We start from the raw sequence: 57,671 nt of genomic DNA, 5'->3' as shown, positions 1-57,671 counted from the left end.
TGAAAAATTCTTTGAAGAGCCAGGGAATCATGCGCTATTATTTACATTTCGAGCGCATGTAGTAAAAGGTGAACTTGTTGCAGCAGATGAAGGAGAAATTTCCGCAATGGAGTGGGTGGACAGAGCAATTGCAAATGAACGATTCCCATTCTACGATGGAGGATTCGATTCATTATTAGAAGTAGCCATTCCATATAAGTTTCAACCAGAAACAAAGTGATTGAATAGAAAAAACAGGAGCGCAAAGCTCCTGTTTTTCTATTCAATCGTCTTCAGTAATAACTTTTTCAATAGTGGTTTAATCTTCAGACGTAAATCTTCAGCGTGATTTGCAACTAAGAAGTGATGGTTATAAATGTTCTTCATTAATTGATAAGTTGCTTCTTTCGCTTCGCCTTCTTCGATGAAAATTCCGATTACTTCCATACCACTTTTACGAGCAAGTTTGACAGCTTCATGCGTATCTAAAATACCGTCTTGTTGGTAGTCTAGCGCAGAAGGTTCACCGTCTGTGAAGACAAGTAAGAATTTATGTTTTTCTGGTCTTTTTGCAAGCTTTTCAGAAACGATACGAATGATATATCCGTCGCGGTTATCTTCTTCTTCGCGAAGCTGCATAATTTCTGGACCAACGTTTGGTAACGTTGAGTTTTTATACGTTACAACTTCATGGATAACGTTCGGCTTATCTTCAGGTTTAGCACTAGAAGCATCTTCCCAAAATCCGCTAATAGCGTGCGGGATTTTTAAAGATTTTAACGCTTCATGGAATAGGACCACACTCTTTTTCGTTTCTTCCATCTTGTTATACATAGAACCAGAGCAGTCTACTAATAGTTGGAATGCAACGTCGAGCTCTTGTGATTCTTGTCCTTTTTTATAAAACATGCGCGGCTGCTTTTCAGTATAAATACGAAGGAATTTCTTACGAAGTCTTCCGTAATATTTATCACTATTTGCATTCGTTTTATTTTCAATCGTTTTTTCGATAATTTTCTTTAATTCTTTTACATCTTTATTAACGACTGATTTGATAGCTTGGTAATCCTTTTTCTCATCAGGATTTGGTTTACGTGCTTCTTTAAATGTATGAGAAGCGCCAGTGTTATATTTACCATATGCACCATCATTTTGACTAGAAGCGTGAGAAGCTCTTGCTTCTTTTGTGTCAGCACCATCAAAGTTAGATTGTGTACTTTTTTGAGAAGTACCTTGTACAGAGCCAAGTGCTTGGTCGCCATCTTCTGATTCGCGAGCAGTGTCACCCATCATATTTGTTTTTGTTCCGCTTTCTAATTCAAAGCGTAAAAAGTTCTCGTTTTCATTGTTTTTATTTTCACGGTGCCATGTTGAGAAGCTTTCATCTATTTTGTTTTTATTCTCATCGTCATCTATGAGCTGCGTATCATCGTTTGCTAAATCTTCGACGCGACAGTTTTTTTCATCTGCAATGACAGATAAATAAAGCGGTGCATGCCCGAAATAGTTGTTCAGCATATCACTTTCAAGAAGCTCCTCTAAGCGATAGCGAATTTTCTCAACGATATACATAATATCTTCCGTATTACGAGCTTGGAATGTTTCATGCAAAATAGCTTCAATTTGCTCGAAATATTCATTATTAAACATTTCATATTTATCGCTCGTTAATGAAAGATAGCATAGACAAAATAGACGATCACCGTGATAGTTACGAACACGATTGATTTCATTTTGTGAGCTAAAGTAATTGCGATACATTTCTTTTCTTCTTTTAAAAACATGCTTTGTGCCAGGGCGTAAGTTTTTTACGATTTCCTCAACACGTAAATCTTCTAATAGAACAAATAATTGTGTTAAAAACTTTTTTAAGGGTGATTCTTGCAATTCAATTGCATAAGAACGAATTAAAGTCATGTCCGAGTAATGTTTATTACCAAGTGCTTTTAAAAACACTTCGCTTTTTAATCCGATTACTGTATCCTCTTCTTTTCGATCATCCCAAAAGTGACTAATGACAACCTTTTTTTCAATTTCGTCGTAGTATGCTTTATAGCCATACTCAAGGTAGGCATCATCTTCTTTGAGAAGGGCATACATTAAGTTTTCCATTTGTAGAAACAGCGACGCATCAATTTTTTTGTCACTAAAAATTTGTCTCATAAATTATCCCTCAAAGAAATAACTTTCTGCTAATTCACGGACAGTCATTTGTTCTGTTTCATCGTTTAATTTTGCGATAATACTACGTTCAATTGCACGCATAACGGGAATATATACACCTAAATCACATGCATCGATAATGCCACGAATACTTGCTGCTTCTTCACTTACGCGGCCATCACGAGCTAAAGGCATAAGATCGCTTGCAAATGCAACAAACTTTTCAATTGTTGCAGTGTCTTTTAGTTTTGATTCTGCTAATAATAGTTCTTTTAATGTATCACCTTGGATGTAGGGAACTTCAATAATAACGAAACGGTTTTTTAACGCTTCGTTTAGTTCACTTGTTCCAACGTAGCCTTCATTAATTGCTGCGATTACACGATACTCATCATCACCGTATACAACTTCTTGTGTAAATGGATTTGTAATCATTTTACGGTAATCTAATGCACCGTGAAGAAGTGGTAACGTTTCAGGTTTTGCCATATTGATTTCATCAATATATAGGAAATGGCCGTTCTTCATTGCTTTCATAAGAGGACCGTTAACGAATGTAACTTCAGATGCGCCATCTTTCGTTTGTAGTGTGTTGTATCCTAAAATACCTTCTACATCTAAATCGACAGAACAGTTAATACTATGCATTGGTTTTTGGAATAAAGAAGAAAGTGTTTCAGCTAGTACGGTTTTACCACTACCAGTCGGCCCTTTTAATAGAATATTTTTGCCAAGAAGAAGTGCTGTAATGGCATCTTCGATAATGCTATTATCAGATGCTTTATATATTTTTGTACCGATTAAATGTGCATTTTCACCAGCTTCTTGTTTATTCTTTTCGTGAATTGTAGAAAGCTGCTGTTTTAAATCTGCATGTATATGAAATTGTTCTAACATGTATGTCCCACCTAACATTATTTTCATAAAGTAATACATCTTATGATAACTTGTTTTAATATGGTATGCAAAGAAAAGGAGAGGGGACAAATATAAAAGAAAAAGCAATCAATTGTACATTGATTACTTATAGTAAAGGAGAAATGAGCCTCATAAAAGATTCTAATATTCGTTTTTTGATACTTCTCTTTTGGAAAGCGTTCCATTTAATTTCAGTGGAATGCTTAAAGTCTTCTTCAAAATCACGTTTAATATCATGAACAGTTTCTGATTCATACAGTACGCTAATAATTTCATAATTCAATTCAAAGCTTCGTACGTCCATATTTGCTGTTCCGATTGTTGCAATTTTATCATCAACAAGTACAATTTTTGCATGCATAAAGCCATCTTTATAACTATAAATGGAGGCACCAGCTTTTAAAAGTGGAGTGAAGTAGGACTGAGATGCTTGGTCACTAATAATACTATCACTTTTACCAGGATATAAAATGCGTACATCTATGCCAGATATTGCACTTAAACGTAATAATGTTAAAGTTTCTTGATCTGGAATAAAGTATGGTGTAGCAATCCAAATAGATTTTTTTGCCGAGCCCATAACAGCTAATAATGTATTGCGAATGCTCTTATCATCTGAGCTTGGCCCGCTTGCTACAATTTGCACGGCACCTTCTGCACTTGAAATTTCTTTACCTGGGAAGTATTGTCTATTCATAAATTGATCCCAAGAATAGGTTTTCAAACCACTAGATGCATAGAGCCAGTCCTCTAGAAAAATTGCTTGTAATTTATATAACGCTTTTCCTTCGATTTTTAAATGACTATCACGCCAAACGGGAAACTTTTTTGAACGGCCAAGATATTCATCACCGACGTTAAGTCCTCCAGTAAAACCGATTTCTCCATCTACAATGACGATTTTACGGTGGTTACGATAATTGACGGTTTCAAGTAACCAAGCTGAAAAAATAGGATCAAATTCAACAATTTCAATCCCAGCTTCTTTCATAGGTTTTAAAAAGCGTCTTCTTAACGTATTACTTCCTAATCCATCATAAAGGAAGCGTACAATAACACCAGCTTTTGCTTTGTTTATTAAAGCATCCCGAACTTTTGTACCAATCTCATCAGATTTATAAATATAGTATTGAATATGTATATGATGTTTTGCTTGCTCGATCGCTTGCAAAATTGCTGAAAATGTTTGATCTCCGTTTGTTAAAAGTTTTGTAGTTGTTCTATCTGCGGCAGGCCCGCCTCCAAATTTTTGTACAACTTCTGTTAAATGGGTAGAGCGTTCACTTAATGGGACTTTGAGTGATAACTCTAGTCGTTTTCCTTCTAATATTTCACGGAATAATTTTCTTTGTTCTTCTGAACGATGGAGATGCTTTTTTCTTCTCCAACGGCTACGCCCGAAAATAGAGTATAAAAGTACACCTACAACGGGAAGAAGTGCTAATACTAAAAACCACGCTAAGGTACTTTGAGGAGACCTATTTTCGATAAAAATAACGAATGAAATTCCTACAATTGTAATGGACCAGAGAACGCCGACAAATGTATATAACGAAATATACGATGTATTTAATAGGAAAAGAACGATAGATACAATTGTAAATATTAATAGTAATTGGACAATAGGTTTCTTCATTTCTATATAATTCCTCTAATCTTTCTTCAATATAGACTTCCTAAATAGCGGATGTAATGTGACATTTTTATCCCACTTTAATGGGCAGTAAGCCCCCCACTGATTAAAGTTTCACTTTATTATAAAGTGTTTTCTGTTTTTTACAAAATGTAGGTATTTCCCCATACTTTCCGCATTTGTCCTACATACAGTGTATTGTTACGTTTTTAAAGAGAAAAGGAAGGTGAATAAAATGTATGGTCGTCCAATTGGAGGATTTGGTCACGGTGGTGGTTTCGGTCACGGAGGTTTTCATGGTGGTTTTGGACATTCACCATTTTTTGGTGGAGGTTTCTTTCCAGGGTTTGTAGCAGGAGCATTACTCAGCCCTGGATTTGGTTATGGCGGATATGGTTATCCGTATTACTCGGATTATTCTTATTATACAGGTTACCAACAAGATCCATATTATTCTTACAATACCTATTAAGATGAGAAAATGGAAAAGGAGAGGGGAAATATGAATTATATAGAAAATAACGCATTGTATTATCGTAATCATCATCATGGAGGGCACCATCATAACGGCGGACATCACCACCATGGTGGGCACAATCACCATGATCATCATCACCATCACGGAGGTGGATGGGGCTGGGGTGGCGGCTCATGGGGCGGTGGATTTTTCCCTGGAAGTTTTGCTGGAGGTGTGTTAGGTGGGCTTACAGCTGGCGCATTAACGGGTGCAGCAGGTGGAGGCTACTATCCAGCGCCGTACCCAGTAACTTATCCAGCGCCATATCCAGTGCCATATCCAGCACCGTACCCAGTAACTTATTCAGCGCCATATCCAACACCATATCCGTATTAAACAAAAAAAGAGGATATCCTCTTTTTTGTTTAATACAGTATTTATTTATAAAATTCTTCCAAAAACAAGGTGAAAATATGTTAATATTTTGTTATTATAATTCAAAAACTACTATTTATAATCGAAACGGTATTATATTGCTTTTTATTACAAATAATATTATGTTATTTTAATCGACATATTTCAAAACGTGATGTATGTAAAGAACGATTATTAGGAAATGAAATATCTCTATTTCTATGAAAAGAAACAAGTTGTGTTTTAGTCAGATAGGAAGCAAGGAGAGATGCGCATGCTAGAACAAAGAGGTCATGCATTATATGAATCTTCATTGCGAGATTTAAAGTTAGCATTAGATGAGTCTTCAATTGTTGCGATTACAGACCGAAAGGGTCTTATTACATATGTAAATGATAAGTTTTGTGAAATCTCCAAATATACACGAGAAGAGTTAATAGGGAAAGATCATCGTATTTTAAATTCAGGACATCATCCGAAAACATTTTTTCAAATGCTATGGAAGCGTATTTTGAGCGGAAAAGTATGGAGAGGGGAGATTCGAAATCAAGCAAAAGATGGTACATATTATTGGGTTAAAACAACAATTGTTCCATTTTTAAATGAAAAAGGAGAGCCATATCAATTTATTGCGATCCGAAATGATATTAGTAGTAGGAAAGAAGCAGAACAGAGGTTACGGTTAAGCGAAAGTCGTTATAGGGAGCTTGCGTATCATGATGCTTTAACGAGTTTACCGAACCGTTTACAATTAATAACGACTGTTAACGAATTAATTGCAGATAAAAGAGAGTTTGGTATGATTTATTTTGATTTGGATCGTTTTAAATTAGTAAACGATACGCTAGGTCATATGATAGGAGATTTACTTTTAAGCGAAGTTGCTTCACGGTTGCATTATGTGCTAGGAGAGAAAGATGTTCTGGCTAGGCTGGGTGGCGACGAATTTGTGTTGTTAACAAAAAATCATACACAAGATGAGATGAGGCAGCTAGCGACATCTGTGTTGTCATGCTTTCAGGCGCCATTTATACTTGAAGGTCACGAAGTATACATTTCAGCTAGTCTAGGACTGTGCTCATATCCGCAAGATGGACAAGATGTAGAAACTCTATTGAAGAATTCAGATTTAGCTATGTATAGTGCGAAAGAACAGGGAAGAAATGCAGCGTGTTTCTTTACAGATGAGTTACGTGCGAAAATAAATCGTAGAATGAAAATTGAATTTGCTTTGCAAAAGGCAATTCGTGATGAAGAGTTAGATGTGGCACTGCAGCCTATTATTGATTTGAAAACGAAGAAATATACTGGTATTGAAGCTTTAGCGCGTTGTTCGACAGAAGAAGGACCTATTTCACCAAGCGAATTTATCCCAGTAGCTGAAGAATCTGGACTTATTATAAAATTAGGAGACTGGGTATTAGAAAAGTCATGTCGCTTGTTTAAAACATTGCCAGAGTATGAAGAAGGACTAAAGTTATCTGTGAATTTATCCATACAACAATTAATGCAAAAGCGTTTTATTTTATCTGTACGTAGCATTTTAAGGAGAACTGGATTTCCTGCAAATCGTTTAATTTTAGAAATAACGGAAAGCATTGCTGTTCGTCATTTTGATTATATTATTGCTACATTACAAGAATTAAGAAATATGGGTATTTTAATTGCTTTAGATGATTTCGGAACGGGTTATTCTTCCTTATATTATTTAAAACAACTACCGCTGGATATAGTAAAAATTGATCGTAATTTTATTCGTGAATTTCATTATGATCATGCACAGCCAGAGCGAACGATTGTAAAATCTGTTATTGAAATTGCCCATAGCTTACATTTAGCAGTAGTTGCTGAAGGGGTAGAGACAGTAGAGCAAGAAAGCTTATTAAAATCGATGGGCTGTGATTATGTACAAGGATTTTATTATGCAAAACCTTTATCTGTAGCAGAGTTAAAGGAAAAGTTAATTATAGACTTCTAATAAAAAAGAGAAGCCAGAAGCTTCTCCTTTTTTAATTCATTTTTTGTGAGTCTTTCATTAGTACAGGATAAAGAATAAGACCTAATACGAACAATCCGATTCCTAAGAAGAACGTTTTTAAATCAGCAGTTCCCGTTTTGATAACCCAAATAGAATATATGAATGCTAATGTAGTAATGATGCCGTCCTTTATTCGAGAGCCAGGCATTATATCATACGTTTCTCCTGTAATAACTAATTTGAATTGGTACAGTGTAGAAACAAGGTATGGAATTAAATAAGCTAATGTTGCTACAACGATAGCGAAATTATAAGCTTCTGATACGGTACCAGAAATCGTTGAGAATAAGAAAATTTGCGTCATTACATTTGTAATTAATAATGATTTTGAAGGACTACCCTTTTTATTCGTTTTCGCGAAAAGCTTAGGGAAAAGGCCGTTCTTTGCAGCCTGGTAAGGTACTTCTGAACTAACAACAATCCAGCCCACTGTAGATCCAAATAAAGATACAAGTGCAAGTAAAGCCATGATATAGGCACCTTTATTGCCAATTGCTAAATTTAATGCGTCTACTAATGGTTTTTGAGACTCTTTTAAAGCATCTTGCGGGAGAGCGCCCATTGTAAGTAGAGTAATTGACATGTAAATAAGAAGAGCGATAATTAATCCGAAAATAGTCGCTTTTTTAACATCACGCTGAGATTTTGCACGATTAGAAAGCATGACAGCCGATTCAATACCGATAAACGCCCAAAGTGTTGCAATAGCAGCTGAATTGATTTGTCCACCTAAAGAAATGGATTGTCCTGCTTCATTCATAAATGTTTGCCCGTCTCCGAAATTAGAGGCATTGAAAATGAATAATGTGATTACAATAAACATTGTAAATCCGATAATTTTTGCAATAGTAGCAAGAAGATTCATATTTCCAGCACGATCAATATTTTGAGAAAGAATATATTGAATTCCCCATAACATAAGGCTACATACGAGGAACGTTAATCCTTTTCCAAGTTCTAGTGAAAATCCGTTCGTTGAAAAGAGAATTTGCTTACTTTGTAAAACTGGAAAGAATGTTGATAAATATCCAGCAAAGGAAATAATAACAGATGCTGTTGCAGCCCAGTTCGCAGCCCAATATCCCCATGCCATACTATAGCCTGCAACTTTACCCGCTTTTTTTGAAGGGAACATCGCTTGAGCATAGCTTTGTGGTCCCGCTTTTAATTCTGGTTTTCGGATTGCTAAATTTCCAAATACGAGTGCAATCATAAATACGCCAAGTCCTGTAATACTCCATGCAAGTGTAGAACCCATTGGACCTGATACTTGTGCTAAATTTGCTGGGAGCATAAATACGCCACCGCCAACCATATTCCCGATAACAAAAGCTGTTAAAACCCATAATCCCCATTTTTTCGTTTCCATTTTTGTTAACTCCTTTGTAGTAATATTTGCTTAAACATCATTTTTTACTAGCTTTTTGGCAATAAAAAAAGAGCCATGTAGATAAAAAATACCTACATGGCTCTTTGCCAAAGCGTAGGTACAACGGGAATAACCCTTGTACCTACGCGTAATTTTTCCGCTAGGTTTCAAGGGTTACGTATGATGATGATGTTTTTGTGCAAATGTAACTACAATTGTTGTATAAGTAAGCATAGTTCTTTGCTCCCTTTCTCCTCTGATTTTGAAGTTAGTATACTACATGTTTTTTTGAATGAAAAGAAAAATATAAAAATTTTTATAAAAATACGTTTTAGAGATTAAATATTTACCTTTATTTTTCCTATACTGGAAAATAAGTGAGAGATTGGCAGAAGAGTGTAGCATGGTATAATACATATAGAACTAGAAGGTGACAAGGGGCTATTGTAGATGATGAGTAAGTATGAACAAATTTATACAGAAATCAGTAATTCTATTGATAATAGGCAATTAAAAGAGGGATGCAAAATCCCATCAGAAACTGAATTAATGAAGCAATATGAAGCGAGCCGCGGTACTGTAAGAAAAGCTGTAGATTTATTACAAGAACGTGGATATGTTCAAAAAATACACGGAAAAGGTGTTTTTGTTTTAAAGCGAAAAAACATTGAATTCAACTTTGGTGGTATTGTAAGTTTCCAAGAAGAAAATGAACGTTTAGGACGCCATTGTATTACAGAAGTCGTGGAAATGGAGAAAGTAAAAGCGACAAAAGAGGTTGCAAAGCTATTAAATGTGAAAGAGAAAACAGACATAGATTATATTAAACGCGTACGAAATATTGATGGAGAAAAAGTAATTTTGGATATTAATCATTTTGTATCGGAATATATTCCTGGATTAACGAGTGAGATTGCAGCGGGGTCCATTTATAAATATATTGAGAAAGAACTAGGTCTTCATATTAGTTACTCACAGAGAGTAATTGAAGTGCAACCATGTACAGAGGACGATAGAAAGTATTTAGATTTAAATGGAACAGATTATGTTGTTGTCGTGAAAAACTTTACGCATTTGTATGATGGAAGTCAGTTCGAATATACAGAATCCCGCCACCGCTTAGATATTTTTCATTTTTCGGATGTGGCGCGGAGAAAATAAGGAGATGGAACGTAATGTTTCATCTCTTTTTTTATAAAAAAATGACAAACTCGTATATACGAGTGTTGACTAACTTATATATACGAGTTAATATGTAATTGTAAACGGTATCAAAAAAAGAAAAGAGGGACGGGAATATGGGGAAAGACTATCGTAAAACAGCAGAGGAAGTGTTGCAGTATATTGGCGGGAAAGACAATATTGAACAAGCTGCGCACTGTGTAACGAGACTCCGTATCGCTTTAAAGGATGAAAGTAAAATAGATAACGATAAATTGCAGTCTGTTTCATTAGTGAAGGGAGCGTTTCATAACGCTGGGGTATTTCAAATTGTAATCGGTCCAGGAGATGTTGATCGAGTATATGCTGAATTGATAACGCTTGCAGGTATGAAGGAAGCGACAGTAGCTGATGTAAAAGATTCTGGAAACCAAAAGTTAAATCCAGCTCAAAAGTTTGTAAAAGTATTTTCAGATGTATTTATGCCGATATTACCAGCAATCGTAACAGCTGGTTTACTAATGGGTATTAACAATCTATTAGGCGCAAAGGACTTATTTTTTGATGGGAAAAATTTATTAGATGTGTATCCAAACTTAGGCGGGCTTTGGGATTTAATTAATATGATGGCGAATACAGCATTTGTATTCTTACCGGCACTTGTCGGGTGGTCAGCAACAAAACGTTTTGGTGGTAGTCCAATACTAGGGATTGTTATGGGATTAATGCTTGTGCACCCAGCTTTATTAAATGCCTGGGACTATGGAAAAGCAGCGACTGGTTTAGATGGTCAAAAGATTGAGTACTTCAATATTTTAGGGCTGTTCCAAATTGAGAAGGTAGGATATCAAGGACAAATCTTGCCGGTTTTAGTAGCAGCATTTGTGTTAAGTAAAGTGGAAATTTTCTTGAAGAAACATGTACCAAATGCAATTCAATTATTAGTTGTACCAATTACAACGATTGTCGTAACAGGTGTGTTAGCATTAGGAATTATTGGTCCAGTTACACGTCATATTGGAGATTTATTAACAGCTGGATTAGTAGGTGTATATGAAACAGTACCAGTAGTTGGAGCAATATTGTTTGGAGCATTGTATGCACCACTTGTAATTACAGGTATGCATCATATGTTTATTGCTATCGATTTACAATTAATTGCACAACACGGTGGTACATTCATTTGGCCGATGATTGCTCTCTCTAACATTGCGCAAGGTAGTGCGGCACTTGCGATGTTCTGGATTTCTAAAAATCAAAATGATAAAAGTATGGCATCGACATCAGCAATCTCGGCATATTTCGGTATCACAGAGCCGGCTATGTTTGGTGTAAACTTACGAAATAAATTCCCGTTCTATGCAGCGATTATCGGATCGGCTGTGGCGGCGATATTCATTACATTAAATGGTGTATTAGCACCTGCTATCGGAATTGGTGGATTACCAGCATTTATTTCTATCATTCCGAAATCGATTCCAATGTTTATTGTCGGAATGGTTATCGCAATTGTAATTCCATTTACGTTAACGTGGTTATTTGCAAAACGAGTAAAACAGAAGTAGGAGGAAGTTAAACATGAAGGATTGGCATAAAAGTGTAGTTTATCAAATTTATCCGAAGAGCTTTAATAGCTATTACAATAAAGAAACCGGTGATATAAAAGGGGTTACAGAAAAACTAGATTACTTAAAAGAACTCGGAGTAGATTATATTTGGTTAACACCGATATACCAATCGCCACAAAATGATAATGGATACGATGTAAGTGATTACTACAATATTGATCCATCTTACGGAACGATGGAAGAGTTTGAAGAGCTTTTAGAAGAAGCAAAAGCACGTAACATTGAAATTATGCTTGATATCGTTGTAAATCATAGTTCGACGGAGCATAAGTGGTTTAAAGAAGCGAAGGAAGATAAAAATAGTCCATATCGAGATTATTACATTTGGCGTGATGAAAAAAATAATTGGCAATCTAAGTTTGGTGGGTCTGCTTGGAAATATGATGAGAAGACAGAGCAATATTATTTACATCTATTTGATGAGACACAAGCAGATTTAAACTGGGAAAATGAAAAACTTCGTGAAGAAGTATATGATATGATGCGCTTTTGGCTTGATAAAGGGGTAACTGGATTCCGATTAGATGTTATTAATTTAATTTCAAAAGATCAACAGTTCTTAAATGATAATGGAAGTACGGCGACAAGCGATGGCCGTAAATATTATACAGATGGCCCACGTGTTCATGAATATTTACAAGAAATGAACCGAAATGTTTTTGAAGGGAAAGATGTAATTACAGTTGGAGAAATGTCATCTACGACAATTGATAATTGTATTAAATATTCAAACCCTGAGCGTAATGAATTAAGTATGACGTTTAGTTTCCATCATTTAAAAGTTGATTATCCGAATGGTGATAAGTGGACGAAGGCTGATTTTGATTTTATTAAATTAAAAGAGATTATGTCTAATTGGCAAATTGAAATGCAAAAGGGCGGGGGATGGAATGCGTTATTCTGGTGTAATCATGACCAACCTCGTATTGTGTCACGCTTCGGTAATGATGAGAAGTATAGAAATGAATCTGCAAAAATGTTAGCAACGGCTATGCATATGTTGCAAGGAACGCCTTATATTTATCAAGGCGAAGAAATCGGTATGACGAATCCTAATTTTGAGTCTATTGAACAATATCGTGATGTGGAATCGTTAAATATATATGATATAAAGTTGGAAGAAGGACTATCAAAAGAAGAGATTATCGGGATTTTAAAACAAAAATCTCGTGACAACTCCCGTACTCCAATGCAGTGGAATGAAGAGGTGAACAGTGGTTTTACGACAAGTACACCTTGGATTTCGGTGGCTGAAAACTTTAAAGAAATAAACGTAGAGAAGGCATTAGAAGATAAGGAATCTGTATTTTATTATTATAAAAAGTTAATTGAACTTCGAAAAACGTATGATGTAATTACAGAAGGAGAATATGCTATTTTGGATGAAAATGATCCTAAAATTTGGGCATATACTCGTACTACAGAAAGTGAAGTGCTACTTGTTATCAATAACTTCTATGGAGAGGAAATAACGTACTCTGTACCAGCGCACGTTCAATTAGATGGAATGCAACAAGAAGTATTACTGTCGAATTATAAAGATTCCAGCAAGGATATTACAAACCTTGACTTAAGACCATATGAATCAATTGTATATCGATATACGAAATAAAAGGTTGTATGCCTGCGTGGCATACAACCTTTTATTTTAAGACACCACTATACAAAATGCTTACTTCTACCTCAGGCTTAAATTTTACTTTTGCATAATCTTTATTCCAATTTTTTTTCTTCCATAGGTCAGGATGATAAGCGATAAGATGTCTACCAATTCCGAAAGCATCACAATTTGCCTTTTGTAACTTTTTCGTTATTTTTTTCGCTTCTTTCGTGAGCTGTTTGGATAGTTCCTTATTTAGTTTTTTTCTTTCATCCATTTTGTAAAGATTATCTCTCGGAGCTTCAAGGGCTATAACTTTTAATTGAAGCTTAATGTGAGCATAAACATTTCCTTTTTTATCTGTTGTTATTTTTAAGTCTCGTTTTAATTTCCGATTGCTCACTTCCATTGTTAAATAGTCAGATGTCTTCTCGGATTCATCGCTAGTAAGTTTTTGGGTTATACGGGCACTTGTTCCCATTTTTCCAGTTAATAATACGAATAAAACAGATTGTTTTAAAGGTAAATGCCCGGTCAATTTATCATTGTTAAATAAAGCTAATCCGTTTGTAATTACTTCTTTTCCTTTTATTTTTATAGAAGGGAGGGTAAAGTCTTTACCCGGATCTAACATTTTTGTAGCAGCTGTTTCTAAAGTTTCTTTTGGAAATACACTCATATCTTCTAAGCTTTTCACTTTTTTCTTTAGAAAATCTCCAATTAGTAAATTTCCTACTTTCTTTTTTTCTAGTATCTCGGATGTTTCACCATCTACTGCAATAAGTTTTACTAAAGCAGTTGGGTTTGTTGGGTCCCGAAAGCTGACATCTAAATAAGGTAGTATACCTTTTTTTAAAATTTTGGTTCCTAGTAATTGAACACCATATTTAAAATAACGAATATTTCCAGTCACATTTTTTTTCAGTGCATCGCTTGTATCTCTTATGTTATGCCCGGTTGCTGAATGTATTTCATTCTCGAATGAAGATTGTTCGCCGCTTGAACTTTTTACGAGCTCAATTGTTTGCTGGAGTTGATTCTCTTCCGTAATATCAGATCCAATACTATAAGCTAACCTTGCTTCCCTTAATGGTTCTTGATCCCAACAGCCAGCAAGGAATGCACTAGTGCATAATACAAAAAGTAATTTAACTCTTTTTTTGAACATACTGTTCTCCTTTCTTATTTCTTATTACTGAATAAAGTAGAAATAAAAGAGGGAGGACAACGATGAAAATATAGGTGAACTTATCTGTGAAAGTTGCAATCACTTTTAATTCTTCAGGTGTATCGATAAATAGGGCTATACTAAAAGCAATAATACCAACGATTGGGACAGCCTTTTTATGATTACCAAGATTGAATATATGTCCAATTCCTATAGAAGCAGCGCAGTAATAACTAGCGATAGAAGCTACAACTGTTATCATCCAAATTGGTATGAATAGTAAATCAGTTCGGTCTATAATCCCGATATGCAAGGATCGTAATAAGTAAGCAACTGGTTCTGGAATAAGCTCAATTTGTTTTGGACTAAATACGATAAAGCAAATCCAAACAGTAAAAGTATAAAAAAGGGTTACAAATCCATTCGCGATAGAAATTGCCTTTAGTTTTGCAATAGAACCCCCATTTACTTTGGGGAAAGCGATAAGAATAATTTCAAAACCATACATAGCTGTAATTGTTTCTTTAGATGCTTGAATAATATTCCACCATCCAGCTTCTGTAATTGGAAAAATATAAGAAAAATCGGCTCGCGTGAGTCCTAAGGCGATTAAAAGAGCCATTGGTAAAATGAGAATAGAGGCCATGACATAAAATCGTACGATGACTTTAAAAGTGTTATAAGCTACATAGCAACAAGCTATTGTAAATAGTATGAGAATTGCGTACCAAGGAGTTGCTTGCAAAATCCATACTTTAATGACATTACAAGCGTTTAACATAACCGTCATACCAATAAGAGTAAAGTAAAAAACATAAGCAAAACCTAATAGTTTTCCAAACTTATTCCCAAATAGCATACAAACACTTTCATACATATCTGCATCAGGAAATCGTTTTAAGAAAAGCCACATAAGTAAAATAATAAGCTGAATCGCAAGCCCAGCGATGAGTGCAGAAATCCACCCACCGCCTTTAGCAATCGGGTGAAGGCGGTTCGGTAGAGAAAGTATGCCTACTCCGATTTGGCACTGAATAACGAAAAAGGTAAATTGAACTAACGAAATTTTACTTTGCGTGTTTGTCACCGTCCTCATCCTCTCTCGTTACATGTTGGCGCTGCATTTTTTTCGGTTTTGGATCATGTGGTCGTTCCCAAAATGACCAAATTGGTAGTCTGACAAAAGAATCTTTCATATCTTTAATCCGCATTGGTGCAACAGGAGAAAGATATGGTGTATGAAAAGAATGAAGCTGACATAAATGAACGAAAGTTATAATGAGACCGAACGATATTCCTACATATCCGAATAGGGCAGCAAGGAGCATTAATGGAAATCGAAGAATCCGAACTGCTGAACTCATATCGTTTGATGGAACGAGAAAAGATGAGATTGCAGTTAAAGCTACAACGATAATCATTGTGTAAGAAACGAGTCCGGCTTTTACAATTGCATCACCAATTACTAAACCGCCTACAATACCGATTGTTTGTCCAACTCTGCTCGGCAAGCGAATACCAGCTTCCCGTAATAACTCGAAAATTAGCTCCATTAAGAGAGCTTCAAAAATAGGAGGAAGTGGTACTTTCTCTAATGAAGCTTTAATTGTATACACAAGTTCGAGTGGCAATACATCAGGATGAAAGGCTACGGTTGCGATATATATAGCTGGTAAGAGAAAAGCAATTAAGAAACTCACTAATCGAATCATTCGGACGAAAGAACCGACAATCCAGCGGTTATTATAATCAACTGGTGATTGATAGAAAGCGAATAATGTAACAGGAACGATGAGCGCTGTTGGATCTCCATCAGATAAAATAGCAACTCGTCCTTCCATTAAATTTGCTGCGACTCTATCTGGACGCTCTGTATTTAATTGCTGCGGAAATGGTGAGAAAGACGTATCCTCTATAAATTCTTGTATATATCCCGGAGGCATAAGTGCATCTGTCTTAATCGTTTCTAACCTTCTTTTTACTTCTGTAACTAAATCGTCATTCGCTATGTTTTGCATATAAGCAATTGCCACTTTCGTATGCATTTCTTCACCAAGTGTGAAATATTTAACGACGATATTTGGACTTTTTATGAGTTTACGAATGGAAGCTAAATTGGTTGCTAAATCTTCTACAAAACCAGTATGTGGTCCACGTACAATACCTTCATTATCAGGCTCTGCTATATCTCTCTTTAAAGATAAAGCTGTTTCGAAAATACAAAAACTGTCGACTTGTTCATGAAAATATAATGATTTGCCTTGTAATAAAAGTTGCACACCGTAATTTAAATTTGTTTCTTTCTTCATACTTAATGTGGCAAAAGCTTTATCTAAAGACAAATCCGACCGAGTTAATAAAGGCTCAAGAGCTAATTGGTGAATTAAATTTAAATCTGCTAAAGATTCGATATATAAGATTGTTCCTTTGCCGTTTTGGAAAGGAAGATCTAATTTTTTTATATCGTCTGAATGACAGAGCTTATTTTCGATATAATTAATGTTTTCCGGAAGTGATGGAAACATATGCTTTTGATCCGTACTCTCTTGTTGTTCTTTTTGCTCTGTCATAATTTCCACCTCTTTTAGATAAAGTTACTTCTGTTAATTTTTGCTTTTTGTGAGAAATTTATACTTGGGTTATATGAGAAAACAAATTCTATTTTATCAGCTATGATTGCCCACGCATTATTCAATTTCATAGCAGTACTTTTAACATTTATGTCGAATTAAGAAGATATATAGGAGGGATACATATGGAAATAGCTGTAGAACGTGTTTTTACGAAAGAGATTTTAAAAAGAGCAGCGAGTTTGTTTCATGTAACAGTGGAAGAAAAGCCGCTTGGAGATTTTGAGAATTATATTTTTAAGGCCAAGGGCGATCATGGTGAAGATTACGTATTGCGTTTAACCCATTCTTCTCATCGTTCAAAAAAAGAAGTCGAAGCTGAATTAGATTTTTTACGATATGTTGCGGAGAACGGAGCAAAGGTAGCGGGACCTCTTTACTCAACGTTTCAAAATCTTGTAGAAGAAATCAGAGCAGAGGATGGGACTTTCTTTTTTGCTTCCTTATTTACATATGCAAAAGGGGAGCAAGTAAAAGGAGAGGAATCACCATATTGGGGAGAGGCTTACTTTGAAGCATGGGGAAAAGCGATTGGACAACTGCATCGCCTAACAATGAACTATCCTAAAACGGATCATCGTGATACGTGGGAAGAAGATGAGAGTGGGATTGTTAATGAATTAGAAGATAATCAAGTGAAAAAGATCGCAGCGGTATTAATGGATGAGATAAAGGCTCTTCCAATTGAAAGAGAAACGTTCGGCCTTATGCACGGTGATATTCATCCAGGTAATTTTCATTACGATGGAAAAGAGCTAACTATCTTTGATTTTGATGATGCGGCCTATAATTACTTTATACACGATTTAGCGATGGTGCTCTATTACTCTGTTCTATTTACACCGTGGACAGCGGAAGAGAAGACGGACTTTGCTCGTAAACAGCTACAAGTGTTACGGAAAGGCTATGAGTATGAGCACAGACTGGCGGATAGTTGGTATGAATCATTACCACTATTTTTACGTTTGCGTGACATAGGTCTATACGGCACGCTCCAAAAGAAATTTAAAGGGAAAGATATGCCAGATAACTTCAGAGAATTATGTGAAGAGTTATATGAAAGAATTATAAGCGAAGAAGCAATTGTGAATATATAATACATTTTGTTCAAAACAAAGTATACAAAATAAATGTATGCTTTGTTTTTTTATACAAAAATATGTTTGTTTTATTAAAATAATATTGTCATAGATTCGGTATACATTTATAATTTTTATATATTCTGAATATTCTTGATAAAAAGGAGGGGGAATATTGGAAGCTTTCGTAAATTGGTTAAATAATATTGTTTGGAGTCCAGCACTTGTTTATTTATGTTTAGGAGTAGGTTTATATTTTTCCATTCGAACGAAGTTTTTACAAGTAAGGCACGTAGGAGAAATGGTGAAGCTGACATTTAAAGGAGAAAAGTCAGAGGCTGGTGTTTCTTCATTCCAAGCGTTAGCACTTTCGTTATCAGGGCGCGTTGGGACAGGGAATATCGCTGGGGTAGCTACAGCGGTTGCCTTCGGTGGACCAGGGGCTGTATTTTGGATGTGGGCAGTAGCCTTTTTAGGAGCAGGATCAGCTTATGTAGAATCAACACTCGCGCAAATATATAAGACGAAACATCAAGGTCAGTTTCGCGGTGGCCCTGCTTATTACATTGAAAAAGGTTTAGGGGTTAAATGGTATGCGTTAGTATTTGTTGCAGCGACAATTCTTGCAACTGGGCTTTTATTACCGGGCGTGCAAGCAAATAGTATTGCTGTAAGTTTAGAGACAGCTTTTGGAATTAACACTACATTATCAGGGGCTTTATTAGTTGTTGTATTAGCTCTTATCATTTTCGGTGGAGTAAAGCGTATTGTTAACGTAGCGCAAGTTGTCGTACCGTTTATGGCAGTTGGTTATATTTTAGTAGCTTGTGTTATTGTCGCTATGAATATTGAAAAGTTACCAGAAGCATTTATGTTAATTATAAGAAGTGCGTTTGCATTAGAAGCAGCATTTGGTGGTATTATCGGTTTAGCAATTTCTTGGGGAGTAAAACGTGGTATTTACTCTAATGAAGCAGGGCAAGGAACTGGGCCACATGCAGCGGCAGCAGCTGAAGTATCACATCCAGCTAAGCAAGGCTTAGTGCAAGCATTTTCCGTTTACATTGATACATTATTTGTTTGTTCAGCAACAGCATTTATGATGATTATTACAGGCATGTATAACGTATTTGATGCAAGCGGAAAAAACTTTATTGTTAATAAATTAAATGGTGCACAGCCAGGACCTGGATATACACAGGCAGCTGTAGAATCTGTTTTCCCTGGGTTTGGAAACGGTTTCGTTGCCATTTCGTTACTATTCTTTGCATTTACAACAATTATGGCGTATTACTACATTGCAGAAACGAATATCGCGTACTTAAATCGTGATAAAGACCGTCCTTGGTTGTCTATGGTACTAAAATTTGTCTTTTTAGGTGCTGTATTCTACGGCTGTATAAAAACAGCAGCAACGGCTTGGGCTTTAGGTGACATCGGTGTAGGGATTATGGCATGGGTAAATATCATTGCGATTTTATTGTTACAAAAACCTGCATTAGTTGCATTAAAGGATTATGAAAAGCAGAAGAAAGAAGGAAAAGATCCAGTATTCGATCCAGGGCCATTGGGCATTAAAAATGCTGATTTCTGGGAGCATGAATACGGAAAAGATAAGAAAGAAGAAGTATCGTAATGGAATAGAGATGAAAAAGCAAAGGGGAAACCCCTTTGTTTTTTTTATGGATGAAATGAGGATCAAAGTTATTTTTTTGCTTATTTTTGAATATAAAAAGAATGTACATGCTTTGTTAGGGGAAGGGGGGAGTATGTTGATAGAGTTTCGTAATGTAAATAAATATTATGGTAACTTTCAAGTTTTAAAAGATATTAATGTACAAGTGAAAAAAGGTGAAGTGGTAGTAGTTGTTGGGCCTTCAGGATCAGGAAAAAGCACGTTGCTTCGGTGTATAAACCAGTTAGAGTCAATTACAGAGGGAGAGTTAATTGTACAAAATACGGAGGTACACAATGCGAAAACAGATATGAATGAATTACGCCGAAATATCGGAATGGTCTTTCAACATTTTTATTTATATCCACATAAAACGGTTCTTCAAAATATTACACTAGCACCTATTAAAGTAAATAAAATTTCAAAAGAGGAAGCAGAGAAAACGGCGATGTTTTATTTAGAGAAAGTAGGAATTCCGGAGAAGGCCAGTGTATATCCACATCAATTATCTGGTGGACAACAGCAAAGGGTGGCAATTGCTAGAGGACTTGCGATGCAGCCGGAAATTATGCTATTCGATGAGCCTACGTCTGCTCTTGATCCAGAGATGATCGGGGAAGTACTTGATGTTATGAAAACGCTAGCTAAAGAAGGGATGACGATGGTCGTTGTCACGCATGAAATGGGATTCGCGCGGGAGGTAGCCGATCGGATTTTATTTATGGATGATGGCAAAATCATTGAGGATACAACACCGGCGCAATTTTTTGCAAGTCCTGAACAAGAAAGAGCGCGTCTATTTTTAAGCCGAGTGTTAAACCATTAAAGGAGGAGTTTTATGCTTAAAATGAAAAAGTTGTTTACGTTAATCGTATTTTCATGTCTATTCGTACTTGTCGTTGCTGGATGCGGAAGTAAAAAAGATGAGGCAAAAGAAACGAACACGAAGCAAGGCGGTGCTGTTGAACAAATTAAGAAACGAGGGAAGTTAGTAGTTGGGGTGAAGAATGATACGAACTTATTTGGATTGAAAAATCCTTCGACAGGGCAGGTAGAAGGATTTGATGTTGATGTTGCAAAGGCGCTTGCGAAAAAGATTCTTGGGGATGAAAAGAAACTAGAGTTGAAAGAGGTAACATCTAAAACGCGTATTCCACTCCTGAAAAATGGTGACATTGATGCAATTATTGCAACAATGACAATTACAGAAGAACGTAAAAAAGAGGTCGATTTTTCAGATGTATACTTTAAAGCAGGGCAATCGTTACTCGTGAAAAAAGGAAGCGATATTAAAAGTATTGATGATGTGAAAAAGGGCGTAAAAGTGTTAGCAGTAAAAGGTTCAACATCGACAAATAACATTCGCCAAAAATCACCGGAAGCGACTGTATTAGAATTTGAAAATTACAGTGAGGCGTTTACAGCGTTAAAAGCAGGAAAAGGTGATGTGTTAACGACAGATAATGCAATTCTTTACGGTATGGCAAAACAAGATTCGAATTATGAAGTTGTCGGGAAAATTTTCACAGATGAGCCGTACGGAATTGCAGTGCAAAAAGGTGCAGATGATTTAACGAAAGAGATTAATAATTTAATTAAAGACATGAAAGCAAGCGGAGAGTATGACAAATTATATGAGAAATGGATTGGGCAGAAACCAGAGAAGTAAAGTGATAAATAGTAAAAGTGAGAGGATGAGAGTACTCATCCTCTTCTTGTAAAGAAAGAGGGGAGAATATGTGCCTGATTTTTCTATATTAACGAATAACATTGATATGTATTTAGAAGGCTTTAAGTATACAGTTATGTCTAGTGTACTTGCATTAATAGGAAGCTTTATTTTAGGAGTAATTTTGGCGGTAATGCGTATTGCACCAATTCGCATTTTAAATTGGTTGGGAGCTGCTATTGTAGAATTTGTAAGAAATATTCCGCTCGTATTAATTGCATTTATATTCTATTTCGCTTTACCTGTAGTAGGAATTACTTTAAATGGTTTTGTAGCAGGAACAGTTACGCTTACCGTATATACTGCAGCGTTTATTGCGGAAGTCATTCGCGCTGGTATTTTATCCGTTGCAAAAGGTCAAATGGAAGCAGCACGTTCCTCAGGATTAACGTATGTACAGGGAATGTATTATATTGTTTTACCCCAGGCGATGAAAATCGTAATCCCTCCTTTAGGAAATCAATTTCTCAATTTAGTAAAAAACTCTTCTATACTCGGAATTATTGCTGGTGCTGATTTAATGTATCAAGGAGATTTAATTTCAACGAAGACGTTTGTTACGTTCGATGTGTATATATTTGTCGGGATGTTTTATTTAATATTAACAATTCCGCTCAGTATGCTAGTGCGTTATTTAGAAAAACGCTTAGCAAAGGAGGCGGTGTAAATGGATTTTAAGGGAGCAATAACAGGTGATCATATTCTGTTTTTATTAAAAGGATTACTTATAACGTTAGAGGTAGCGCTCGTAGCAATTGTACTTAGCTTTATTATCGGTAGTGTAATAGGGATTGTACGGTACACAAAAATACCCGTCTTCTCACAAATATTAGGAGTTATCGTTGAAGTAATTCGAAACTTACCACTACTTTTAATTATATTTTTCACATATTTTGCACTTCCAGAAGCAGGCTTGAAATTAGAAATTATAACAGCCGTAATTGTCGCTTTAACAATATTTGAAGCTGCAATGATATCTGAAATTGTTCGAAGTGGCCTATTATCTATTGAAAAAGGACAGATTGAGGCTGCAAGATCTTCAGGATTAACGTATGTGCAAGCACTTTGGCACATTATTTTACCACAAGCATTAAGAAGAATGGTCCCGCCACTTGTCAGTCAGTTTATTTCATTGCTGAAAGATACAGCGCTAGCAGTCGTTATATCACTCCCAGAGCTTATGCATAATGCTCAAATTATTAGCGGACAAAATGTAAATTATATGATTCCGACGTTTATAGTAGTAGCTTGTATGTACTTTATTGTAAACTATAGTTTATCAATTTTATCGAGAAGGTTAGAACTTCGTTAACCCTTACAATATATGTAAGGGTTTTTCCTTGTTTCTCCTTATTTTCCTCTAAATAGAATCTAAATCTTGCAATAATTCAATTTTTTATATTATTTTATCAGAAAAGTTTTAATTTTATATAGAAAATGTAATCGCTTTCGTGTATATTTTTATTATCAGAAAATTTTAACAAGATATAGGGGTATTGGTAGGGGGAGGATTTAGATGCAGCAACCAACGAATGAGAAATTACATCGTACGATGAAGAGTAGACATTTATTTATGATCGCACTAGGTGGTGTAATCGGAACTGGTTTTTTCTTAGGTTCAGGTTACACCATTAATCAGGCTGGACCAGGGGGAGCCATCCTTTCATATTTAGTAGGCGGATTTATTATGTATTTAACAATGCTTTGCCTTGGAGAGTTAACGGTAGCAATGCCAGTTTCAGGTTCTTTCCAAAAGTATGCGACGAAGTTTATTGGACCAGGAACGGGCTTTATGATCGGCTGGCTCTATTGGCTTGGCTGGGCAGTAACAGTAGGATTAGAATTAACGTCAATCGGTTTAATGATGAAAAGATGGTTTCCGAATGTTGATGTTTGGGTATGGTGTCTCGTATTCGGTGTTATTTTATATGCTTCAAACGCAATTTCGGCGAAAAGTTATGCTGAATTAGAATTTTGGTTCTCTAGTATTAAAGTAGTTACCATTCTTGCCTTTGTTGTTCTTGGTGGTAGTGCATTATTAGGATTTATATCATATGACGGAAAAGAAGCAGCACCTCTTTTCTCTAACTTTGTAAGCGAAGGTGGATTATTCCCGAATGGACTAGCTGCCGTATTACTTACAATGATTACAGTGAACTTCTCGTTCCAAGGAACAGAGTTAATCGGGATTGCAGCGGGAGAAAGCGAAGAGCCTGAAAAAACAATTCCACGTGCAATCCGTAATACAGTATGGCGCATTATGTTATTCTTCATTTTAACAATGACGATTTTAGTAGGATTAATTTCTTGGAAAGAAGCAGGGGTAATTGAAAGTCCATTTGTAGTTGTATTTGATAAAATCGGTATTCCATACGCAGCTGATATAATGAACTTCGTTATTATTACAGCGTTACTATCTGTAGCGAATTCAGGATTATATGCGGCAACTCGTATACTATGGTCACTTGCAAATGAAGGAATGGCACCAAAGTCTTTCCAGAAAGTAAATAAGCGTGGTATTCCAATTACAGCACTAGTTGTAACAATTGCTGTAGCTGCTTTATCTTTATTAACAAGTTTCCTTGCAGAAGATACAGTATACATGTACTTATTATCTATAGCTGGTTTATCAGCTGTTTCAAGTTGGATCATTATTGCCCTGTCGCAATTGCGCTTTAGAAGTCAGTATATAAAAGGCGGAGGAAAGTTAGAGGACTTAAAATATAGAACACCGTTATATCCAATTGTTCCTATTTTAGCTTTAATTACAAATAGTATCGTCGTTATTAGTTTAGCGTTTATTCCAGAACAAAGAATGGCGTTATATTGTGGTATTCCATTTATCATTTTCTGCTACATATATTATTATATAAATAAGAAACGGCAGAAACCGATGAAGGTGGAGACAACAAATGAAACTAACCATCAAACAAGATGATATTGAGGCAGATTTATCGTATGGTCAATTAGCGATTGGAAAAGAAAACGGGTATTCACCGTTACAATTACTCATTTCTTCAATCGCAGGATGTAGTGCAATTGTCTTTCGAACAATTTTAGAAAAGAAACGTATTCCATACGATACGTTTACAATTGAAACGGAAATTGGTAGAAGTGAAGCATTATCAAAACCAGTTGAAAGTGTTCATTTGCATTATAAAATTAAAGCACAAAACATTACAGAAGAGAAGTTGGACAAGGCACTGCAACTTGCAGTGAAAAATTGTACGATTGTTCAATCAGTAAAAGATAGTATAAAAGTTACGGAAACAATTGAACTAATAAAGTGAAATATAAAAGCGTGAGAATATAGCTCTCACGTTTTTATGTTTTTAATAAAGGGGGAAATATGATGGAATGTTTAGGGTGTAGATTAGCAGGCGGAGAGGAAAAAATATATAAAGTATATGAAGATGACTATGTAACATGCTTTTTAGATCATGCACCTTTCTATCCAGGACATACTTTAATTGTGCCAAAACAGCATGTTGTAGAAGTAGATGAATTAGATGATGTTGTAGCAAAATCCATTATGGATGCTTCTAAGCTTATTGCAAAAGCGATTAAGGCATTATATAAACCAGATGGAGTTACAGTTTGTCAAAATGGTGGAGTATTTAACGAGTTAACACATTACCATATGCATGTCGTACCAAGATATAAAGAGCGCTCGTTTGCTGAGTTTTATATGGTACAATCGGGAGAAAAGCAGAATCATAATTTTGAAGAGACTAAGCGCTTATTAAAAGGAGCGATAGAGCAAATACTGCTTAATGAAAAAGTGTAAGAGGGATGTTTTAAAGAAGTTTTCAGGAAAATTCTAATAAACAAAAGCCCAATTTCTCAGTTAAAATAGAGAAATTGGGCTTTTGTTTATTCTATTATTAAATTTTATCTATAAAAAGATTTTGCAGTGTCACAAAGTATGGTGCTCATTCGTTATATAGAGTGAGAGGAGGAATTATATGAAAGTTACAAACAAAGATTATGAAAAGATGGAAGAGCTATATGAGTTGTATGAACAAAAGATTTATTATGTAGCGTATTCTATTTTAAATAATATTCAACAGGCTGAAGATGCGGTTCAAGAGACGTTTATTACTCTTTATAAGAACTTGGAAAAGCTCCATAGCTTGAGTACTGAAGAGCTTAAACGCTACATTTTGAGGGTTGCGAAAAACAAGGCGATTGATAGCTACCGGAAAAATAGACGACATGAAACATTTTTAGAAGAATATGAAAGAGAATCGATAGAAGCAGTAGATGAAAATATTGAAGAGTGGGAAAAACGTAAAATGTCTGAGGTTCAAGTTGATGCATTACTAAAAGAGTTAAATGAATCTAACAGACAGGTGTTTAAGTATAAAGTCTTCTATAACTTAACGTATCAAGAAATTTCAAGTGTTATGGGGATAACGGAAGTCAATGTCCGCAAGCAGTTTGAGCGTGCTCGAAAAAGAGTCCAAAATATGATAGGAGGTATACAACATGACGAATTCAAAGAACTCCAAAGAAATATATGAACTTGCTGAAAAGATTGCTTTAGATGATTTTGATAAACTCGAAGAACAACATGAATTTTCACATACATATACGCGCAAAAAGAAATTGTTTATGGAGGAAATGAAGCTGAAAGACGAGAAGCCACAGAAAAAGCGTAAAAAACATCGTATGTTAATCGCTGCTGCTTGCTTATTGATTGGTATGCCGACAACCGTTTTTGGTGCAGTGAAAGTCTATAATATGATTGTCCAAAAACAAAATTACGAAGTAAATGTTTCGGTATCAAACAAGGACTCAAAAAAGAGTGATAAGTGGTATAAGTTGAAAATAGGTAAATTGCCAGAAAATATGGAAGCAATTGATGATAGTGCTATGAAATATTCATTTAAAGATAACTACGCAATGGGGGGATTTTCATTCGTTCTTTGGAGAGTAGGAGGGAATTCAGATTTTCCAACTCTGTACTCGAAAAGTTATGAAGAAAAAGAGATAAATGGTAAGAAGGCAGTAATTGTTCATAGAGAAAATGGTAATAAAGATTTAATGTTTAATAGAGTAATTTTTCTCTATTTTGAGGAAGAAGGAATTATGTTACAAAGTTATATTGGAAATGATATAAACGAAGAACAAATGATAGATGTGCTAGGGAGCATTTCACTTGAGCCCACGTCAAAAGAAAAGTCATCATATATAAGCGATTATGATAAAAAGTATTTTAGCCAAGAAAGTAAAACAACTAAGGTAATTCCTTTGAAGAAGGATAGCAAACGACTATTTCATATAGGGCAAAAGGTTCCAGTAACGATATCTATGGATAACAGCCAAATTGAATATGTGATAGAAAAAGTTGAAGTCTTTGATTCAATCAAAGATTTTAAACAAGAGAACTTTAATGAACTTGGCCTAGAGATATTAAGCAAGAATCAAGCTTTGGATCAAGAGGGACAATTGATACCATATAGACGCGATGTATATAAACTTGGAAATGGTAAAGATTCAATTCATAAATTAGTAGAAACAAAATTAGTTAATCCTAAGTTTGTTTACTTAAAAACAACAGTAAAAAATATTGGTAAAAAGTCGACAGAAGAAATCTATATGCATCCATCTATAAAACAGCTTAAATTTGAAGGTAATGCATGGAACTACGCTAAAGAAGATGGAATCGCAGAAAAAAATATTATGACAGGCGAAGTTGATTATTTAGAGCCTCATGGAGATGGAAAAAGCTTCTACAATATTGGTAGTATCCGACCAGGAGAAACGGTGAAGGTTAACTTAGGTTATTTTGTAGATGAGGATAAACTAGATTCAATCTTTTTGGATGCTTTCAATTACAGAGGGACTGGCGACACTGAAAATATGAATGCGAAACATCGTTGGTGGATTGATATTCGTCAATAGTAACAAAGAGACTAAAAAGCTGCTTACATCTAGCAGCTTTTTTCGTCTTCATACATATGTAAAATTTCTTTCGCACGTATACGTAAACCATCTATTAATTCTTTCGGTTTTAACACTTTTGCATCTTTTCCAAGTCTATAAAATAAAGGGATAATAAAGTTTATTTCACCTTTATCAATTGTTGAATGTATATATCCTGTCCCGTCCTCGTTTACTACAACGAATTCTTCAAGGTAAGGCACGCTTTTACATTGGCGTACACCTTCTGTTGCTAGTAAAACATGTAACTGAGTAGGACTATGTATTACGTTAGAGTTAGAGGCAAACCACTCTGCTAAATTCATGAATGTATCTTCATTTTCTTCCGTTGATAATATAGAAAGAATACGATCAACGCGATACAGTAATACTTTTTTTCTACTGAAGTCATAGGATGGTAAGTACCATAGCCCGTCATGAGCATATACACCGATAGGATGAACATGCTTTGTTTTTATCCCTGATTTAGATTCGTATTGAAAGTGTAAATTTTTATTTTCAATAGCCGCAGTTAGTACTTCATTTAAAAGAGGTGTATCAATCGTTCTCTTCGGATTCCAGAAAGCAATATAAGAGCGTATTTTATCAACTTTCGCTTTTGCATCATGTTGTAGGGAGCTATACAGTTTATGTGTAACGGAATTGATTTCTGTGTTAAAAGGCAAGTCTCGATAGTAACTTAAAGATTGAAAAGCAAAAAAGATGGAGACTGCTTCTTCTTCCGTAAATAAGATAGGTGGAATGACTCTATTCGTTAATACTTTATAGCCGCCGTTACGACCTTGTTCTGCGTAAATGGGCAACCCCATATCACTTAAATCTAAAATGTATCTATGGACAGTACGAACGGAAATATTAAATTCATCAGCTATTTCTTGCGCTGTAAATGTCTTTTTGGCAGAAGCAAATATAAGAATATCTAATAAGCGTTTAGCTTTTGACAAATGTATCACCTTTTTTCTCTTTAACATGACATAAATTGTCATGTTTTATTGTTAGTATATTGTTTACATCATATGTTATCAAGATGATTATCAAGATGAGATGCAAGGAGGAAAAGATATGTCACGTGAAATAGTTTTATTTATTGCGGCGAGCTTAGATGGATATATTGCGAAAGAAAATGATGATTTAGAGTGGTTAATGGAAACAGAAGGAGAGGGAGATAACGGTTATACAGAAATGTATGAAACAATTGATACGATAATCATGGGAAAAAGAACGTACGATTATGTAGTAGAGCATATGGAAACATTCCCGTATGTAGATAAAAAATGTTATGTTTTCTCTAACTCAGAAAAAGGTTCAAACGAACACGTGGAGTTTGTAAATGAAGATGTAGTGGAGTTTACAAAAAGGTTGAAAGAGCAAGAAGGATCTAAAATATGGATGGTCGGTGGAGGGAGTCTACTGAGAGAGTTCTTTAAGAATAATCTAATTGATGAATATGTTGTTACGATTACACCGCATATATTAGGTTCTGGAGTTCCGTTATTTCAAGACAAGAACCCAGAAATTAATTTAACTTTAACGGATACGAAACGTTTTGGGCAATTTGTAAACTTATATTATAAAGTAAAATGATAAAGAAACACGACTACTGATGGTAGTCGTGTTTTTGTATAGATGGCAATGAAATAATAAAGTAAGATCCGTGATCAACTTCGCTCGTTACAGTAATATTCCCACCGTGCAGCTCTACAATTTCTTTCACGATAGATAACCCTAAACCAGTTCCGCCTGTAGCTCGTGATCTCGCTTTATCAACTCGATAAAAGCGGTCGAAAATGTGAGGGAGGTCTTCAAGCGGAATACCTTCACCTTCATCTTCAATTGTAATGGAAATACTTTTATGTTCTTCAGTAACAGAAATGTGGATAAGAGAATACTCTTTTGAATGTCTATAAGCGTTATTTAAAATATTCACCACAACTTGTTCGAATCGTTGTTCATCTAAGTTTACTAGCAGTGTAGGAGGACAAGAGAAAGAAACTTTAATGTACCTTTCTTTATACATGGCGTTTACTTTTTTACATATACGCGTAAGGAAGGTGTGTAAATGCACTTCCTTTACTTGAATAGAAAAGTTATGTTGTTCCATTTGTGCAAGGGAGAACAAATCTTGAACTAAGTTTGTGATGTAATCAGACTCATCTTTTATAATAGATAAATACCGCAAACGTTGCTCAGGAGATGTTGCTTCTTTTGAAGCAATGTCAGCATAACCTCTTACGTATGTTAATGGTGTTCGTAATTCATGAGCAACACTTGCCAGAAATTCACTTCGCTCTGTTTTCATATAATGTAAATCATTTGCGAGTGTTTGAATAGATGATGCTAGTTCACCAATTTCATCATTTCGAGTAGTCGTTAATGAAACTGATAAATCTCCTTTACTCATTTTTTCAGTGGCATGTTTCATGTGTAACAATGGTTTTGTTAACAAACGTGATAATAGAAAGATGGTGATGGCTGTTAATAGAAAAGTAATGCCTCCAGCAATAATAAATTGTCTTGTTAGTCCATTCACCATTTCTTCTATTGATGCCGTTCCAAGAAACATATATACGTAGCCTTCCGTTTTTCCTGCGACTATAATTGGACTAACTGTACATATATAATTAGATGTTTTCCAATGATTCTCTATAATTGCTCCGTCATGATCTGTCCGCGTTTGCATCTTTTCAATATGCCTTTTTATAGTAGTATTTATTTCATTGGATTTAGCTAGTACATCTTTATTTGCATTTGTAATAACAACAGTAGTTTCGGCTTCGGATTCCATTAGTGCAACATGGGAGATTGTTTGCTTATCAAAATACTTTTCAAGGACATCTCTGTGACTATTTCCGCGCTTTAATAAAGCTGTCATTTCTTCATTTACTCTATTGTTGACAAGACTATAATAAAGCGAGACAAATAGAACACTTTCGATTAAAAGTGTAACAATCAAAAAATAAAATCCGAGCTGAATAGAAATTCGCTTCATTGCTTTGCTCCTTAATCTAGAGTATCAACCCATCGATAGCCAACTCCGTACACAGTTTTTAAATGATCATCAATAGGGAAATTTACTTTTCGTAATTTATCACGCAAATTACGAATATGTGAATCGACAGTTCTATCTTCTGTATTTGTATTTAATCCCCAAATTCGTTCAATGAGCTGATCACGGTTCAATACGTAGTTCACATGACGTAAAAATAATCCGAGTAAAGAGAATTCAATTGGTGTAAGAAGAAGTTCTTCGTTATAGACAGAAACGAAATGCTTTGCCTCATCCCATAAAATGCCGTGATATTGGATTTGCGTCCGTTGATTCGTTCGCCTTAAAACAGCTTCAATTCTCGCGAAAAGCTCTTCTTCATGGAAAGGTTTCGTTACGTAATCATCTGCTCCGATTTTTAATCCTTGGACGACATCTACCGTTTGATCACGAGCTGTTACCATAATGATAGGAACGTTACTAAATGAGCGGATTTTTTTGCACGTTTCCCATCCGTCCATCGTTGGCATCATAATATCGAGTAAAACAAATTTAAAATTTTGATTTTCTATATGTGAAATCGCTTCTTCTCCGGATCGTGCACATATGCAGTTATATCCAGTGGGAGTAAGATAAAGCGTTAATAATTCAAGCATTCTCGGTTCATCGTCTACGAGCAGTATATCAATCATAGAGAGCCCTCCATATGTATAATCGTTACTTAAATTGTAAGTCAAAATCATGAAGAAATGGTGCAGATTATAATGCGTCTGCATAATTTCTTCAGAATTGCTTGTTATTGTAAAGTTGAAATTCCATTTTAGGTAATGATATTGGCTCGAAAATGATTTATACGGAGGCGGTATAGTGAAAAAAATGACCCGAGTTTTTGGGATAACAATAATTACAGCAGTTGGTCTTGCGGCATGTGGACAAACAAATACAGATCATAAAAATCATGAATCTAAAGAAGAGAAGAAAACAGAGCAGAAGGAAATGAAAATGAATCAGGAGGTAACTGCGCCGAAAGAAATGAATCAAGGTGCATCAAATGATTTATTAACGACAAGTTTAAAAAATGTAACGAGATTAAACACAAATGATCCTCTGCAAATGGCAGTATTAACTTCGCAAACGATATGGCCAGCAACGCATAAAGAGAATCAACCCGGTGCTATTATTTTAGTACCAGTAAATGAGTGGCAATTAGGTATTGCAAGTGCAGACCTTATTCATCATCCGAATAACGGACCGATTCTATTTATAGAAAAAGAAAAGGTACCCGAAATGACATTAAAAGAAATAAAACGATTAAATCCGCTCGGAACGAAAGATGGAACACAAATTATGGTGATGGGGGATGTCGATGCATCTATCCTTGAGCAATTAAAAGAGTATAAAGTAAAGCAAATAAAAGAAACGGATCCAGCTACATTTGCAAAAGATGTTGATAAAGAGTATGCGGATATAACAGGTAGTTATCCGAATAGTGTTATTATCGGTTCATCTGAAGAAGAAGGACGTTTATATGCAACACCAGCTGTAAACTGGATTTCTCATATGCCAGAACCGCTTTTATATACAGAGAAAGATAAGGTGCCAAAAGCGACGATAGAGGCATTAAAGATGAGAAAAGATAAAGCGAATATATATGTATTAGGACCAGAAAAAATCATTTCAAAAGAAGTGGAAAAAGAGTTAAGCAAATATGGAAAAGTAACGCGTATTAGTGGAGAGAATCCGATAGAGAATTCTATTGCATTTGCGAAATTTAAAGATGAAAGAACAAAATTTGGATGGGGGTTCACGAAACCAGGCCATGGTGTATCATTTGTTTCAAACAAAACACCAGACTTAGCAGTTGCAGGAGCACCATTTTCACATATGGGTAAACATGCACCTGTTATCTTTTTAGAGGAAGGAAAAGCTTCACAACCAGTGTATGACTTCCTTGCAAGTATTCAACCGAAGTTTAAAGATGACCCAACACTTGGACCGTATAACCACGGCTTCCTATTAGGAAGTACGAGTGATATTTCATTTGAAACACAAGGAATATTAGATGAGAGATTAGAGATTGTGCAAGAAAGTGGTCAAGGGCACGGTGGGCACTAATAAAAGGAGCAAAGGCGCTACTAAGGTAGGGTCTTTTTCTTTAGGAAACTTTTACATAGCACAAAATCCTCTACTCGTTATATAATAACCTTCGTGCAGTCGGCCTTGATTTTCTTACGGAGAAAATCAAATGATAAAAGAGTAGAGGAGTGGTACTTTGTTTCAGACGATAAAAAATGACTGGTTTTCCAATGTGAAAGGGGACGTGTTATCAGGAATTGTCGTTGCTTTAGCATTAATTCCGGAAGCGATCGCTTTCTCCGTTATTGCAGGCGTGGATCCGACCGTTGGGTTATACGCAGCCTTTTGTATTGCAGTTACCATTTCATTTGTTGGTGGAAGAACTGGGATGATTTCAGCTGCAACAGGTGCAATGGCATTATTAATGGTAACGCTCGTTAAAGATCACGGTTTACAATATTTATTTGCTACAACAATATTAACAGGTATTGTCCAAATTATTTTTGGCGTGTTCAAATTGAGCTCATTTATGAAGTTTGTTCCGAAATCAGTTATGAGTGGATTTTTAAATGCACTTGGGATTTTAGTTTTTACAGCGCAATTGCCGCATTTTAAAAATGCAAATTGGCAAATGTACGCGCTTGTCGCATTAGGACTTGCAATTATATATGTATTTCCACGTATTACGACGGCTGTACCGTCCACACTTATTGCAATTATCATCGTGACAAGTATTGCACTTATGAGCGGATTACAATTAAAAACAGTAGGGGATATGGGAAGCCTGCCGAAAGAATTACCGTTCTTTAGTATTCCAGACGTGCCTTTTACACTTGAGACGTTAGGGATTATTTTACCGTACGCAGTTATGCTTGCAATTATAGGTTTATTAGAGTCATTATTAACAGCTTCAGTTTTAGATGATATGACGCATACGGAAAGTAATAAGCATAAGGAAGCACGCGGTCAAGGTATTGCAAATATTGTCGCTGGTTTCTTCGGAGGTATGGCAGGATGTGCAATGATTGGCCAATCTGTTATTAATATTAAATCAGGTGGACGCGGACGATTATCGACGTTTGTAGCGGGCGGATTTTTAATCGTATTACTATTCGTTTTAGGTGATTATGTGGTTCATATTCCGATGGCAGCTTTAGTTGCAGTTATGATTATGGTTTCAATCGGAACATTTGATTGGAACTCTGTAGCAACGATTCATAAAGTACCAAAAGGGAATGCATTCGTTATGATCGTAACAGTAGTGGTCGTTCTTATCACTCACAATTTAGGATTAGGCGTAGTCATTGGTACAGTAATTAGTGCTGTGTTATTTTCATTCAATATGGCAAAGATTCACGTGAAACATTTATATATTGAAAATAAGAAAATATACGAAATTCACGGTCAACTTTTCTTTGCGTCTACAGCAGATTTTATAAATGCTTTTTCATTTAATGAAGATGTGAAAGAAATTGAGATGAACTTTACTAATGCACATGTATGGGATGATTCAGCAGTGGCATCAATTGATAAAGTTATTATGAAGTATGAACAAAGTGGTGTGAAAGTAAGTATAACAGGATTAAATGAACGTAGCGCAAAACTTGTTACAAATTTAGCTACTTATAATAAAAGAATTGCTAGTTAGAAGCCTCCTTTTTAGGGGGCTTTATTATATAATACGAGTAGGATAACGAAAAGGGGATTCAGCATATGTATAAACAAATTATATTAGCATGTGACGGTTCTGAACATGCACTTCGAGCGGCAGAGCACGCGACACATATTGCAAAATTTAACGAAGAAACAAATGTTGAAGTGGTGTACGTTGTAGATAATAGAACGGCAAAGTCAGATATTATACAAGGTCAAACAGATTTAGAAACAGTATCAGCTAGTCGAAAAGATAAATTAAAAGAGATTGAAGGTTTATTAAAGAAAGAGAATATTTCTTATAAAATTACGATATTACATGGCGATCCAGGAGATACAATTGTTCAATATGTAAATACAGGAGATATAGATCTTGTTATTGCTGGGAGTAGAGGATTAAATACACTGCAAGAGATGGTGCTTGGTAGTGTCAGTCATAAAATAGCAAAGCGTGTGAAATGTCCGGTAATGATTATTAAATAAATTGAGTGAAATATTTTGTAGTGTAAGCAAGACCTTGATATAATTCGAGGTCTTTTTCAACGTATAAAAGGGGAGAGTGTGGACATAATAGATACATAAGTTTTAGAAAATATTAACTTACAAATTTGTAAGTTTTTTGTCAGAAAAATCGATGTTATGAAATTTATTCCATTGGTAAAATAAACATATCGAAGGGGAGATAGGGAGGATGAAAAAGATGAAAGCACTTCAAAATTTATCATATAGCCAAGGTGTCGGTCTTATTTGTTTAGGGGGATTTGCTGCATCTGTTACGTTAGCTGTTGTAATAAAGATGATTCATCAAATCTTTTAATTTTAGAGTGGGGAAGGAATTGGTTGTTATTAATAGTAAGAGAAGGATTGTAAATAAAAAATAGCTCTTAGCAGTAAGTAAATGCTAAGAGCTATTTTTATGATTATTTTTCTATTTCTGGCTTCTCACTTGTTACAGTAACGTCTTTCCAATGTGAAGTTATTTGATTCACTTCAGCATTGACATCAAAATCTTTTACGCGCTTATTAACACCTGTTAAATCAAATGTGTAATGAATTGGAATCATCGGTGCTTCGTCATGAATTAATTTTTGCCATTTATCGTATACTTCTTTACGATATTTTTCATCAGTAGCTTTTTCTGATAATCCAGCATCTAATAACTTCGTATTTTCATCATTTACCCAGCGCTGATAGTTAAAACCAGCATTTTTACCCCATAGACCAGAAAGGTCAGGATCAGAACCAGTGTTCCAAGCACCAGAGAAAATATCAACCTTTGGATCATCTTTTTTAATCATTTCACGCATAGCATTAAATTCATGTAAGCGTCCATCAACAAGTTCTACTTTTAAGCCGATATCCTTCCAAGATTGAATATAGAATTTAGCCAGTGGTTCACTTGTTTCACTACCGTTACTAGCTAAGAAGTTAATTTTAAATTCATTACCTTTTGGATCTTCACGGAATCCGTCACCATTTTTATCTTTATAGCCAGCTTCATCTAATAGTTTTTTCGCTTTATCTACATCTAAGTTATATGAACCAACATCGTTATTATGGTACTTTGGCATAGATGGTGGAATTGGAGAGTTAGCTGGAACGCGAAGGCCGTGATATACTTTCTCTGCCAATTTTTCTCTATCAATTGCATGTGCCATCGCTTGACGTAAACGAACGTCTTTGAATTTATCTTTATCCATTACAGCTTCGTTCTTTGCTTTGTCCATATGTCCAAATTTAAATCCGATATAAGTGTAAGCAAGGTCAGTTTTACCAATTAGTTGTGTATTTTTTAATTTACTTACGTTCGGATATTGATCAGCAGTAATTGCTGCAATATCAATATCACCTTTTTTCAGAGATGCACTAACAATAGATGGATTTACAACTTTTAACGTTACATTTTTTAACTTTGGTTTACCAGCCCAATAATCATCGAAGCGCTCATACTCAACTGATTCACCAGGAACGATTTTCTTCACTTTAAATGGTCCGAATCCAATTGGATTTTGACGGATCTTATCAGATTCAGCTAGTTTTTCAATTGGTACATCGCCTAAATATTTTTTAGGTGTAGGATATGTCCAAATACCAGTTTTCAGTGAAGGGTTTACTTCTTTATAAGTAATGGAAATTGTTTTTGGGTCGACTACTTTAATACCAGAAATTTTGTCAGCTTTTCCAGTATGATATTCTTCCATACCTTCAATCATTTGCATTTGTGTATCGTAACGGATACCTGTATATTTACTATTACCAATAATTAAGTAAGAATATTCCAAATCCTCAGCTGTTACAGGATTACCGTCGTGCCATTTTACATTATCTTTAACCTTAATAGTAATTGTTTTTTTATCTTCAGAAATTGTATACGTTGCAGCACCGTCATTTGTAATTTCCCAGTTTTTATCTGTAGCTAATAATTGTTCATCAAAGAAATCCATAATTTCTGAATCTGGAGCAACTTCATATAGTACTCTACTTAAAACACCAGCAAAAGGTGAATTTGAAACGAGTCCATATGTTAATGATCCGTCTTTAATTTCTTTACCGTCATTTTTTACAGCAGCACTAAATTTATTTGTTTCTACTTTTTTCGTATTTGTTTTTTTGCTACCGCTATCAGCACCCCCACATGCAGACAGTAATAATGTTGAAGCAGCAAGTGTACTTAATACTTTGTACAGTTTTGGTTTGTTCATAACTTCTCCACCCCTTAACCTTTTCTTTGTCTTGCATCAGCCGCACGTTTTAACGCTTGACCAATAAAATTTATACACAGCATCAACACTAAAATCATGATTGATGCGGGTAACCAAATCCACCATTTTTCTTGCAATACATCTGGGTTTGTTGCGTAACTTACAAGTGTACCAAGACTCGGTGTACTTTCTGGTAGACCAAATCCTAAGTAAGTCAAACTAGATTCAATCCCGATGTTACCAGCAAGATTTAATGTAATATTGACGATAATAATAGAACTTAAATTAGGTAATATTTGCTGGAAGATAATCTTCCAATTTGGTGTTCCTAACGTTTTGGATGCAGATACGTAATCAAGTTCTTTCTCCGTTAATACTTTAGAGCGTATAAGCCTTGCTTTTCCGACCCATAAGAAAGCCGTCATTATGAGAATAAATGTAGTAATATTGAAAGTTGGAACGAGTGAGATAAATACGATAACAATCATTAAGAATGGTAAAATCATCATAAAGTCGATAAAACGCATGATGATGTTATCAACAACTCCTCCAAAATAGCCAGCAATTAGTCCCATCGTAAGACCGATAAGAGTTGATAAAAGAGTGATGGCTAAACCAACTGTAAAGGAATTACGTGTACCAATAATTAATTGTCCGAAAATATCACGGCCACCATAATCAGTTCCTAGCCAATGTTCAGCTGAAGGAGGATCATAAATGGCGAACAAATCGACTCGAACGATATCTTCTTGTTTCATAATAAATGAAGTTGTATAAACGGCTATTAATATTAAAGCTAAAAAGAATAGGGAAAACATTGCTAGTTTATCTTTACGAAATTCTCGCCACATAATGGAGAAACCAGAAGGGCTCTTTTCGTAATGAATGACTTCAGTTTGTTTTTCAGGATTTGCTAACATAACGTTTCTTCACCTCCATTAATCAATACGAATACGTGGATCAACGATGCTTAGAATAATATCGGAAAGAAGAGTCCCGAGTAGCGTTGCGAATCCAGTAAATAATACAAGAGCAGTTACGACACTGAAATCACGTTGAGTAATAGATTGGAAAAATAGTTGTCCAATTCCTGGGTAGCCGAAAATATTTTCTAGAATAATAGAGCCACCAACTAAACCTGTAATTTCATATCCTAAAAATGCTGCAATTGGTAAAAATGAATTTCGTAAAATATGTCTGGAATATACTTTAGATTCTGGTACACCTTTTGCTTTTACTGTGCGTACAAAATCTTTATGTTTCGTATCAATAATTTCACTTCGTAAATATTGTACAGTTCCTACAGTGCCAATTAATGCCCCAGATAAAGCTGGTAAAATCATATGATTTAATTTACTTAAATAGTAATCAAATGATCCGGCTGCCACTTGTGGATCAACGCTACCACTTGTAGGGAAGATCGGGTATAAAAAGCCGAATAAGAATAACATTACTAATCCGAAAATAAATAGGGGTGTACCAAATCCTAAAAAGTTATAGAGTGTAATGAGTCGATCAGCCCACGTATCATTCCAACGCCCACTTATAACGCCAAGTGGAATGGCGATTAAATAAGTAAGAATAAGAATTAGAAGAGCTAACAGCACTGTATTACCAAGGCGTTCCCCAATAATATCTGTTACTTGTATTTTATGTGCGTAAGAAATACCGAAATCTCCTTGTACGGCGTTTGAAATCCACCTTACATATTGTGTGGGAATAGGATCATTTAACCCAAGTTTCTCACGTTGTTCTTCAATTACTTTTGGATCGGCTTTTGGGTTTGCTAGTTCAGCGCCACTTAATGCATCACCTGGCATTGCTTTAGCAAGTGTAAAGACGAGTACGCTTAATACGAATAATTGCGGTATCATAACTAAAATCCGGCGTAATATAAATTTCCACATGTTTTATCACTCCCTTATGGTAATGCCACCCGGTGAGTTGGCGAGATTGGTTTTAAATCGTAAGCACGTCCATTTTCATTGAAATAATTTTCGTATGATTTTTCGTACTCAGTGCTTACTTCACGACGCAATTTACGCTGTTGTTCGCGGTTTTCCGGACGAATATCAGGAATAGCTGATATTAGGCGCTTCGTATAGATGTGCTGTGGGTTATTATAAATTTCAGCACTAGTTGCTTCTTCCACAATGCGTCCGCGATACATAACACCGATACGGTCACACATATGGCGAATTACACCTAAATCATGACTAATAAATAAGTATGTTAGTCCGAGTTCAGATTGTAAATCTTGTAAGAAGTTTAAAACTTGCGCTTGTACTGACACATCAAGTGCAGATACAGGTTCATCTGCGATAATAAGCTTCGGCTTTAGTGTAAGTGCGCGTGCAATACCAATCCGCTGTCTTTGTCCACCGGAAAATTCATGTGGGTATTTATAAATAGACTCTGGATTTAAGCCAACTTTATCAAGATAATCTTGAACAGCTCTACGCTCTTCATCAGGTGAGAGTTTCTCAAAATTTCGAAGTGGTTCAGCGATAATATCCATAACACGTTTCTTCGGGTTTAAGGATGAATAAGGATCTTGAAAAATCATCTGAATATCTTTTCGCTGTTCTCTTAGTTCTGAGCGACTTAATTTTGTTAAATCTCTATTATTAAAATGAATGCTACCGCCTGTTGCTTTTGTTAAGTGCATAATTGCTTTTCCAGTTGTTGATTTGCCGCTCCCAGATTCCCCAACGATTCCGTACGTTTCACCAGGTTGTAGTTCGAAGCTTACGCCATCAACAGCACGAACGTAATCTAATGTACGACCGAAAACACCACCTTTAATTGGAAAGTGTACTTTTAAATCTTCTACTTTAAGCAGTGCCATGAGTTACGTCATCTCCTTTCTTATCTTGGAAGTTAAAATGTTTGTAGCAAGTGCAACGTACCCAATGGTCTGGTTTTACTTCATGTAAAACGGGATTTTCTTCATGTTGATCAGGTCTAATCCACGGAATTCGTGCTTGGAATCGACAACCTGTGCGAGGTAACTTAGCTAATGTCGGCACAACACCTTGAATAACATGTAATTTTTCCTTTTCAGCATACGCAGATGGAATGGAGTTTAATAGAGAACGGGTATATGGGTGAAGAGGGTTATTAAAAATTTCTTCAACTTTTCCTGTTTCTACAACTTGTCCAGCGTACATAACGACGATACGATCGGCTGTTTCTGCGACAACACTTAAATCGTGAGTAATTAAAATAATGCCCATTTTCGTTTGTTCTTGAATAGATTTTAGTAAGTCTAAAATTTGTGCTTGGATGGTTACGTCAAGAGCCGTTGTTGGCTCATCTGCAATAATAAGTGCTGGGTTACAAGCAATTGCAATTGCGATAACAATTCTTTGTCTCATTCCGCCAGATAATTCGTGTGGGTATTGTTTATATGTAAGTTCTGGTTTTGGAATACCAACTTGATGAAGTAGTTCTAAGGTGCGTTCTTTCTTTTCAACTTTTGAAAGGCTTGTGTGGTAGTCTAAATTTTCTTCGATTTGTTTTCCAACTGTCATAAGAGGATCGAGTGCTGTAAGAGGTTCTTGGAAAATCATACCGATGTTTGATCCGCGTACTTTATTCATCTCTGCGGCTGACATCGTTAGTAAATCCTTATCTCTATAGTTAAGCTGCCCTTGTAATTTTGTATTTGCTTCATTATGCAGTCGCATAATGGAAAGGGCAAGTGCACTTTTTCCGCAACCTGATTCACCAACTATCGCGACAATTTCATTTTCATGGACAGTTAACGAAACATCATCAACTGCGGCATGATATTGATCTTGTATGCGAAAGGAAGTCTGTAAGTTTTCAATGCGAAGAAGTGGATTCTTCATGGCTATCCCTCCATCTTTCTGAAAAGACTAAATATTTTGTATGTTGTTGTTATTTTAATATAAATTGACAATGTTTGACAAGCATAAGTTGAGAAAATATTCAAAAATATTTTTATATAGAGATTGGATGCATATATATAAGTAGTTGAAGCGCTTTGAAAACGCTAACATGTATAAGAGAGAGAAATAAATCTTTTGTAAGAAAAAAGTATTATATGTAGAAAAAAGAGAGACGTTCTGGAAAGAACAGTCTCTCTTTTTTTGATAAGAATAATATTAGTGCTTAAGCTTGCTTTTGTTTTGGAGATCCTGTCTTTAAAGTAAGAGCAAGGAAGAACATTGCAAGTACACAAGATACAAGTAATAAGATGAATCCGCCATCCCATCCGAATGCATCGACGATAAAGCCCATAGCGGCACTAGCGAAAGCTGCTCCGCCTAAGTAACCGAAGAAGCCAGTTAATCCAGCTGCAGTTCCAGCCGCTTTCTTTGGTGCTAAGTCAAGAGCGTGTAGACCAATTAACATAACAGGTCCGTAAATTAAAAATCCAATTGCAACAAGTGCGATACTATCAACCATTGGATTACCAGGAGGGTTTAGCCAGTATACAAGAACGGCGATAAATACACCAACCATAAATAAAATACCAGCAGGTGCGCGGCGTCCTTTAAATAGTTTATCACTCATCCAGCCGCAAAGAAGTGTACCTGGAATACCAGCCCATTCATATAGAGCATAAGCTGTACGTGAGCTACTATGAGTAAAGCTTTTTTCTTCTACTAAATAAGTAGGAGCCCAGTCTACAACACCGTAACGTACGAAATATACGAAAACGTTCGCAATAGCGATGTACCATAAAAATTTATTGTTTAGTACGTATGTAAATAAAATTTCCTTTACTGAAAGTTCGCGTTCGCGATCTTGTACTTTTTCATCTGGTGGATATTCTCCAGTATGTTCTTCAATAGAAGGTAATCCGCAAGATTGAGGTGTATCTCTCATCGTAATTAATACATAAATACCAACTAAAATTGAAAGAATACCTGGGAAGTAAAAAATACTTTTCCAGTCATTTGCAAAGAAATATAACCCTAATGTTACAAGGGAAGGCATAAGTGCGCCACCGACATTATGAGCGACGTTCCAAATAGACATTTTTGTACCACGTTCACTAATAGAGAACCAGTGAACCATTGTACGACCACAAGGAGGCCATCCCATCCCTTGTACCCATCCATTTAAAAACTGAAGTACAAACATAAGTATAATGCTCGTTGTAATGAAAGAAAATGAGCCGAAAATAATATTAATGATACCTGATAAAAATAGCCCAGCTGCTAAAAAGTAGCGAGGATTACAACGATCGGATACGATACCCATAAGAAATTTACTTAATCCGTAAGCGATAGAAACTGCTGAAAGGATAACCCCAAGCTCCCCTTTACTAAAGCCTTGTTCAATTAAGTATGGCATTGCTAGTGAAAAGTTTTTTCGAACAAAGTAGTAGCCTGCATAGCCGATGAAAATACCTAAGAATACTTGTAAACGTAATTTACGGTATTCACTATCAACGCGATCAGCTGGTAAGCGTTCCGCGTGGGGCGCAGGTTTAAAGAATTGTGTGAAAAACATAAAATGAAAATCCTCCCCAAATTAATTCGAAGTGTCGTAAGTCAGAGAGAATATAAAAAGGCCATGAAATATAAAAAAGTTTCCTTTTTTATGATTCATAGCCGTGTACTCCGATTCTCCGTGACTGTCAATATTAACTTCGTCGAAAATTATACAACTTTGTGACAAAAATGTAAACGTTTTTATAGATAAAAAGTGTTGACGGATTTTGTTCGTCGGATTAATATTTAAATACGTTAAATATTTTATTGTTTAAATAAGAGGTGGATAACATGCCAAATGATATGACGCATATCGATAAAATTCAAGCTCTTGCCTTTTCGATTGGAAAGAAAATGCAGACAGAGTTATTAGAACAAATGCAAGCAACAGGACTTACACCACCGCAGTTTTATATTTTAAAGATTTTAGATCATTATGGAGCTTCAAGAGCGACAAAATTAGCAAAAAAGATGTATGTAAAGCCTAGTGCAATTACAGTGATGATTGATCGCTTAATTGACCAAGAGCTTGTCGAGCGTTATCACGACAAAGATGACCGCCGTGTTGTCATCATTGAGTTAACAAAAAAGGGGAAAGCTAGAGTAGAAGAGGCAATGGTCGCTCGTAATGAGCACCTTGCAAAATATTTCTCACATTTAGAGTTACAAGAAAGAGAAGATTTGTTACGTCTCTTTGAGAAGCTCGAAACAATTATTTGCGGGACACAAGAGAAAAAAGGGAATAACTAAGAGGAATTGAGGAGATTACATGGAGCAACAAGAAAATATAAATAGAAAGTTGTTGTTAGTCGGTTTAGTAATTGCGATGCTATTTGCTGCCTTAGATGGAACAATCGTTGGTACAGCAATGCCGCGTATCGTCGGTGAACTAGGCGGATTAAGCTTAATGACGTGGTTAACAACAGCTTATATGTTAACATCAACGACAGTTGTACCAATCGCAGGTAAATTAGCGGATTTACTTGGACGTCGTAACGTATATATAACAGGGCTAGTTATCTTTATGGTTGGCTCAGCATTATGTGGTATGGCAAATGGTATGACAGAATTAATTATTTTCCGTGGTATTCAAGGTCTTGGCGGCGGTATTATGATGCCGATGGCTATGATTATTATTGGAGATATGTTCACGGGGAAAGAACGTGCGAAATGGCAAGGTATTTTTGGTGCGTTATACGGTCTTGCTTCTGTAATTGGACCACAAGTGGGTGGTTGGATTGTAGATGCAGTGAACTGGAGGTGGGTATTCTACATTAACTTGCCAGTTGGTATTTTAGCAACAATCTTTATTGCAATGGGATTAAAATCACATAAACAAACAGGACCAATTAAAATTGATATCGCTGGGATCTTTACGATGATTCTCGGTGTTGTAAGTTTATTACTTGCATTAACGTTTGGTGGAAAAGATTACGCATGGGATTCTTGGCAAATTATCGGGTTATTTGCATTAGCTTTAATTGGTATCGTTAGCTTTGTTATCGTTGAAACGAAAGCGGAAGAACCAATTTTACCGATGCATTTCTTTAAAAATCGTACATTTACATTACTAAATGCGATTGGATTCTTTATGAGTATTGGAATGTTCGGTGCGATTATGTTCGTACCATTCTTCATGCAAGGAATTGTAGGAGTAAGTGCTGCTGAATCAGGTACAATTATGACGCCAATGATGATTACAATGATTGTGATGAGTATTATTGGCGGGCAACTTGTATTAAAAGTTGGTGTAAAACCACAAATTATTACAGGAATGCTTATAATGGCTGGAGGATTCTGGTTATTAACAACGATGGATATGCACACAACTAAATTGACTGCTACTTCTTATATGATGGTTATCGGTTTAGGAATGGGTCTTGTAATGCCGACATTAACATTAGCGTTACAAGAAAGCTTTCCGAAAAAAGATCTTGGTGTCGTAACATCATCAAGTCAGTTCTTCCGTCAAATCGGCGGAACATTTGGTATTACAATTTTAGGATCAATCATGAATAACACTTCAGGTACAACGTTAACAAAAAATTTAGTACCTGTATTAGATACATTCCCGAAAGAAGCGGGACAAATGGTAACGAAATTTAAAGATATGATTCATACAGATCCGCAAGGCTTATATTCAATGTTATTTAGTCCAGAGGCATTAAAACAAATGCCAGAAGCGTTCGCTAACAGCATTGTACCAATTTTGAAAAATTCTTTAGTAGACTCACTTCATACTGTATTCTTGACAGGATTAGTATTTATCGTAGTAGGCGCTATCTTTACGATTTTCTTACAGAAGATTAAACTGTCAGATCGTAAAAAGGATGCTGAAGAGCCAGCTACAGAGGAAAAAGAACAAACTGTATCCTATTCGTAATGAAAAAGCATCGCCTTATGGCGGTGCTTTTTTGAGTATAACCTTAAAAGCTTTTTCGTGAGAAATGATTGACGTATTTCTAGAAATACGTTATATTATTTTCTGTAAACGGTTACATGAAATGGAGAGGGAAGAAAATGAGTACGATTAAAGACGTTGCAAAATTAGCGGGAGTATCTGTTGCGACCGTTTCCAGAGTGTTAAATAAAAATGGATATGTTCATGAAGATACTTTAAAGAAAGTAGAACGAGCGATTGAGATGCTAGACTATAAGCCTAGTACAGTAGCGCGTTCACTGTATAATAAAAAATCTCGTTTAATTGGCTTAGTTGTTCCAAATATCGTGAATCCATTCTTTCCAGAAGTTGCACGTGCCGTAGAAGATGTAGCGCATAAGCAAGGGTATACAGTTGTACTTTGTAACTCTGATGAAAGTTTAGAGAAAGAAAAGCAATATATTGATGTACTTAGGCAAAATAATGTAGATGGATTTATTGTAGCGACAAATCCACAAAATAGTGTGAATTACATGAACTTGTCAGTACCAGTCGTTGCAATTGACCGTATGTTTAATGAGCGTATACCTGCTGTGTATGCAGATAACTATGCGGGAAGTCAGGCAGCGACAAAGTTATTAATAGATAAAGGCTGTAAACATATTGCACATATTCGTGGACCGCGTGACGTAAGTACAGCTAATGAACGTTTTGAAGGCTTTGTAGACGTTATTACGCAAAACAATCTTTCTTATATGATTGCAGAGAGTACATTTGATCCAGCTAATAGTGAGCGTGTAGCGGTGGAACTATTAGAACAATACCCGCATATTGATGGAATTGTTGCTGGGAATGATTTAATTGCAATAGGTATCGTAAAGGCTGCGCTTCAAAAGGGGATTTCTATTCCGGATGATTTACAAATTATCGGATTCGATGGAATTTCTTTAACAGAGATGATGTATCCATCTATTACAACTGTTGCACAGCCAATTTATGAAATGGGGAAAATTGCAACAGAACTGCTGTTAGAGCAGATGGAAGGAAACGTATTAGAAGAGAAACATTATCGTTTACCGATTGAAATTATAGAACGAAATACAACGAAGTAAGGAGATGAAATAGATGCCAAATATTGCAGTAGTAGGTAGTATTTCAATGGACTTAGTGGCCGTTTCAAAAAAACGTCCGAAAGCAGGGGAAACAGTAATTGGTGAAGCATTTCATACAATTCCAGGAGGGAAAGGAGCTAACCAGGCGGTTGCTGCAGCTAGATTAGGCGCAAATGTAGCGATGGTTGGAGCGGTAGGAGACGATAATTATGGAACTGTAGTTAGAAAAAATTTAGAGAACGAACGCGTTTTTATCGACTATGTGGTACCGGTTACAGATGCGGCGACAGGAATTGCTCATATCGTTTTAGCAGAAGAGGATAACAGTATTGTTGTCGTGCAAGGAGCGAATGCTCTTGTCAATGAGTCGGTTGTAAATCGTTCAAAAGATCTTCTTATAAAAGCTGATATGGTTGTGCTTCAACTAGAGATTCCGCTTGAAACAGTAAAATATGTATTAGCTATTTGTGAGGAACACAAAATCCCGGTTATGTTAAACCCAGCGCCAGCACAAGTGTTATCAGAAGATATTTTAGAAAAGGCAACTTATATTACGCCAAATGAACATGAGTGTCGCATCGTATTAGATGATTTCACATCACCAATTGAAGAGTTACTGGCTAAATATCCAAACAAACTATTGATGACAGAAGGTTCTAACGGTGTACGTTTCCATAATGGTACGGAGATTGTACATGTTCCTAGCATTGCTGTTGATGTAGTAGATACGACTGGAGCTGGTGATACATTTAATGGTGCATTAGCAGTTGCGCTTTCTGAAGGAGAAATACTTCAAAAAGCAATTCGTTTTGCGAATATTGCTGGTGGTCTTTCTGTAACGAAGCTTGGGGCGCAAGGCGGTATGCCAACGAGAGATAGAGTACGTGAAGTGCAGGTGATTGTCGGATGAAAAAGCACGGCGTATTAAACAGTGAGATTGCAGCAGTGCTTGCTTCACTTGGGCATACGGATACGATTGTAATCGCTGATTGCGGTTTACCAATTCCTGACGGAGTAAAAAGAATTGATTTAGCTGTTGAAATAGGAAAACCTAGCTTTTTAGATGTATTGCAAGTGGTAGCTGATGATATGGCAATTGAAAAAGTGACGTTAGCAGAAGAGGTTATTAACAACAATGCGGAAGTAAATAAAGAAATCGAACTAAAATTAATAGAACCAGCGTTTGAATATGTATCTCATGAACAATTTAAAGAGCATACAAAGAAAGCGAAAGCTATTATTCGTACAGGTGAGGCTACGCCTTATGCCAATGTAATTTTACATGCAGGCGTGATTTTTTAATAAAGGGAAGTGATGGGAATGCGTATTGAAATGAAAAATATTTCAAAGGCGTTCAATGGCAATCCTGTTTTGAAGAATGCACAATTTATGATTGAAACAGGAGAAGTCCATGCATTGATGGGGGAAAATGGAGCGGGTAAATCAACGCTCATGAAGATTTTAACAGGTGTATACAAAAGAGATGGTGGAACGATCACGATTGATGGACAAGAACGAACTTTTAAAAATGCGAAAGAAGCTGAAGAGTACGGTATTGCATTTATACATCAAGAATTGAACATATTACCGAATTTAACAGTAGCTGAAAATATGTTTCTCGGTAAAGAGTTAATGTATGGAAAGACAGGTATTTTACGTACGCGTCAAATGAACGCGATTGCGCAGCAGCAACTAGCGGAGTTAGGATTACATGTAAAAGGCGCTATGTTGGCAGGAGAGTTATCGGTTGGCCAACAGCAAATTATCGAAATTGCGAAAGCACTAATGACGAACGCGAGCGTTATTATTATGGATGAACCTACTGCGGCACTGACGGATCGTGAAATCGAAACGCTCTTTACAGTAATCAATAAGTTACGTAAAGAAGGTGTTTCATTCGTGTACATTTCGCATCGTATGGAAGAGATTTTCTCAATATGTGATGCTATTACGATTTTGCGTGATGGAGAATACGTGGGAAAGAGATTAATTCCAGAAACATCATTTGATGAAGTAGTGAGTATGATGGTGGGGCGCAGCATTGGTGAACGTTACCCAGAACGAAATAGTCAAATTGGCGATGTGATTTTTGAGATGCGTAATGGAACGAAAAAAGGGAAGTTTGAAAATGTTTCGTTTCAAGTTAGAAAAGGTGAAATCCTTGGTGTAGCTGGCTTGATGGGAGCTGGCCGTACAGATATTATGAAAGCGATATTTGGATACGAACCTTTAGATTCTGGCCAAATTTTTATAAATGGACAAGAAGTAAAGATTGATAGTCCGATAGATGCGATTAGACAAAGAATAGCTTTCATTACAGAGGATAGAAAATCTGAAGGATTAGTGTTAGATTTCTCAATTCGGGAAAATTTGGCTTTAACGAATTTAGAAAGTCTTTCAAAGGGGAGTGTCGTAAGTAACGAACTAGAACAACAGTTTACAGCGGACATGATGAAACTTCTTAATGTGAAAGCATCTAGTGGAGAGCAAGCTGTGAAATCTCTTTCTGGTGGAAATCAGCAAAAGGTTGTTATTGCAAAATGGCTAGGTATCCACCCGCAGTTACTCATTTTAGATGAGCCAACAAGGGGTGTCGATGTTGGAGCGAAAAAAGAAATTTACTCTATTATGAATAAGCTTACCGAGCAAGGGGATGCCGTTATTATGGTATCATCTGAGCTTCCAGAAGTTTTAGGAATGAGTGATCGCGTTCTTGTCATTCATGAAGGAAAAGTCGGCGGTATTTTAGAGAAAGATGCGGCATCACAAGAGTCTATTATGGCACTAGCTACAGGGGGAGAATAAGGATGGCTAAGAAGGGGAATGTATTACAGCAACTCGGTTCTTTAATTGGTTTAGCACTAATTATCGTCGTAATTACAGCTTTAAATCCAGCATTTATTGAAATTCCAAATTTATTTAATATACTGCGCCAAGTATCGATTAATGCGCTTATTGCATTCGGAATGACCTTTGTAATTTTAACAGGGGGTATTGACTTATCGGTAGGTTCTATTTTAGCATTATCAAGTGCACTTGTTGCTGGAATGATGGCAAGTGGCATGGATCCGTTTCTTGCAATGGCAGTTGGATTATTAGCAGGTCTTGTAATGGGAATTGTAAACGGTATCATCATTGCGAAAGGAAAAGTAGCTCCATTTATTGCGACGTTAGCAACAATGACTATTTTTCGTGGGTTGACGCTTGTTTATATGGACGGACGTCCGATCACTGGCCTTGGTGATCATTTAATGTTCCAAATGTTTGGCCGCGGTTATTTTCTTGGTATTCCGGTACCAGCTGTTACAATGATGATCGCTTTCGCAGTACTGTACTTCATTTTGAAGAAAACGACATTTGGTCGCCGTACATTTGCAATTGGTGGAAATGAAGAAGCAGCAGCACTATCAGGTATTAATGTTACGAGAATTAAAGTAATGATTTACGGTCTTTCCGGAATTTTGGCAGCGCTTGCAGGTATTGTCTTAACATCACGATTAGATTCTGCACAGCCGACTGCAGGTACTTCTTACGAATTAGATGCAATTGCAGCAGTTGTATTAGGTGGAACAAGTCTTTCTGGGGGAAGAGGATGGATTGTTGGTACATTCATCGGTGTACTTATTATCGGTGTACTAAATAACGGTTTAAATTTATTAGGTGTATCTTCTTTCTTCCAACAAGTTGTAAAAGGACTTGTAATCTTACTAGCTGTATTAATTGATCGCAGAAAAGAAGCGTAATGGAGGGACAGTTCATGAAGAAATGGTTACTTATACTCGTTGCATGTATTATGGTCATTACTGCTGGTTGTTCAATGGAACCACCAGAATGGGCAAAGGATTCTAGCGATAAAGGTCGAAATAAAACTATTAAAGTTGGATTCTCTGTTTCAACTTTAAATAATCCCTTCTTTGTAACTTTGAAAAAAGGTGCAGAAAAGAAAGCGAAAGATAGTGGCATCGAATTGATTGCTGTTGATGCACAAAATGATGCAGCAAAGCAAACAAATGATGTTGAAGATTTAATTCAAAAAGGTGTCGATGTAGTTGTTATTAATCCAACTGATTCAGATGCTGTTGCTTCAGCAGTAAGTGCAGCAAATGCAGCAAATGTTCCTGTTATTACAGTAGACCGCGTTGCGAATTCAGGTAAGGTTGTTTCTCACATTGCATCTAATAATATCGAAGGTGGTCAAATGGCTAGTGATTACATTCGTGAATTAGTTGGCGAAGGAGCAAACGTTGCTGAGTTAGAAGGAATCCCTGGATCGTCTGCTGCTCGTGAACGTGGGAAAGGATTCCATAACGTAGCTGATAAGTCTTTAAAAGTAGTTGCTAAACAAGCGGCTGATTTTGATAGAGCGAAAGGATTATCTGTTATGGAAAACATTTTGCAAGCAAATGGTGATATTAAAGCCGTGTTTGCCCATAACGACGAGATGGCATTAGGGGCACTTGAAGCATTGAAGTCTGCTGGAAAAACAGATGTAGTCGTTGTTGGATTTGATGCAACTGAAGATGCTGTGAAAGCGGTTAACGATGGGCGTATGGCTGCAACAGTTGCTCAAAAACCGGAATTAATCGGAGAGAAGGCGATGCAAACAGCAAAAGAGATCACGCAAGGTAAAAAAGTGGACAAATCTATTCCGATTGAATTAGAGCTTATTAAGAAAAACAAATAAATATAAATTGAAAATTAGGAAGGAAGAATAACAAATGAAATTCTTTATTGATACAGCAAATATTAACGAAATTAAAGAGGCAAATGCATTAGGCGTATTAGCTGGAGTAACGACAAATCCATCACTTGTAGCAAAAGAAGGCGTAGACTTCCACGAGCGCATTCGTGAAATTTGCAACGTTGTAGAAGGACCTGTAAGTGCAGAAGTAATTAGCTTAGAAGCAGATAAAATGATCGAAGAAGGAAAAGAGTTAGCAAAAATTGCTCCAAACGTTGTTGTAAAGGTTCCGATGACAACAGAAGGTTTAAAAGCAGTAAAAGCGTTCTCTGACTTAGGAATTCGTACAAACGTTACATTAGTGTTCTCAGCAGTTCAAGCATTACTTGCAGCTCGTGCTGGTGCAACGTACGTTTCACCATTCTTAGGTCGCTTAGATGATATCGGTCATAACGGTATGGACTTAATTCGCCAAATCGCAGAAATCTTTGCAATTCATGGCATCGAAACAGAAATTATCGCAGCATCTGTACGTCACAGTGTTCACGTAACTGACGCAGCATTAAATGGTGCACATATTGCAACAATCCCAGCAAATGTAATTGCTTCATTAGTGAAGCATCCATTAACAGATCAAGGAATTGAGAAATTCTTAGCTGATTGGGAAAAAACACAAGAGAAATAATAGAAAATCAAGAATCCTAGTTTAAGTGACTAGGATTCTTTTTTTATATTTAAAAGAATTTTCATGCAATTTTGCATATTGTCTTTTAAATTTGTTATATAAACTATTTAATATATACAAATCACTCTTTATTTTTCATATTTTGATATAGACAGATAGAGAGTCTGACCAGAAAACTGGAGGGCATGATTCTATAACAGAAAGCTTAATGTTTATAGAATTATGCCTTTTTATCCCGCATTAACGGTCAGTAAGACTCCCACCTCAAAATTCAGCTGGGGCAAAGAAGTTAGGTGGGGAATCAACTGCCCGTAAATGCCCGATTGGTTCAACTAATAATCAGTGGGGATGAACAAACTCCCCACTGATTAAAGTTTCACTTTATATAGGGAGGGCAGAAAGTAGAGCTTTTGATTTAAATGCACTTATTTATCCCACTTTAATGGGCAGTAAGACCCCCACCTCAAAATTCAGCGAAAGCAAAAAAGTTAGGTGAGGGATCAACTGCCTATAAAAGTCCGATTGGTTCAACTAATAATCAGTGGGGGATGAAGAAAACCCCCACTGATTTAAGTTTCACTTTATCTGAATTTTAAGTTTTATAAAAGGAGAGAAATGAAATGAGAAGAAAAGCGCCATTTAAAGTGTTATCGTCATTAGCAATTGCGGCAATTATCGGATGCACATCTGTAATGAGTGCTCCATTAGCGTACGCAGAAACGCCAGCAAAAGAGAAAGAAAATATGTCTACAACACCAATTGATTACAATTTAATTCAAGAAGATCGTCTAGCGGAAGCTCTGAAAGAAAGAGGAGAAATTAATCCAGCATCTTCTAAAGAAGAGACGAAAAAGGCTGTAGAGAAATATATTGAAAAGAAACAAGGGGACCAGGCAAATAAAGAAGTTCTTCCAGCTGATACTGCTAAAGAGGCATCTGATTTCGTGAAAAAAATAAAAGAGAAAAAAATGGAAGAAAAGGAAAAGGTAAAGAAACCTGAAAAAAATGTTAGCCCTGAGCAAAAGCCTGAGCCAAATAAAAAACAATTGAATGGGCAAGTTCCAACATCTAAAGCAAAGCAAGCGCCGTATAAGGGATCTGTTCGAACGGATAAGGTATTAGTGTTACTCGTTGAATTTAGTGATTATAAACATAATAATATTGATCAAACACCAGGGTATATGTATTCGAATGACTTTAGTAGAGAGCATTATCAAAAGATGTTATTTGGTAATGAGCCGTACACGTTATTTGATGGTTCAAAAGTAAAAACATTTAAACAATATTACGAAGAGCAGTCTGGCGGTAGTTATACGACAGACGGATATGTAACGGAGTGGCTAACTGTTCCAGGAAAAGCATCTGATTATGGAGCTGATGGTAGTAGTGGTCATGATAATAAAGGACCAAAAGGCGCACGTGATTTAGTGAAAGAAGCTTTACATGCAGCTGCTGAGAAAGGATTAGATTTATCTCAATTTGATCAGTTTGATAGATATGATACAAATGGTGATGGGAATCAAAATGAGCCTGACGGTGTAATTGATCATTTAATGGTAATCCATGCTGGTGTTGGTCAAGAAGCTGGTGGCGGTAAATTAGGCGATGATGCCATTTGGTCACATCGTTCAAAATTAGCAGTAGATCCGGTAGCAATTGAAGGGACAGAATCAAAGGTAGATTACTTTGGTGGAAAAGTAGCAGCACATGATTACACAATTGAACCAGAAGATGGAGCAGTAGGTGTATTTGCGCACGAATTTGGACATGACCTTGGCTTACCGGATGAATATGATACGAAATATACTGGAACTGGTTCACCTGTCGAAGCTTGGTCACTAATGAGTGGGGGAAGTTGGACAGGGAAAATTGCAGGAACAGAGCCAACTAGTTTCTCACCACAAAATAAAGATTTCTTACAAAAGAATATGGGTGGCAACTGGGCAAAAATTTTAGAAGTAGATTACGATAAAATTAAGCGTGGTGTAGGAGTTCCTACATATATTGATCAAAGTGTTACGAAGTCAAATCGTCCAGGTGTTGTACGTGTTAACTTACCAGGCAAAAGTGTTGAAACGATTAAACCGGAGTTTGGAAAGCATGCATATTATAGTACAAGAGGCGATGATATGCATACAACATTAGAAACACCGTTCTTTGATTTAACAAAAGGAATAAATGCAAAATTCGATTATAAAGCAAATTATGAGTTAGAAGCAGAGTGCGATTTTGTCGAAGTGCATGCAGTAACAGAAGATGGAACGAAAACATTAATTGATAGACTTGGAGAAAAAGTAGTCCAAGGAGATAAAGATACAACAGATGGGAAATGGATTGATAAATCATATGATTTAAGTCAATTTAAAGGGAAAAAAGTGAAACTACAATTCGACTATATTACAGATCCGGCTGTAACATATAAAGGTTTTGCGATGGACAATGTAAATGTAACAGTTGATGGACAAGTTGTATTTTCTGATGATGCAGAAGGACAGTCTAAAATGAATGTAAATGGTTTTGTTGTTTCTGATGGGACAGAGAAGAAAGCTCATTATTACTACTTAGAGTGGAGAAACTATGCGGGATCAGATAATGGTTTAAAAGCAGGAAAAGGTCCAGTGTATAATACAGGTCTTGTCGTTTGGTATGCAGATGATAGCTTTAAAGATAACTGGGTTGGGGTGCATCCAGGTGAAGGATTCCTTGGGGTTGTAGACTCTCATCCAGAAGCATTTGTTGGCAATTTAAACGGAAAACCAACTTACGGTAACACAGGTATGCAAATTGCAGACGCTGCATTTTCATTTGATCAAACACCAGCATGGAGTGTAAATTCATTCACACGTGGACAGTTTAACTATTCTGGGTTACAAGGTGTTACAACTTTTGATGATTCAAAAGTATATAGTAATAAACAAATTGCAGATGCAGGAAGAAAAGTTCCGAACCTTGGACTGAAATTCCAAGTTGTTGGACAGGCAGAGGATAAATCAGCAGGTGCTGTTTGGATTAAACGTTAATAACAGAAAAGCACATTCTTCATATGAAGAATGTGCTTTTGAATTTGTACAGTAAGTTATTATTTTAGTTTATGTAATACAAATGTCTGTTCATATATAGTGTATCAAATTATGTGGGGGAAGGAAATATTTCCGAGGAAATTGTCGAAGTATCGTTGGTATTGATACACTTTTTTTGTAAAAGAAGAAATGTAGTATTGCCTTTACCATTCAACTTATTTACATTGTTACTTAGCTACACACAAAAGTAATATATTCGGCAAAAAAAAGACAACGATGGAATTAACCCATCATTGTCTTTTTTACTTTTCCTTTGTTTTTTATTTTGCTTCTGACATAAATCATTCCGGCAAATGTTAATAAGAATGCAGTTCCAATAACGAAGCTGACGCTAGGGGATGCCCCGATTGCTCCAACTGTAAAGGATCCAGCAACAACGCCTAATGAGAAGAAAGCATAAAACAATCCGAACGCTTTTCCGCGTTTATCATCTGTCGTATTTTCAACAAGTAATGCATTTATTGATGGGAAAAGGATAGCGAATCCAATGCCATAAATCATCATAACGATAAAGAGCATGCCTTTGGTTGCGAATAATCCAAGTAAAGATAATGCTAATGCCATTACTGCAATACCAATTAACATTAGTTTTGAACGATTAAATCGATCGTAAATACGATTTGTTGGCAGTAAGAAGAAGAGGATAGCGGTAATGCCGAATACACTTAACATCATGCCTGTTGTAGATGCTTTAAGGGCTAATGCTTCAACCTTTACTGGTAACATATAAGTGACAATTCCTTGTGAAAACATGAGTGTGAAAGCACCAATATATGCCTGTAATAACGGTTCTGATTTCAATAGTTCAAACATATCTTCTTTGTTCATCATTTGTGTTCTTGAAGTATCTTTTCTTGATACGTTATTTGGTAAGAAGAAGAGAGATACAATTGTACCAAGAACCATTAAAATAGAAATGGTAATGAACACCCACTCTATACCGGCAGTTGCTTTCATAATTCCGCTAAAAGCAGGTCCTACAATTGCCGCTGTTCCAACTGCAGCCCCAGATAGAGCCATTGCCTTACCTTGCCTTGCTGCATTTGTTTGTTTGGATAAAAACGTAAAGGCAGCAGGAATTAAAAATCCGTCACTAAAGCCATGCATAAAGCGCACAACTAATAGTTGTTCACCACTTTGAACAACAGTGTATAACAAGACTATGAAACTCGTAAGTCCCATGCTTATATAAAGTATTTTTTTTGCACCAAATTTATCGACAGCAGCGCCAGCAATAATATTACCGATCATATTAGCAAATGAGTACATGCCGACAACTAGCCCAATAATAAGAGGGGATCCTCCAAGACTTTGAGCGAACGTACTCATAATAGGTAATTGTGAAAATGTATCTAGAAAAGCTACGATAACAATAAAGTAAATAAAATATTTCAAGCGATATTCACCTCTCCTATGCTATTATGGCATAATGCTAATTTCAACCGCAATGAAATTGAATTAACAGATGTGGAAAAAAGTACAAAGTGACAAAATATTGAACGTTATTTGTTAAAAATTAGTGGAAATGATATTGTTTTTTTGAAATATATGGATAGAAGTATTATAATAGATTTGTAAACTTCACCAGGTTAAGTATATACATAGAGAGGGATGTATAAAATGAAAGCATTACTTTGGCATAATCAACGTGATGTAAGAGTAGAAGAAGTACCAGAACCAACTGTAAAACCAGGAGCAGTTAAGATTAAAGTGAAATGGTGTGGTATCTGCGGGACAGACCTGCATGAATATTTAGCAGGACCTATTTTTATTCCCACAGAAGAGCATCCATTAACACATGTAAAAGCACCGGTTATTTTAGGTCATGAGTTTAGCGGTGAGGTAGTTGAAATCGGTGAAGGCGTTACATCTCATAAAGTGGGAGACCGCGTCGTTGTAGAACCAATTTATTCTTGTGGTAAATGTGAAGCTTGTAAACATGGACATTACAATGTTTGTGAACAACTTGTTTTCCACGGTCTTGGCGGAGAAGGCGGCGGTTTCTCTGAATATACAGTAGTACCAGAAGATATGGTTCACCATATTCCAGATGAAATGACATATGAACAAGGTGCACTTGTAGAACCAGCAGCTGTAGCAGTTCATGCAGTACGTCAAAGTAAATTAAAAGAAGGGGAAGCTGTAGCAGTATTTGGTTGTGGTCCAATTGGACTTCTTGTTATCCAAGCAGCTAAAGCAGCAGGAGCAACTCCGGTTATTGCAGTTGAACTTTCTAAAGAACGTCAAGAGTTAGCAAAATTAGCAGGTGCGGATTACGTATTAAATCCAGCTACTCAAGATGTATTAGCAGAAATTCGTAACTTAACAAATGGTTTAGGTGTAAATGTGAGCTTTGAAGTAACAGGTGTTGAAGTTGTACTTCGTCAAGCAATTGAAAGTACAAGTTTCGAAGGACAAACTGTAATTGTTAGTGTATGGGAAAAAGACGCAACAATTACTCCAAACAATCTTGTACTAAAAGAAAAAGAAGTGGTTGGTATTTTAGGATACCGTCATATCTTCCCAGCTGTTATTAAATTAATTAGCTCTGGTCAAATTCAAGCAGAGAAATTAATTACGAAAAAAATCACAGTAGATCAAGTTGTTGAAGAAGGATTTGAAGCACTTGTAAAAGATAAAACACAAGTGAAAATTCTTGTTTCACCTAAATAATATAGAATAGTAAAAAGTAGCTCTTTTCTAGAAATAGAAGAGGGCTACTTTTTTTCTGTACAGAAAGGTGATAGACTTTCCTGTAACTACAGGTATTTTGTTTGGAAGGGGAAGTCTCATGCTTTCATTTATGTTGACATTGAAACGAATGCTAAAAGCTTGTTTACGAGCGTGGAAAGATAAAGAATTTCAAGTATTATTCGTATTAACATTTTTAACATTAACATCTGGTACGATTTTTTATAGTACAGTTGAAGAATTACGTCCTCTTGATGCTTTGTATTTTAGCGTTGTGACGCTGACGACTGTCGGTGATGCGAATTTTAGCCCGCAAACTGATTTTGGGAAGATATTTACAATCTTATACATATTTATTGGGATTGGATTAGTATTTGGATTTATTCATAAGTTGGCAGTTAATGTACAACTGCCGAGTATATTATCGAATAGAAAAAAAGAGTAAAGCATGTGGGTGCTTGAAGTGACCCCTAAAAGTTAGACACAGTTATTTCATTAGGCAGCTTGATAAAAGTGAGTCCGGTATTGTACCGGGCTCATTTTTAATTTTGCCTTAATCCGTTTCGTATT

The 57,671-nt window shown here is 36.0% G+C and carries 52 protein-coding genes and 1 pseudogene (1 of these 53 running past the window's edge); 36 read left to right on the top strand and 17 right to left on the bottom strand.

The features are described 5' to 3' along the window. A protein-coding gene (locus ACTFNE_RS23645) for an NUDIX hydrolase (RefSeq protein ID WP_001189954.1) crosses the window boundary here: on the top strand, positions 1 to 220 show its 3' portion. The gene continues 203 nt to the left of window position 1, outside the view; the window shows 220 of its 423 coding nt (coding positions 204-423); its start codon lies beyond the left edge, outside the window; the stop codon is at positions 218 to 220. Positions 221 to 258: 38 nt separating this feature from the next. Here ACTFNE_RS23645 and ACTFNE_RS23640 read toward each other — a convergent pair whose 3' ends face one another. The 3 genes from ACTFNE_RS23640 to ACTFNE_RS23630 form a co-directional block, all read right to left on the bottom strand. Further along, positions 259 to 2,142 (bottom strand): vWA domain-containing protein, encoded by a 1,884-nt coding sequence (locus ACTFNE_RS23640; protein ID WP_046198920.1) that lies wholly within the window; start codon positions 2,140 to 2,142, stop codon positions 259 to 261. Between the two features lie 3 nt (positions 2,143 to 2,145). Continuing rightward, on the bottom strand, positions 2,146 to 3,039 hold the full coding sequence (locus ACTFNE_RS23635) for an ATP-binding protein (protein ID WP_000892977.1): 894 nt from the start codon (positions 3,037 to 3,039) through the stop codon (positions 2,146 to 2,148). Between the two features lie 127 nt (positions 3,040 to 3,166). Beyond that, positions 3,167 to 4,696 (bottom strand): cardiolipin synthase, encoded by a 1,530-nt coding sequence (locus ACTFNE_RS23630; RefSeq protein ID WP_046198919.1) that lies wholly within the window; start codon positions 4,694 to 4,696, stop codon positions 3,167 to 3,169. Positions 4,697 to 4,928: 232 nt separating this feature from the next. On the opposite strand from ACTFNE_RS23630, the gene ACTFNE_RS23625 reads away from it, so the two are divergent. The 3 genes from ACTFNE_RS23625 (at position 4,929) to ACTFNE_RS23615 (ending at position 7,542) form a co-directional block, all read left to right on the top strand. Beyond that, complete coding sequence (locus tag ACTFNE_RS23625; RefSeq protein ID WP_000274352.1) at positions 4,929 to 5,165, top strand: hypothetical protein; 237 nt, start codon at positions 4,929 to 4,931, stop codon at positions 5,163 to 5,165. A 30-nt stretch (positions 5,166 to 5,195) separates the two neighbouring features. Continuing rightward, on the top strand, positions 5,196 to 5,546 hold the full coding sequence (locus ACTFNE_RS23620) for a hypothetical protein (RefSeq protein ID WP_046198918.1): 351 nt from the start codon (positions 5,196 to 5,198) through the stop codon (positions 5,544 to 5,546). 292 nt (positions 5,547 to 5,838) lie between these two features. Continuing rightward, positions 5,839 to 7,542 (top strand): putative bifunctional diguanylate cyclase/phosphodiesterase, encoded by a 1,704-nt coding sequence (locus ACTFNE_RS23615; RefSeq protein ID WP_000893367.1) that lies wholly within the window; start codon positions 5,839 to 5,841, stop codon positions 7,540 to 7,542. A 31-nt stretch (positions 7,543 to 7,573) separates the two neighbouring features. Here the strand turns inward: ACTFNE_RS23615 and ACTFNE_RS23610 are convergent, their stop codons facing one another. Beyond that, positions 7,574 to 8,971, bottom strand: a complete 1,398-nt coding sequence (locus ACTFNE_RS23610; protein WP_046198917.1) for an amino acid permease — start codon at positions 8,969 to 8,971, stop codon at positions 7,574 to 7,576. 450 nt (positions 8,972 to 9,421) lie between these two features. Here ACTFNE_RS23610 and treR point away from each other — a divergent pair, with 450 nt between their 5' ends. The 3 genes from treR to treC all read left to right on the top strand — a co-directional run bounded on the left by treR (position 9,422) and on the right by treC (position 13,372). After that, positions 9,422 to 10,132 (top strand): trehalose operon repressor, encoded by a 711-nt coding sequence (treR, locus tag ACTFNE_RS23605; RefSeq protein ID WP_046198916.1) that lies wholly within the window; start codon positions 9,422 to 9,424, stop codon positions 10,130 to 10,132. Between the two features lie 137 nt (positions 10,133 to 10,269). Continuing rightward, positions 10,270 to 11,697 carry a PTS system trehalose-specific EIIBC component gene (gene treP, locus ACTFNE_RS23600; protein ID WP_046198915.1) on the top strand — a complete coding sequence of 476 codons (1,428 nt, stop codon included), beginning with the start codon at positions 10,270 to 10,272 and terminating at the stop codon, positions 11,695 to 11,697. 13 nt (positions 11,698 to 11,710) lie between these two features. Further along, a complete protein-coding gene (treC, locus tag ACTFNE_RS23595; RefSeq protein ID WP_046198914.1) occupies positions 11,711 to 13,372 on the top strand; it encodes an alpha,alpha-phosphotrehalase in 1,662 nt (553 codons plus the stop codon). Between the two features lie 31 nt (positions 13,373 to 13,403). Here treC and gerKC read toward each other — a convergent pair whose 3' ends face one another. From gerKC to gerKA, 3 genes are read right to left on the bottom strand one after another with little or no spacing between them, the layout of a single operon-like run. Next, the gene (gene gerKC / locus ACTFNE_RS23590; protein WP_000474039.1) at positions 13,404 to 14,528 is read right to left on the bottom strand and encodes a spore germination protein GerKC; all 1,125 of its coding nucleotides are present in this window, start codon (positions 14,526 to 14,528) and stop codon (positions 13,404 to 13,406) included. Further along, positions 14,509 to 15,615, bottom strand: a complete 1,107-nt coding sequence (locus ACTFNE_RS23585; RefSeq protein WP_000185780.1) for a GerAB/ArcD/ProY family transporter — start codon at positions 15,613 to 15,615, stop codon at positions 14,509 to 14,511. Before ACTFNE_RS23585 ends, gerKC begins: the two co-directional genes overlap by 20 nt. Further along, a complete protein-coding gene (gene gerKA, locus ACTFNE_RS23580; protein ID WP_270705936.1) occupies positions 15,596 to 17,098 on the bottom strand; it encodes a spore germination protein GerKA in 1,503 nt (500 codons plus the stop codon). The genes ACTFNE_RS23585 and gerKA overlap by 20 nt, the downstream gene beginning before the upstream one ends. A 69-nt stretch (positions 17,099 to 17,167) precedes the next feature. On the opposite strand from gerKA, the pseudogene ACTFNE_RS23575 reads away from it, so the two are divergent. From ACTFNE_RS23575 to ACTFNE_RS23520, 12 genes and pseudogenes are all read left to right on the top strand, one after another. Further along, positions 17,168 to 17,260: pseudogene (locus ACTFNE_RS23575) on the top strand (CPBP family intramembrane glutamate endopeptidase); the annotation flags it as partial. A 23-nt stretch (positions 17,261 to 17,283) separates the two neighbouring features. Further along, the gene (locus tag ACTFNE_RS23570) at positions 17,284 to 18,255 is read left to right on the top strand and encodes a phosphotransferase enzyme family protein (protein WP_270705937.1); all 972 of its coding nucleotides are present in this window, start codon (positions 17,284 to 17,286) and stop codon (positions 18,253 to 18,255) included. Between the two features lie 157 nt (positions 18,256 to 18,412). Further along, positions 18,413 to 19,873 carry an alanine/glycine:cation symporter family protein gene (locus ACTFNE_RS23565; protein WP_270705938.1) on the top strand — a complete coding sequence of 487 codons (1,461 nt, stop codon included), beginning with the start codon at positions 18,413 to 18,415 and terminating at the stop codon, positions 19,871 to 19,873. Positions 19,874 to 20,009: 136 nt separating this feature from the next. Further along, positions 20,010 to 20,738: an amino acid ABC transporter ATP-binding protein gene (locus ACTFNE_RS23560; RefSeq protein WP_171484669.1), complete on the top strand. Its 729-nt coding sequence runs from the start codon at positions 20,010 to 20,012 to the stop codon at positions 20,736 to 20,738. 12 nt (positions 20,739 to 20,750) lie between these two features. Then, entirely contained in the window at positions 20,751 to 21,581 is an 831-nt protein-coding gene (gene glnH, locus ACTFNE_RS23555; RefSeq protein WP_000916479.1) for a glutamine ABC transporter substrate-binding protein GlnH, read from the top strand. A gap of 70 nt (positions 21,582 to 21,651) precedes the next feature. After that, positions 21,652 to 22,308: an amino acid ABC transporter permease gene (locus tag ACTFNE_RS23550; RefSeq protein ID WP_001112694.1), complete on the top strand. Its 657-nt coding sequence runs from the start codon at positions 21,652 to 21,654 to the stop codon at positions 22,306 to 22,308. Further along, positions 22,309 to 22,953 carry an amino acid ABC transporter permease gene (locus ACTFNE_RS23545; RefSeq protein WP_000345989.1) on the top strand — a complete coding sequence of 215 codons (645 nt, stop codon included), beginning with the start codon at positions 22,309 to 22,311 and terminating at the stop codon, positions 22,951 to 22,953. 204 nt (positions 22,954 to 23,157) lie between these two features. Beyond that, entirely contained in the window at positions 23,158 to 24,579 is a 1,422-nt protein-coding gene (locus tag ACTFNE_RS23540) for an amino acid permease (protein WP_046198909.1), read from the top strand. Further along, entirely contained in the window at positions 24,554 to 24,931 is a 378-nt protein-coding gene (locus ACTFNE_RS23535) for an OsmC family protein (RefSeq protein ID WP_046198908.1), read from the top strand. Before ACTFNE_RS23540 ends, ACTFNE_RS23535 begins: the two co-directional genes overlap by 26 nt. Before the next feature lie 59 nt (positions 24,932 to 24,990). Beyond that, positions 24,991 to 25,428 carry an HIT family protein gene (locus tag ACTFNE_RS23530; RefSeq protein WP_046198907.1) on the top strand — a complete coding sequence of 146 codons (438 nt, stop codon included), beginning with the start codon at positions 24,991 to 24,993 and terminating at the stop codon, positions 25,426 to 25,428. Between the two features lie 178 nt (positions 25,429 to 25,606). After that, complete coding sequence (locus tag ACTFNE_RS23525) at positions 25,607 to 26,164, top strand: RNA polymerase sigma factor (protein ID WP_270705939.1); 558 nt, start codon at positions 25,607 to 25,609, stop codon at positions 26,162 to 26,164. Continuing rightward, positions 26,130 to 27,548, top strand: coding sequence for an ECF-type sigma factor negative effector (locus tag ACTFNE_RS23520; protein ID WP_000185095.1), 1,419 nt, complete (start codon positions 26,130 to 26,132; stop codon positions 27,546 to 27,548). The genes ACTFNE_RS23525 and ACTFNE_RS23520 overlap by 35 nt, the downstream gene beginning before the upstream one ends. 29 nt (positions 27,549 to 27,577) lie before the next feature. Here the strand turns inward: ACTFNE_RS23520 and ACTFNE_RS23515 are convergent, their stop codons facing one another. Continuing rightward, positions 27,578 to 28,573 carry a helix-turn-helix transcriptional regulator gene (locus tag ACTFNE_RS23515; RefSeq protein ID WP_175543858.1) on the bottom strand — a complete coding sequence of 332 codons (996 nt, stop codon included), beginning with the start codon at positions 28,571 to 28,573 and terminating at the stop codon, positions 27,578 to 27,580. A gap of 76 nt (positions 28,574 to 28,649) precedes the next feature. Here ACTFNE_RS23515 and ACTFNE_RS23510 point away from each other — a divergent pair, with 76 nt between their 5' ends. Further along, positions 28,650 to 29,171 carry a dihydrofolate reductase family protein gene (locus tag ACTFNE_RS23510; RefSeq protein ID WP_000085795.1) on the top strand — a complete coding sequence of 174 codons (522 nt, stop codon included), beginning with the start codon at positions 28,650 to 28,652 and terminating at the stop codon, positions 29,169 to 29,171. Positions 29,172 to 29,184: 13 nt separating this feature from the next. Here ACTFNE_RS23510 and ACTFNE_RS23505 read toward each other — a convergent pair whose 3' ends face one another. Both ACTFNE_RS23505 and ACTFNE_RS23500 read right to left on the bottom strand, forming a co-directional pair. Further along, positions 29,185 to 30,576: a sensor histidine kinase gene (locus tag ACTFNE_RS23505; RefSeq protein WP_046198905.1), complete on the bottom strand. Its 1,392-nt coding sequence runs from the start codon at positions 30,574 to 30,576 to the stop codon at positions 29,185 to 29,187. An 11-nt stretch (positions 30,577 to 30,587) separates the two neighbouring features. Next, on the bottom strand, positions 30,588 to 31,265 hold the full coding sequence (locus ACTFNE_RS23500) for a response regulator transcription factor (RefSeq protein ID WP_000565491.1): 678 nt from the start codon (positions 31,263 to 31,265) through the stop codon (positions 30,588 to 30,590). Between the two features lie 175 nt (positions 31,266 to 31,440). Here ACTFNE_RS23500 and ACTFNE_RS23495 point away from each other — a divergent pair, with 175 nt between their 5' ends. The 4 genes from ACTFNE_RS23495 to ACTFNE_RS23480 all read left to right on the top strand — a co-directional run bounded on the left by ACTFNE_RS23495 (position 31,441) and on the right by ACTFNE_RS23480 (position 35,119). After that, positions 31,441 to 32,688, top strand: a complete 1,248-nt coding sequence (locus ACTFNE_RS23495) for a cell wall-binding repeat-containing protein (RefSeq protein ID WP_046198904.1) — start codon at positions 31,441 to 31,443, stop codon at positions 32,686 to 32,688. Between the two features lie 157 nt (positions 32,689 to 32,845). Next, positions 32,846 to 34,297: a SulP family inorganic anion transporter gene (locus ACTFNE_RS23490; protein ID WP_098214690.1), complete on the top strand. Its 1,452-nt coding sequence runs from the start codon at positions 32,846 to 32,848 to the stop codon at positions 34,295 to 34,297. Between the two features lie 65 nt (positions 34,298 to 34,362). Beyond that, positions 34,363 to 34,785 carry a universal stress protein gene (locus tag ACTFNE_RS23485; protein WP_000277989.1) on the top strand — a complete coding sequence of 141 codons (423 nt, stop codon included), beginning with the start codon at positions 34,363 to 34,365 and terminating at the stop codon, positions 34,783 to 34,785. A 208-nt stretch (positions 34,786 to 34,993) separates the two neighbouring features. Next, the gene (locus ACTFNE_RS23480; protein ID WP_000738299.1) at positions 34,994 to 35,119 is read left to right on the top strand and encodes a DUF4027 family protein; all 126 of its coding nucleotides are present in this window, start codon (positions 34,994 to 34,996) and stop codon (positions 35,117 to 35,119) included. 103 nt (positions 35,120 to 35,222) lie between these two features. Here the strand turns inward: ACTFNE_RS23480 and opp4A are convergent, their stop codons facing one another. The 6 genes from opp4A to glpT form a co-directional block, all read right to left on the bottom strand. Next, positions 35,223 to 37,004 (bottom strand): oligopeptide ABC transporter substrate-binding protein, encoded by a 1,782-nt coding sequence (gene opp4A, locus ACTFNE_RS23475; protein WP_046198902.1) that lies wholly within the window; start codon positions 37,002 to 37,004, stop codon positions 35,223 to 35,225. A gap of 14 nt (positions 37,005 to 37,018) precedes the next feature. Beyond that, on the bottom strand, positions 37,019 to 37,924 hold the full coding sequence (locus ACTFNE_RS23470; protein ID WP_000880733.1) for an ABC transporter permease: 906 nt from the start codon (positions 37,922 to 37,924) through the stop codon (positions 37,019 to 37,021). 18 nt (positions 37,925 to 37,942) lie between these two features. Next, positions 37,943 to 38,911 carry an oligopeptide ABC transporter permease gene (gene opp4B / locus ACTFNE_RS23465; protein ID WP_000265445.1) on the bottom strand — a complete coding sequence of 323 codons (969 nt, stop codon included), beginning with the start codon at positions 38,909 to 38,911 and terminating at the stop codon, positions 37,943 to 37,945. 14 nt (positions 38,912 to 38,925) lie between these two features. Then, positions 38,926 to 39,852 (bottom strand): ABC transporter ATP-binding protein, encoded by a 927-nt coding sequence (locus ACTFNE_RS23460; RefSeq protein ID WP_001196380.1) that lies wholly within the window; start codon positions 39,850 to 39,852, stop codon positions 38,926 to 38,928. Further along, positions 39,839 to 40,858, bottom strand: a complete 1,020-nt coding sequence (locus ACTFNE_RS23455; protein ID WP_000795378.1) for an ABC transporter ATP-binding protein — start codon at positions 40,856 to 40,858, stop codon at positions 39,839 to 39,841. Before ACTFNE_RS23455 ends, ACTFNE_RS23460 begins: the two co-directional genes overlap by 14 nt. Before the next feature lie 283 nt (positions 40,859 to 41,141). After that, positions 41,142 to 42,491 (bottom strand): glycerol-3-phosphate transporter, encoded by a 1,350-nt coding sequence (glpT, locus tag ACTFNE_RS23450; protein WP_000466372.1) that lies wholly within the window; start codon positions 42,489 to 42,491, stop codon positions 41,142 to 41,144. Between the two features lie 272 nt (positions 42,492 to 42,763). Here glpT and ACTFNE_RS23445 point away from each other — a divergent pair, with 272 nt between their 5' ends. From ACTFNE_RS23445 to inhA2, 10 genes are all read left to right on the top strand, one after another. Further along, the gene (locus ACTFNE_RS23445; RefSeq protein WP_046198901.1) at positions 42,764 to 43,222 is read left to right on the top strand and encodes a MarR family winged helix-turn-helix transcriptional regulator; all 459 of its coding nucleotides are present in this window, start codon (positions 42,764 to 42,766) and stop codon (positions 43,220 to 43,222) included. Positions 43,223 to 43,241: 19 nt separating this feature from the next. Beyond that, positions 43,242 to 44,855 (top strand): MDR family MFS transporter, encoded by a 1,614-nt coding sequence (locus ACTFNE_RS23440; protein ID WP_046198900.1) that lies wholly within the window; start codon positions 43,242 to 43,244, stop codon positions 44,853 to 44,855. Between the two features lie 137 nt (positions 44,856 to 44,992). Further along, positions 44,993 to 45,964 carry a ribose operon transcriptional repressor RbsR gene (gene rbsR, locus ACTFNE_RS23435; protein ID WP_046198899.1) on the top strand — a complete coding sequence of 324 codons (972 nt, stop codon included), beginning with the start codon at positions 44,993 to 44,995 and terminating at the stop codon, positions 45,962 to 45,964. A 13-nt stretch (positions 45,965 to 45,977) separates the two neighbouring features. After that, positions 45,978 to 46,874, top strand: coding sequence for a ribokinase (rbsK, locus tag ACTFNE_RS23430; RefSeq protein ID WP_046198898.1), 897 nt, complete (start codon positions 45,978 to 45,980; stop codon positions 46,872 to 46,874). After that, positions 46,871 to 47,266 (top strand): D-ribose pyranase, encoded by a 396-nt coding sequence (gene rbsD / locus ACTFNE_RS23425; protein WP_000716141.1) that lies wholly within the window; start codon positions 46,871 to 46,873, stop codon positions 47,264 to 47,266. The genes rbsK and rbsD overlap by 4 nt, the downstream gene beginning before the upstream one ends. 18 nt (positions 47,267 to 47,284) lie before the next feature. After that, the gene (gene rbsA, locus ACTFNE_RS23420; RefSeq protein ID WP_046198897.1) at positions 47,285 to 48,769 is read left to right on the top strand and encodes a ribose ABC transporter ATP-binding protein RbsA; all 1,485 of its coding nucleotides are present in this window, start codon (positions 47,285 to 47,287) and stop codon (positions 48,767 to 48,769) included. 2 nt (positions 48,770 to 48,771) lie between these two features. Beyond that, positions 48,772 to 49,707, top strand: a complete 936-nt coding sequence (locus ACTFNE_RS23415) for an ABC transporter permease subunit (protein WP_001074633.1) — start codon at positions 48,772 to 48,774, stop codon at positions 49,705 to 49,707. 14 nt (positions 49,708 to 49,721) lie between these two features. After that, on the top strand, positions 49,722 to 50,648 hold the full coding sequence (rbsB, locus tag ACTFNE_RS23410) for a ribose ABC transporter substrate-binding protein RbsB (protein WP_000758975.1): 927 nt from the start codon (positions 49,722 to 49,724) through the stop codon (positions 50,646 to 50,648). A 34-nt stretch (positions 50,649 to 50,682) separates the two neighbouring features. Further along, positions 50,683 to 51,330, top strand: a complete 648-nt coding sequence (gene fsa / locus ACTFNE_RS23405; protein ID WP_000667661.1) for a fructose-6-phosphate aldolase — start codon at positions 50,683 to 50,685, stop codon at positions 51,328 to 51,330. A 620-nt stretch (positions 51,331 to 51,950) separates the two neighbouring features. Further along, positions 51,951 to 54,350 (top strand): M6 family metalloprotease immune inhibitor InhA2, encoded by a 2,400-nt coding sequence (gene inhA2, locus ACTFNE_RS23400; protein WP_046198896.1) that lies wholly within the window; start codon positions 51,951 to 51,953, stop codon positions 54,348 to 54,350. A gap of 282 nt (positions 54,351 to 54,632) precedes the next feature. Here inhA2 and ACTFNE_RS23395 read toward each other — a convergent pair whose 3' ends face one another. Next, positions 54,633 to 55,805: an MFS transporter gene (locus tag ACTFNE_RS23395; protein WP_000873239.1), complete on the bottom strand. Its 1,173-nt coding sequence runs from the start codon at positions 55,803 to 55,805 to the stop codon at positions 54,633 to 54,635. Positions 55,806 to 56,030: 225 nt separating this feature from the next. Between ACTFNE_RS23395 and bdhA the strand changes: the two genes are divergently transcribed. After that, entirely contained in the window at positions 56,031 to 57,083 is a 1,053-nt protein-coding gene (gene bdhA, locus ACTFNE_RS23390; protein WP_000645822.1) for a (R,R)-butanediol dehydrogenase, read from the top strand. Positions 57,084 to 57,201: 118 nt separating this feature from the next. Further along, entirely contained in the window at positions 57,202 to 57,546 is a 345-nt protein-coding gene (locus tag ACTFNE_RS23385; RefSeq protein ID WP_000948232.1) for a potassium channel family protein, read from the top strand. Positions 57,547 to 57,671 lie beyond the last annotated feature (125 nt).

The sequence above is a fragment of the Bacillus cereus group sp. MYBKT111-2 genome (genome assembly GCF_051915205.1).
In the GTDB taxonomy this organism is placed as follows: domain Bacteria; phylum Bacillota; class Bacilli; order Bacillales; family Bacillaceae_G; genus Bacillus_A; species Bacillus_A paranthracis.
This window is presented reverse-complemented; position numbering and strand designations above follow the sequence as displayed.

What these genes read in the sequence shown, in the direction of transcription:
- ACTFNE_RS23640 (WP_046198920.1), bottom strand. Translation starts at nt 2,142, where the DNA reads ATGAGACAAATTTTTAGTGACAAAAAAATTGATGCGTCGCTGTTTCTA.
- ACTFNE_RS23635 (WP_000892977.1), bottom strand. Translation starts at nt 3,039, where the DNA reads ATGTTAGAACAATTTCATATACATGCAGATTTAAAACAGCAGCTTTCT.
- ACTFNE_RS23630 (WP_046198919.1), bottom strand. Translation starts at nt 4,696, where the DNA reads ATGAAGAAACCTATTGTCCAATTACTATTAATATTTACAATTGTATCT.
- ACTFNE_RS23625 (WP_000274352.1), top strand. Translation starts at nt 4,929, where the DNA reads ATGTATGGTCGTCCAATTGGAGGATTTGGTCACGGTGGTGGTTTCGGT.
- ACTFNE_RS23620 (WP_046198918.1), top strand. Translation starts at nt 5,196, where the DNA reads ATGAATTATATAGAAAATAACGCATTGTATTATCGTAATCATCATCAT.
- ACTFNE_RS23615 (WP_000893367.1), top strand. Translation starts at nt 5,839, where the DNA reads ATGCTAGAACAAAGAGGTCATGCATTATATGAATCTTCATTGCGAGAT.
- ACTFNE_RS23610 (WP_046198917.1), bottom strand. Translation starts at nt 8,971, where the DNA reads ATGGAAACGAAAAAATGGGGATTATGGGTTTTAACAGCTTTTGTTATC.
- treR (WP_046198916.1), top strand. Translation starts at nt 9,422, where the DNA reads ATGATGAGTAAGTATGAACAAATTTATACAGAAATCAGTAATTCTATT.
- treP (WP_046198915.1), top strand. Translation starts at nt 10,270, where the DNA reads ATGGGGAAAGACTATCGTAAAACAGCAGAGGAAGTGTTGCAGTATATT.
- treC (WP_046198914.1), top strand. Translation starts at nt 11,711, where the DNA reads ATGAAGGATTGGCATAAAAGTGTAGTTTATCAAATTTATCCGAAGAGC.
- gerKC (WP_000474039.1), bottom strand. Translation starts at nt 14,528, where the DNA reads ATGTTCAAAAAAAGAGTTAAATTACTTTTTGTATTATGCACTAGTGCA.
- gerKA (WP_270705936.1), bottom strand. Translation starts at nt 17,098, where the DNA reads ATGACAGAGCAAAAAGAACAACAAGAGAGTACGGATCAAAAGCATATG.
- ACTFNE_RS23570 (WP_270705937.1), top strand. Translation starts at nt 17,284, where the DNA reads ATGGAAATAGCTGTAGAACGTGTTTTTACGAAAGAGATTTTAAAAAGA.
- glnH (WP_000916479.1), top strand. Translation starts at nt 20,751, where the DNA reads ATGCTTAAAATGAAAAAGTTGTTTACGTTAATCGTATTTTCATGTCTA.
- ACTFNE_RS23545 (WP_000345989.1), top strand. Translation starts at nt 22,309, where the DNA reads ATGGATTTTAAGGGAGCAATAACAGGTGATCATATTCTGTTTTTATTA.
- ACTFNE_RS23540 (WP_046198909.1), top strand. Translation starts at nt 23,158, where the DNA reads ATGCAGCAACCAACGAATGAGAAATTACATCGTACGATGAAGAGTAGA.
- ACTFNE_RS23535 (WP_046198908.1), top strand. Translation starts at nt 24,554, where the DNA reads ATGAAACTAACCATCAAACAAGATGATATTGAGGCAGATTTATCGTAT.
- ACTFNE_RS23530 (WP_046198907.1), top strand. Translation starts at nt 24,991, where the DNA reads ATGATGGAATGTTTAGGGTGTAGATTAGCAGGCGGAGAGGAAAAAATA.
- ACTFNE_RS23525 (WP_270705939.1), top strand. Translation starts at nt 25,607, where the DNA reads ATGAAAGTTACAAACAAAGATTATGAAAAGATGGAAGAGCTATATGAG.
- ACTFNE_RS23520 (WP_000185095.1), top strand. Translation starts at nt 26,130, where the DNA reads ATGACGAATTCAAAGAACTCCAAAGAAATATATGAACTTGCTGAAAAG.
- ACTFNE_RS23515 (WP_175543858.1), bottom strand. Translation starts at nt 28,573, where the DNA reads ATGACAATTTATGTCATGTTAAAGAGAAAAAAGGTGATACATTTGTCA.
- ACTFNE_RS23510 (WP_000085795.1), top strand. Translation starts at nt 28,650, where the DNA reads ATGTCACGTGAAATAGTTTTATTTATTGCGGCGAGCTTAGATGGATAT.
- ACTFNE_RS23505 (WP_046198905.1), bottom strand. Translation starts at nt 30,576, where the DNA reads ATGAAGCGAATTTCTATTCAGCTCGGATTTTATTTTTTGATTGTTACA.
- ACTFNE_RS23500 (WP_000565491.1), bottom strand. Translation starts at nt 31,265, where the DNA reads ATGATTGATATACTGCTCGTAGACGATGAACCGAGAATGCTTGAATTA.
- ACTFNE_RS23485 (WP_000277989.1), top strand. Translation starts at nt 34,363, where the DNA reads ATGTATAAACAAATTATATTAGCATGTGACGGTTCTGAACATGCACTT.
- ACTFNE_RS23480 (WP_000738299.1), top strand. Translation starts at nt 34,994, where the DNA reads ATGAAAAAGATGAAAGCACTTCAAAATTTATCATATAGCCAAGGTGTC.
- opp4A (WP_046198902.1), bottom strand. Translation starts at nt 37,004, where the DNA reads ATGAACAAACCAAAACTGTACAAAGTATTAAGTACACTTGCTGCTTCA.
- ACTFNE_RS23470 (WP_000880733.1), bottom strand. Translation starts at nt 37,924, where the DNA reads ATGTTAGCAAATCCTGAAAAACAAACTGAAGTCATTCATTACGAAAAG.
- opp4B (WP_000265445.1), bottom strand. Translation starts at nt 38,911, where the DNA reads ATGTGGAAATTTATATTACGCCGGATTTTAGTTATGATACCGCAATTA.
- ACTFNE_RS23460 (WP_001196380.1), bottom strand. Translation starts at nt 39,852, where the DNA reads ATGGCACTGCTTAAAGTAGAAGATTTAAAAGTACACTTTCCAATTAAA.
- ACTFNE_RS23455 (WP_000795378.1), bottom strand. Translation starts at nt 40,858, where the DNA reads ATGAAGAATCCACTTCTTCGCATTGAAAACTTACAGACTTCCTTTCGC.
- glpT (WP_000466372.1), bottom strand. Translation starts at nt 42,491, where the DNA reads ATGTTTTTCACACAATTCTTTAAACCTGCGCCCCACGCGGAACGCTTA.
- ACTFNE_RS23445 (WP_046198901.1), top strand. Translation starts at nt 42,764, where the DNA reads ATGCCAAATGATATGACGCATATCGATAAAATTCAAGCTCTTGCCTTT.
- ACTFNE_RS23440 (WP_046198900.1), top strand. Translation starts at nt 43,242, where the DNA reads ATGGAGCAACAAGAAAATATAAATAGAAAGTTGTTGTTAGTCGGTTTA.
- rbsR (WP_046198899.1), top strand. Translation starts at nt 44,993, where the DNA reads ATGAGTACGATTAAAGACGTTGCAAAATTAGCGGGAGTATCTGTTGCG.
- rbsK (WP_046198898.1), top strand. Translation starts at nt 45,978, where the DNA reads ATGCCAAATATTGCAGTAGTAGGTAGTATTTCAATGGACTTAGTGGCC.
- rbsD (WP_000716141.1), top strand. Translation starts at nt 46,871, where the DNA reads ATGAAAAAGCACGGCGTATTAAACAGTGAGATTGCAGCAGTGCTTGCT.
- rbsA (WP_046198897.1), top strand. Translation starts at nt 47,285, where the DNA reads ATGCGTATTGAAATGAAAAATATTTCAAAGGCGTTCAATGGCAATCCT.
- ACTFNE_RS23415 (WP_001074633.1), top strand. Translation starts at nt 48,772, where the DNA reads ATGGCTAAGAAGGGGAATGTATTACAGCAACTCGGTTCTTTAATTGGT.
- rbsB (WP_000758975.1), top strand. Translation starts at nt 49,722, where the DNA reads ATGAAGAAATGGTTACTTATACTCGTTGCATGTATTATGGTCATTACT.
- fsa (WP_000667661.1), top strand. Translation starts at nt 50,683, where the DNA reads ATGAAATTCTTTATTGATACAGCAAATATTAACGAAATTAAAGAGGCA.
- inhA2 (WP_046198896.1), top strand. Translation starts at nt 51,951, where the DNA reads ATGAGAAGAAAAGCGCCATTTAAAGTGTTATCGTCATTAGCAATTGCG.
- bdhA (WP_000645822.1), top strand. Translation starts at nt 56,031, where the DNA reads ATGAAAGCATTACTTTGGCATAATCAACGTGATGTAAGAGTAGAAGAA.
- ACTFNE_RS23385 (WP_000948232.1), top strand. Translation starts at nt 57,202, where the DNA reads ATGCTTTCATTTATGTTGACATTGAAACGAATGCTAAAAGCTTGTTTA.